The organism is Aeoliella straminimaris (assembly GCF_024054565.1).
Taxonomy (GTDB): Bacteria; Planctomycetota; Planctomycetia; order Pirellulales; family Lacipirellulaceae; genus Aeoliella; species Aeoliella straminimaris.
The window spans coordinates 1-57671 of record NZ_JAMXLR010000036.1 but is presented as its reverse complement, the minus strand read 5'-3'; the positions used below and the strand labels follow the sequence as shown (position 1 = coordinate 57671).

Here is a 57671-nt window from a genome sequence, read left to right as displayed (position 1 = left end):
CAGACGTTGTTCAGCCTGCCACTGCTCATGGCCCGGGCCAACCATCGGTTGCAGGCGTGCAGGACCACCACACAGCTGCATTCGGAGATCGCCCGGCAGGTACGCAGAATAAGTGGCTTCGATCGGGTGATGGTCTACCAATTTCTGGACGACGGTCATGGCGCCGTGGTGGGCGAGGACGTGGATGCCCGCTTCGAACCGTTTTTGGGGCTGCACTACCCGGCCACCGATGTGCCCGCCCAGGCTCGACGGTTATATCTGCTGAACACGGTTCGCTCGATCGCCGACGTAAACTCGCACAATGTCCCCATGGAGCCACCGCTCACGCCGGCGACCGGCGAGCCGCTCGATCTGAGCTTCTGCCACTTCCGCGCGGTCTCGCCGATTCACATCGAATACCTGCAAAACATGGGCGTGGCCGCTTCGATGAGCATCTCCATCGTGGCCGCTGGCGAGCTGTGGGGACTGATCGCTTGTCATCACTACAGTCCCCGAGCCCTGTCGTTCGAGCAACGCTCGGCCTGCGAGGTACTGGGCGTGATGGCCTCGTCCTATCTGCTGACCCGCGAGCAGCAGGCGAAGAACGACCTGATTGCCTCCCGCCAGAAACTGTACGCCGGCGTGCTAAACACCATTGCCGAGTCGCCCAGTGTTCACCAAGGTATCGAGATGGCCGCCCAGCGCATGCAGAAACTGGTGGCCGCCGACGGGGTGGCCATGCTGTGGGGCGAGGAAGTGGGCATCTGGGGACACTCGGTCTCTCCTGACGGAGTGCGTCAGATTGTTGCCCAGGCTCAGGCCGGTGGTGTCTGGAGCACCAATAGCCTGGCCGAATCGCTGCCCGAGGTCGATCTCGGCGACAGTGGCGTGTGTGGCTGCCTGCTGATGCCCATCCAGCCCGACGAAGGACAGTACCTGATGTTCTTCCGGCGCGAGTACGCGCATGAGGTTTCGTGGGCGGGCGATCCCCATAAACCGGCCACGCAAACCGAAGAGGGAGTGCGACTTTCGCCGCGGCAGTCGTTCGCACTCTGGAAAGAAAACGTAACCGGGCGTTCGCGGCAGTGGTCGGAAGCCGACACCGAAATGGCCACCGAGCTCCGCGGCGGGGTCATCGAGCTGCTCGGACGCCGGGCCGCCGAACTCACGCGACTCAACCAGGAACTGAGCCGCCTGAACGCCGATCTCGATTCGTTTGCCTACGCCGCCTCGCACGACCTGCGGGAGCCCCTGCGCGGCGTGCGGCAGATCGTCTACTTTCTGCGGCAGGAACTCGCCGAGGACAACAACCAGAAGGCGGAACCCCGTCTTGTGGCCCTGGAGCGGCAGGTCGCTCGCATGTCCGAGCTAATCGATGGCCTATTGCGGCTGTCGCGCGCGGGCCGGGGGGATCTGGAGGTGGTGCCGTTCACGCTCGAGGAAGTTGCTCGTGAGGCTTACGAGATGGTCGTCGAGCCACCACACAGGGAGACGGTCGTGTTGCAGGTCGATCCGGCTGTGACGCTGCGGGGAGATTATATTTGCGTCCGCGAGCTGCTGCTGAATCTGACCTCCAACGCGCTTAAGTACAACGATAACCCGAAGAAAACCATCGAAGTGGGAATAGCGGAGCCTCCCGGGCAGGGTTCGAAGAAGCCCTCGCAGTCGGTGCCGGTCTATTACGTCCGGGACAACGGTATAGGAATTGCTAACGAGCACTTGGAGGAGGTCTTTCAGATCTTCCGCCGACTGCATGCACCCGACCAATACGGCGGCGGATCGGGGGCTGGATTAGCAATCGTAAAAAAGGTCGTCGAACGTCATGGAGGGCGAGTTTGGCTGGAGTCGCAGGTCGGCACCGGTACTACCGTCTTCTTTACCCTGTCCCCCCTCCAGCTATGACTACCAATCAATGTGTCCTGTTCCTGGAAGATTCGGACCTGGATTTCGAGCTGGCCGCCGCAGCCATCCAAAAAACCCGTCCGGCCCTGCAGGTGGGGCGAGTCAAACAGTGCAGTGAGATGCCGCCGCGTCCCTGCGAAGTGTCGCAATTGGTTGTCCTGGATATCCATCTACCCGACGGCAGCGGACTCGATCTGATTCCCCAACTGCTGAAGGAATGCGGCGGGCCGAGCTTCACGTTGGTGGTATTCAGCACCTCCACGAGCCCCTCCGATCGTGTGCAGGCCCTGGAGTTAGGGGCTCGCAGCTTCTACGTCAAACCTCAAGAACCCGACCAGTTTGTCCTGCTGGTCCAGACAATGGTTGAATCCTACCTACCCGAGTAATTTGAGATTCCCGCAAGGTGGTAGGCCGGGCGCCATCGGTTGTTCGATGAGGACTCCCCAAGCCAGGCGACTGTAGGGGGCAGATGTTTTGGAAGCATGACGCGACACGTTTTGGTAATTGACGATAGTCCCGAAGATCGCGAGTCGATCGTCGTTGCGCTGCGCGGCGACTCCACTATCCGGCATACGATCGTCCAAGCGACCAATGGCACCGCGGGGCTCGAGGCACTGCGCGACCCTGCCCAAAGCTTCGATCTAGTCGTGCTTGACTACCGCTTGCCGGACATGAATGCTGAACAGTTTCTCAGGAAGCTGGGCGTGCCGGATGAAGTGCCCAATGTGCCAATTGTACTGCTCACCGGCAGTATGACCCCCGAATCGGTCTCGGACATCGTCACCCGCGGCGTGCAAGACTTCTTTTCAAAGTCGGCCGTCACCGCGGACATGCTGCCTCGCATTGCCCGCAACGCCATCCATCGTCACAAGCTGATGCGCGATCTGGTGCTGAGCGAGCGGCGCGCGGAAGAAGCCCGGGTGCAGGCCGAGCAAGCCAACCGCGCAAAGAGCCAGTTTCTCACCACCATCAGCCACGAGCTGCGCACCCCGCTGACCGCCATCCTGGGATTTACCGAGCTGCTGCAGCGAGATCTGGGCGATAGCCTGGAAGAAGAGCGGCGCGAGATGCTGGAGATGGTGGTCCAGAGTGGTAAGCATCTGGCGGATCTATTGAACGACTTGATCGATATCGCCAAGGTCGAAGCGGGTACGCTGCACTTTGAACCGCAGGCGCACAATGTGCGAAAACTGGTTGGCTCCGTCTGCGACTTGATGAGCCTGCGGGCTGGCGAGAAGCACTTGCGACTGCATTCGAAGGTGGAAGAGGCGGTCCCCAATCGCGTGCTGATCGATCCTATTCGCATCCGTCAGATCCTGGTCAATCTGCTGGGCAACGCAGTGAAGTACACCTCCGAGGGCTTGATTGACATCGATGTCAGCTACAGCTCGCAGAAAGAAGTGCTTTGCTTCCGCGTAAAGGATACCGGGTGTGGCATCTCCGACGATCTGAGATCGAAGCTGTTCGAGCCATTCGTACAGGGGCAGCAGCGCGAGGGCGAGCAACTCACGGGGGCCGGCTTGGGGTTGGCTATCAGCCATCAACTGGCGGTGATGATGGGGGGCTCGCTGTCGGTGGAACAAACGTCGCCCCAGGGAACGACCTTTGCCCTGGTGATTCCGGCCGAGGATTGCACCGCCCGGGCCACCAACGATGTTTCGACCACACCGTTGTGGGCTCGTGAAGAAGAACCAACGCTCGACTTGTCCAGCAAGCTGGTCCTGCTGGCCGAAGACACCCGCGCCAACCAAGTGCTGCTGACCAAGCTGCTTAACGAACTGGGGGCGACGGTCGACCTGGCCACCAACGGACAGGACGCCTTGGATCGTGTGGAAGAGTCGGCTGCCGGCGATCCCTACGACCTGGTTTTGATGGATATCCAAATGCCGGTAATGGATGGCTTGGAGGCCACCCGGCGGCTTCGCGCTCATGGCTTCATGGGACCGATCGTCGCCATCACGGCCGCCGCCCTGAAAGGCGACGCCGACCGCTGCCGCACCGCCGGCTGCGACGAAGTGGTCACCAAGCCCATCGATATCGCCAATCTACATCGCCGACTGGCCAGCGCGATGGCGGGCATCGCTCGCGGGGGCTAACCGCACGGCGGACGGTACACCAAAGCTGCAAACGCCCTAATCCGGCCACTGCCATAACGCCTCTAGCGCCAAGGCGGGGTCTCTCTCCGGTTGGTACTGGTGGCCTGCGCTCTTCTGTGCGGGACGTTCTTTTTTTTTGGCAAATTGTGTGTCTCTGCACTTGTCGAACGCCGGGGCGTGGCAATAGTCTCCTGAACCGTGCCCAGAGGCGAGTTCTCTGGAGATGGTTTTGTCTCATGGACGGCTGCAAGTCTACTGAAAAGAGCGTTTTCGAAGCTGGTGCATCAGGCATCAAAGCGCTCCAGCCCAACTCGATTCACCGAGCTGACGTGCGGCGAACATGCTGCGCACCGAGATTTTCACCACTAACGTTCAGGAGCTAAATGATGAGGTACGCTTTCTTTTGTGCCGCCGCCTGCATTCTGGTAATGAGTCAGGCGGCCGAAGCCAACTCGCTCGTCGTCGGGGGGCGCACTAACGTCAATCTCGATTTCGATACACTCGAGTCGGCAGCCAGCCTGACGCTGTCGAGCACCGCGGGCACGGTGGCGGCCGATCCCTCCTACGCCGTTGCCTTCGGCATCAATCCGCGAGACGGAAGTCTGCCAACTACCTTCGAGTACGATCCGGCAACATTCCCCGCCTTGGGAAGCTTCGCCGGCACCATCGAGCATACTGGCACCGTATCCTTTAACAGCGACACCGTGACCGTGGGCGATTTCACCATTGGCTTTGATGCTGCACGCGCCGGTGGCTTTGACGGGGCAGCCAGTGGATTCTATGTCGAGAGCACCACTGGCATTCCTGCTATTCTGTTCGACTTCGAAGTCGACACGATGAATCCACCGATTGTGCTTGATGAGTCGCTTACCGTGGCGGGGAACCTGCTCGTCTCCAACGAGTTCGGCACGTTTCTCTTGGATCAAGGTCTTTCGTCGGCCAACCTTGCGGGAGCACCGGTCGGTTCAGCCCTGATTGAAGCCACCGCGATTCCCGAACCATCGAGTGTGGCCCTAGGCTCCGCGGGAATTCTGGGAATGTTGGCAGTCGTACGTAGTAAACGGAAATAGGTTCCCGCTCCAGCACAAGTAAAGTTGCTCTCGGCCGGCGTTTCCCTAAGGATACGCCGGCCGATTTTCGTTGGTGCTTTCGTTGTCTCCGGTGAAGTCTCGCATACTACCGGCTTCTGGGCAGATGGTGATAAAGTAGGAACCTTACCTTCGCGCTCACCATTTCCGGATTGTGGTCCCGTCCGAAGCCGCACACATGCATATCGACGAGAACCCCTACAGTTCCCCCAGCGCCACTCCGCAAGCAGGGCACCACGAGCGCTCCATTGAGTGGCAGCTGTCTGTGGCCAAAGCCCTGCGGCTGGAGCCGTGGGCCGTGGCCTGCCATGTCCTTTGCCCTGTGCTGAACTTCGTTGCTCTGCAACTGGCGGAGACCAAATGGGAGTTCGCCATCGGTGCGTTGATGGGTGCCGGGTGGGGCCTGGCCTTGGTGTACAGCGGATGGTTTGCAGGGCATCTCTATGGATGGCTGTTGGGCGTCCTGCTCGCGTTTCTCTCAGCGTTTCCGATGGTCGGTCTTCTGGCGTTATGGCTGTTCGACCGCCGTGCCCGGCGCGAATTGCAAGTCTGCGGATGGCGGGTACGGTGGTTCACTGCCCAACTGCCTGAGGATTCGCGGTAGAATGCATGGCGTCCGCCGCAATGGCGTATTCGTGGTTTTGAAGCCTCATAGATCCAAATTGGAAGCCAACTCGCCCGACAACCCGTACGCCTCGCCGGAAAAGCTTGGCAGCGCCTCGCGGCCGACCGAGCGACGCCGCTGGTTGCTCACCACGAAGCTTGCTCTCTGGTCGCTAGCATTCTTCGTGCTCACCTGCGCGTCGGTGCAGGCGGGTTTCGTTCACTACCACTACCTCCAGCGCGGTTTCGACTACCGCAATGGAGACAGCCGCGAACTCGCTCGGCTTACCGAGTCGGCCATCTACTGGTTGATCCCCGCTCTTGGTTGCCTGCTGGCTAGCTTCCTGCTGGGCATCGCGGCGATAGGGTCGTTTCTGCTCAAATTGTTCCGCTAGTGGCAAATTACCCGGGATTTCGCCCATTCTGCCAAGCCCCCTGGCCATGGTATATTGAGGGGCTATGCGTTCGGGCTCGCCGTGCGCTTTGGCCTTCTGGCTCGGCACTGCCGAGCTCGGGGACAAGCCGGTTCGCGAGCCTCCCCCCCGCCCTGACCTCTGGCCACCAGCCTCCGCTGCTACCTTTATGGACCCGAAGTACATTCGCAACTTTTCAATCATCGCCCACATCGACCATGGGAAAAGCACGCTCGCCGATCGCCTGCTGGAGGTGACCGGTACCGTCAGCCTGCGGGAGATGAAGGAACAACTGCTCGACGACATGGATCTCGAGCGGCAGCGCGGCATTACGATTAAGGCCAATTCGGTCTCGATGCGCGTCAAGCACGAGGGCCAGGAGTACGAGCTGAACCTGATCGACACGCCGGGCCACGTCGACTTTCAGTACGAAGTCTCGCGGTCGCTTACCTGTTGCGAGGGCGCGCTGCTGCTAGTGGATGCGTTCCAGGGGGTCGAAGCCCAAACTGTGGCCAACGCCTACAACGCCATTGAGCACGATCTGGAGATCGTGCCGGTGCTCAACAAGATCGACCTCACGCACGCCCGGCCCGACGAGGTGAAGGAAGAGATCGAGCACACGCTGGGTCTCGACGCTACCGAGGCGATCGGATGTAGCGCGAAAACCGGCCTCAACTGCGACCAGGTGATCAAGGCGGTAATCGATCGCATTCCGCCGCCCACTGGCGATCCCAAAGCGCCGCTGCAGGCGATGGTGTTCGATAGCGTGTACGACGAGTTCCGCGGTGCGATTATCTTCGTCCGCGTGATGAACGGCACCGTCAAGAAGGGCGCCCGCATCAAGTTCCTGCAGGCGGGCACCGAACACGACGTCGTGGAGCTTGGGCAAAAGACTCCCAAACGCACCGCCAAGCCGAGCCTGTCGGCCGGACAGGTGGGCTACATGGTGTGCAATATCAAGTCGCTGGGGCAGGTGCACATTGGCGACACCGTGACCGTCGCCCGTGGCGAGCAAGCCAAAGCACTGCCGGGCTACGAAGAACCGAAGCGCATGGTGTTCTGCGGCCTGTACCCGTCCGACGGTCAGGATTTCGAAACCTTGCGCGAGGCGCTCGGCAAGCTGCAGGTGAATGACCCAAGTTTCGTGTTCGAGCCTGAGACCTCGGACGCGCTCGGCTTCGGTTTTCGCTGCGGTTTCCTGGGCCTGTTGCATATGGAAATCGTGCAGCAGCGTCTGGAGCAGGAAGCCGATATCGATCTGGTGCAGACCGCGCCCAATGTGACGTACAAGATTCAGAAAAAAGATGGCGAGTGGCTCGAGGTTCACACCCCCACCCGCGTGCCGGAGATGGGCGAGATCGAAGAGTTTCAGCAGCCGATCGTGCGGGTGAGCTTCGTGATGCCGGCCGAGTACGTGGGTGGCATCATGAAACTGTGTGCCGACCGCCGCGGCATCTTCGTGCGGCAGGAGTACCTGAGCCCCACCCGCGTGATGCTGGTGTACGACATCGCCCTGGCGGAAGTCGTGTACGACCTGCACGACAAGCTCAAGAGCACCACCAAGGGCTACGGCACCATGGACTACGAGCTGCGTGGCTACGAGCCGGGCGACCTGGTGCGTATGGACATCCTGGTGAAGAACGAACGGGTCGACGCGCTGTCGATCGTCTGCGACCGACGCGACGCCGATACCCGCGGCCGCGCGGTGATCAAGAAGCTCAAACAGGAAATCCCCCGCCACATGTTCGAAGTGGCCCTGCAAGCGGCCATCGGCACCCGCATCATCGCCCGCGAAACGATCAGCGCGATGCGGAAGAACGTGACGGCCAAGTGCTACGGTGGAGACATCAGCCGGAAGCGGAAGCTGTGGGAAAAGCAGAAGGAAGGCAAGAAGCGAATGAAGTCGATCGGCCAGGTCGACATCCCGCAGAAAGCATTCCTGGCGGTGCTGGAGACCGGCGAAGAAGAGGGTGGCGTGAAGTCGCGGTAGCTGCGTTCTGGGGATTGAGATTCCAGGGATTCAGCTCTAGCCGCCGACCTACGTGTCGGCGGAATGGTATAATAAGACAGGTACCAAATTCACACGGAGCCTGCTGACATGCAATCAGTGAAGATCGTCTACTGGGAAGAAGATGGCGGGTGGCTCGGCTATCTGTGCGATTATCCGGATTACCGGACGCAGGGAGACACGCTGGACGATTTGCGTGAGCATCTAAAGGACCTCTATTTGGATATTTCCAGCGGCCAGCTGCAGGGCATCCGAAAGGTCGATGATTTGGTGATCTCGTGAAGCGGTCGACCTCATTCGGGCTATCGAGAAGCTAGGCTGCAAGTTCGTGCGCCATGGCGGGAAGCACGATTGGTATCGCAATCCAAATACAGGTGTCTCGCAGCCAGTGCCACGGCATCGGGAGATCAAAGAAACACTCGCCAAGCACATTCTCAAGAAGCTGAGCAATGAGTGAGGGCGGCGTGAAGTCGCGGTGGACTCTTCCAGTTACCGCATGCAATTCGCTCCGACCAAGCTTGGTCGGGGCAATATGAAAATCTCATTCGCGCTGACCGCGGTTAAATCCCGGTCGCAGTGCAGTGCTGGGTGACAACTCGCCTCACTCTTTAGACTCTTTGCTCAACTCTTCGGCGACACGCTCGAACGCCTTCTCCAATCGATCGGCCGGCACCCGCATAAAGCTGATATAAATCACCACCACATTATCGCCGTCTTCGGTGAGTTGAATGCTGAATTTGTCGTCTTCGTTCCGCCACAGTCCCATATCGGGCATCTTGGCAAAGTCCTCCATTTCCCACTTGCCGTATTCCTTGTTCAATAGCTTACGAACAGTCTCCAGACCCAACTTTAGCGGGTAGCGAACCGTCGAGGCGTAATAGGTGCCATTGTCGTCGATGTCGAGAAACACGCTTTCCGGCGCAATGGCTCCCTTCGCAGCCTTCTGGAGCACCACGATCGGCTCATCGGCGGACTTGCCGAACACCTTGGTGTTGAGCAAACGCAGAGCGGGTTGCGGTGCCGCTTCTCTGTTAGCGGGTGCTACTTCGTCCGCGAGCAGGGCTGACGTGAACAAAGTACCAAGTAGGCAGGTAGCGATGGTTAAGCTTCGGAAAGAGTGGTGCATTCTCAATAGGACCTCTTTGTAGGAGTTAGATTGAGAGAGTTTGGACATCGTTCTTCTAGCCGGAACTTCTGTAGTCCGTCGCGATCCTTGCTGCAATTGAGGAGATCCTCATGTGAATATACCCCAAAACGCCCAGGCGAGAGAACAAAAAAGCCCAGGGAGGAATTTGCTGCCAGCCACCACACCTCCTTAGAATAGTTGGATCTCACGTTCGCCGTGTTCTCTCCTTTCTGATCAGGCAGGTCTTGGGCTATGAAGTTCCTTCCGCTAGTGCTTTTGGCAAGTTGCCTCCTCTCACTCTCTGCGCAGGCCGCCGAATACTACGTCGACCCGGTGGCTGGCTCACCGGATGGCGATGGAAGCAGCGAAGCGCCTTGGCAAAGCTTGCAGCAGGTGGTCGACCGAAGGTTGATCGAGTCGCAGCGATGGGAGTCGCTGCCGCCGAGTCCGGACACAGCGCTGGTCGCACGAAACCCCGAGGCGCCCATCCAGTCAGGCGACACTATCTGGCTCAAAAGCGGTGACCACGGTGCGCTGTCGATCCGCGGCTACTACAACCAGTCGCCCATTACCATCGCCGCGGCCGAGGGAGCGCAACCGGTGTTTACGAGCATCGCAATCACGTCCGGCAGCAACTGGCACTTGAAGGGCCTCACCGTGCGGCCGAAGCTGGGAGCCGAGAACAAGCCACGGCATCTGATTGGTCTTCGTTCGCACGGACACCACGGCCTGATCCGCGACATCGTCGTGGAGGATTGCGACCTGTCGTCGACCGACGACGTGTCGGGCTGGTCGCGTGAGGATTGGAACACGCTGCCCTCCAGTGGCATTCAGGTCGATGGCACCAAGGTCATCGTGCGGAACAACCGGGTGCGGAACGTCAACTTCGGCATATCGGTGGCCGCCAGTCACGCGCTGGTTGAGCACAACCTGGTGGAGAACTTCGCTGGCGATGGTCTCCGCGGCCTCGGCGACCACTCGGTGTTTCAGTACAACACCGTGAAAAACTGCTACGACGTCAACGACAACCACGACGACGGCTTCCAAAGCTGGTCGACGGGCCCCGAAGGGCCGGGCAGCGGCAAAGTAGTGGGCCTGGTGCTGCGGGGCAACACGATCATCAACTTCGAAGACCCCAGCCAGCCGTTTCGCGGCTCGCTGCAGGGCATCGGTTGCTTCGATGGTATGTTCGAAGATTGGGTGATCGAGAACAACGTGGTAATCGTCGACACCTGGCATGGCATCACCCTGCTGGGGGCGACCAACTGCTCGATCGTCAACAACACGGTGATCGACCAGGCGGCCGGGCGGCCCGGCCCCACTTGGATTCAGATTGGCGATCACAAGAAGGGTACCCCGTCGCAGGGTAACCTCGTCCGCAATAACCTGGTAGCCAGCATCCGCGTAGCGGACCGGGCCACTAACCAGATTGATCACAATCTAGTTACGAAGGACCCGGCGGCAGAGGTTGTAGACCTGGAGAAGTTCGACCTGCGTCCCGTGGCAAGCTCTGAAGCCGTCGATGCCGGCTCGGCGGATCATGCGCCGAAGCTGGATCGAGACCGGAACCAGCGTCCACAAGGTGGTGGAGTCGACATCGGTGCTTACGAACTGCCGGCGTCGGGCGGGGACGAGGAGTAGTGGCCACCGGTAAAAAAAGCCCCGACCAAGTCTGGTCGGGGCTCGTTGGATAGCAATGGCTGTTGAAGTGCTCAGTCTCGCCATTCGAGCGACGAGAAACGCTCGTGGGCGGCCCGCTCCAGGTCCTCGCGGTGGTCGGGGTGGGCAACGTTGATCAGTGCCTTGGCCCGTTGGCGGAGGTTTTTGCCGTACAGGTAGGCGACACCATTTTCGGTGACCACGTAGTGGACGTGGGCACGCGTCGTGACGACGCCGGCGCCCAGTTTGAGCATCGCACTGATGCGCGACTCGCCGCGGCGGGTGACCGATGGCAGGGCGATGATGGGCTTACCGCCCGGCGACAGCGCGGCACCGCGGATGAAGTCCATCTGACCGCCAACGCCCGAATAGATCCGCGGGCCGATCGAGTCGGCACACACCTGTCCGGTGAGGTCGACCTCGATCGCACTGTTGATGGCCGTAACCTTGGGGTGGCGGCGGATGACGGCCGTGTCGTTGACGTAGCTGGCCTCGAGCATTTCGACCGAGGGATTGTCGTCGATGAAGTCGTAGACCTTCTGGCTGCCGATGCAGAACGAGCCGACCACTTTGCCGATTTGTCGCGCCTTACGAGCGCCGTTGATCACGCCGCTCTTCACCAGGTCGACCACGCCATCGGAAAACATCTCGGAGTGGATGCCCAAGTTCTTGTGGTTCTTCAGCGCGGCCAGCACGGCGTCGGGAATCGCACCGATGCCCAACTGCAGCGTGGCGCCGTCTTCCACCAACTCGGCCACGTGCTTGCCGATAGCCGTCTCGACGGCCGAAGCCGCCGGGATCGTGTGCTCATGCAGCGGCTCGTCGTGTTCGACGGCGAAGTCGATGTTCGACACGTGCACCAGGCCGTGTCCATGAGTCCGCGGCATATGCTTGTTGATCTGGGCGACCACCACCTTGGCCGAGTCGGCCGCAGCCCGCGAGGCATCCACCGAAACGCCCAGCGAGCAGAAGCCGTGGCTGTCGGGTGGCGAGACGTGAATCAGGGCCACGTCCAAGGGCAGCCCTCCGCTGCGGAGCAGTTTGGGGACTTCGCTGAGGAAGATGGGAATGTAGTCGGCATAGCCTTCGTTCACGGCGGGGCGGACGTTGGCACCCACGAAGAACGAATTGGAATAGATATTTCCCTGCAGATCGGGAGCCGAGTATGGAGCCGGTCCTTCGGTATGCAGATGGATGGTCTCGACGTTCTGGACGTCCATGGCTCGGCGGCCGAGTGCCTGGACCAGCGATTGAGGGGCGGCCGCCGCGGTGTGGATGAACACACGGTGGCCTGATTCGACAACTTTGAGCGCTTCGTCGGGAGTAGTGATTTTCACGAAAGGGACCTCTTCTGGCTCACCCAATTGCCAATGTTCCGATCAGCGAGTCGCGGGCTGCGTCGCTTTGAACTGGAGAACGAGTTTGGGATTGAAGGGAACAACTGGCGCGGGAATTGATGGATGCGGACGGCGGAAAGGAAGAAGTTGGAGCCGACAAGAGGCCGCGCTCGCGACTTCAATGGAAGGCACCGTTAGAACGGTGCCACCGCCTTGGTCCCTATTCTGCACTGCCAGGCCGTGCGCGCCGAGAGTGGGGCGTGCGATCTTGTCGTCGCCACCAAATCGTGAGTCAAAAGTGCACTAAACAACGTGCGTTTTCGCGCGCGATTGGAGGCAATCGCCGCCATGCTGTCAAGATGCAATGATGTTGGCCGCGAAGGTAGAGGCGGCCGCTGGCAATTGTGCATCTTGCCGACTGCTACCACTTGCCAGCCCTGGCGAGTTCGGGCCGACGCTGAGTGTTGTCGTGCGACAGCAGTCCTTCCTGGCCGACGAAGTAGTTGTTGTTGCCCTCGACCACCAGGTTGTACGCCTGCTCGTCGACGTCCGACGAGGCGACTGCACGAATCTCGATCGGCGCGCCGTGGGCGGAGAGCACCCGGTCGCCGGGCTCCAGTTCTTTGGCCATCCGCCAACCGGTGCCTTCCACCCAGAAGGGATGGCCCGGCGTGGCCAGCACTTGATAGCCCTCGGTGGCGATGTGCATCAGGGGGCTCGGATCACGAATCGTGGTATCCAGCACCGGGCGGAAGCAACGCTCGCCGGTCCGTTCGTCCATCGTGAGCACCAGATCGCCGGCCGTAAGGGTCTCGATGGCCTGCATGCCGGTCTTGGTCCACACCAACGTGCCGGCCGCAAAACATTCGCATCGACCTCCGCCACCGCCCGAGGGTGGCAACTCGGTGACCACGGGCATGTCGTACGACTGCGAGGTGCGGTAGGCGACCGTTTCTCGCGATTCGTCGTAGCCGTTTTCTTCTCGCCAGTAGTCCCACCATGGCGCCGGATCGTTGCCGAAGTCTTTATCGGTTACGGTGCGCAACGTGGCGACGATTCGCTCGTTGAGTTGTTCGCGACTAGTGTTGGCGGCCTGGGCCTGCTGCTCGAGCCGCATGGCCTCGCGGTACATCCGCTGGGCTGCGCTGGTGGTGCGTTGCCGAGAGCGTGCCACGGCGCGGCGAACATCGGTGCCCCGCGAGCCAGCCTGGACGATGACCGGTGCGCTCACGGTGGTGGATGCTTCGGCCACGAAGTCGGTATCGGCCCCTTCGGCTACGAACTGATGGCTGTAACTGACGCGCCCGTTCTCGGATCGAGTGATTTCGAACCGGCTTTCGATCAGCGGCGAGAGGCCCGTAATCAACACCGGCACTACTTCGTAGGTGGGACGCAGTTTGAGTGTCTCGGCGGCCACTTCACGCAGCGAGGCGTCATCGGCCAGCACCGCCAGGCGAGCCATCGACAGGCTGGCCTCGTAGCTGGGCAGGCGGCTCAGGGCCGACACGAAAGCCTTGCACAGCGAGGCCGATCGCTCAGCTTCGGCCGGATACTGGCCACGCTGCTTGGCGGCCAGCTTCTCGAACTCGAGGATGGCCGATTCGTCCACCACGGCTTCGACTTCCGCGAGCGCACGGGCGGCCTCATCGCTACCCGCCGCCAGCGCTCGCTGCCATCCAGCTATCCGAGTGCGCCAGTCAGCGTTTACTTTGCGCAGGTTGCGTTGCTCGTCGATGATTTCTTCGGCCTCGTCTCGCGGCAGCAATTGCCCACCGACCCATTGCGAATCGAGCGCACGCAGTGCCTGGCGATTGTCGCGGTCGACGGCCAGCACTTGTAGCCAGTGATAACGGGCTTCGTCCTGCAAGTCGTTACGTTCGCACCACCGGGCCAGTTGGAACTGATCGTCGGGCGTCGAGCTGGCCGTGCGACGAAGCTGTTGGTACTTGTCGAGCAACTGGTTGTCACTGGCTTCGTCCTGGACGGCCACAATAGGTTTCCACTGGCCGCTGACCTGCATCTCACCACGAGCCCAATGGGCCGGTGCGTGCTCGGGCGCGACGCGAAGCACCTGATCGAGCAACTGCTCGCGAAGATCCATGTCGCCAGCGGCGCCGGCCGCTAGGGCTTCGCGTGTCATGCGGTTGGCCAGCCCGGTGGTCACCGAGTCGTCGCCAGCGAAACAAGTTGCGGTCACGCCTAGAAACAATATTGCCGAGGCAAACAGTCGGGTACGCATCGCGGAGTCCAGTGGAATTGGGGGAAAAGAGGGTCTAATCCGCATTCGCGATTATGGGAGTGGTTTATTCTCCAAAGCAAGGCTTTTTGGGGATTGTTAAACTAGGCAAAGTCCCTGGTGTGGTCGCCCGAACGCGGGCAGCGTCGAGCCGGGAGCGATGCGCCCCCAGTCACCCGCCGCTCGACCGGCTAGATTGATACGGTCTTCGGCCCACCATGCTGCCAATCCACCTTCAGGCTCGTAAAAACTTGATGCCCCGCGCCGCCTACATTCACGTTCCGTTTTGCTCCCATCGCTGTGGGTACTGCAACTTTGCGCTGGTGGCCGGTCGGTTGGATCTGGTGCCGTCGTATTTCGAAGCCCTGCAGCGCGAATTCCACAGCCAATTAGTCGAGCCGCGAGAGGTCGACACGCTGTACTTTGGCGGCGGAACCCCCTCGCAATTGGGGGCCGAAGGCCTGGCGCGGCTCGCCGAGCTGGCCACCCATTGGCACCCGCTAGCCGAGGGCTTCGAATGGACGGTCGAAACCAACCCTGCCGACATGGACGCCGCCGTGGCCCAAGCGCTAGGGGCCGCGGGCGTCAATCGATTGAGTCTCGGCAGTCAATCGTTCCGTCCGGCCAAACTCGAGTTGCTGGAACGCGACCACCGCGCGGAGGATATTCAGCGGTCGGTCGAACTCGCAAGGCAACAGGGCATGGCCGTGTCGCTCGACCTGATCTTTGCCACGCCGGGCGAGACGCTCCAGCAGTGGCTCGACGACTTGCGGCTGGCCATCGGGCTGGAGCCGGAACACATCTCGGTGTACGGCCTAACCTTCGAGAAGGGCACCACTTATTGGGGCCGCCGCGAGCGGGGCGAACTCGAGTCGGCCGAGGACGAACTCGAGCGCGACATGTACCTGGCGGCCATCGAAGAGCTGGCCGCCGCCGGCTTCGAGCACTACGAGGTGTCGAACTTCGCCCGGCCTGGCCATCGCAGCCGCCACAACGAAGCTTACTGGCGAGGCGACGAGTACTACGCCGCCGGGCCGGGGGCCGCCCGGTATGTCGCGGGAGTGCGCGAGACCAACCATCGCAGCACCACCACCTATCTGAAACGCGTGCTGGCTGGCGAGTCGCCCGTCGACGAGCGAGAACAACTGACCGACGAATCGCGGGCCCGCGAGCGGCTGGTGTTCGCGCTGCGAAGGCTGGAAGGCTTGCGCCGCGAAGACTTTGCTGCGGCGACCGGCTTCACGATCGACGAATTGGCCGCCGAAGCGATCCAGCGATTCGTCGAGTGGAAGCTCTTAGACGACGATGGCCAGCGGATACGCCTCTCCCGCGAAGGACTATTGGTGAGCGATGCGATGTGGCCGGAGATGTTGTGAAGCCGGTGGGCGGTAAGCGTTAGGCGGTAAAGGGTCTAACCGCCTCCTGCCCACTGCTTACCGCCCACCCATGATCACATCGGCCCACGTGGCAATTGCCGGGCGTGGGGGGGCACTTCGCGGGGCGGCAAGGGTTCGCCGGTTTCGCCCGCCCATACGTCGCGTTCTTCGTCGCTGGCATAGTACCGCAACCAGATGCTGGGATCGCCTTCGATGTTGGCACAGTCCCAGTGCAGGAAGCTTCGCCGCTTGGCAAGTTTCTTCTCGTAGCTCGGCAGGATGTCGCGATAGATGAGCGTGTAGAGCTGCCGGTCGTCCAGGTGGTTGGTGAAATCGAGCACAATGTACTGCTGGTACAACTGCTCGACCACGCTGCAAAGCAGCCCGCTGAGGTCGTCTTGCGACAAGTGGTCGGGATGCGGCAGCAGCAATTCGGGATCGAACCACTGGCTGATGGGCACCATCGGGGCCCGCTCCCATTCCAACATCGATTCGAGGAATTCATTCTCTCGATGAGTCGGCATCGACCGGTAGTCGACGCTGCCGATCGACTCGTCGAACAGGGGTTCCAATTCGTCGCGCAACCGGGCGTTTCGTAGCAGGCTGTCGACTTCGTCGTGTTGTGAAGAATCAGGGATAAACATAGGTGGCCTGGACGAGCAGAACGCCGCGCATGGTTTCGTCGTGTGCAATTCTCCGGAGCACTCCGGCGCCCCGATGAATTCGACTTTAACAACCGGCTACAGGCGACAAAAGAGCTAGAGGGCAAGCTTGAGTACAAGTTGAAAAAACGTTGCGGGAAGAACCGGCACGACCCGCAAGGTCAGCCCCTTTGGCCCACATAACCGGCAAGGTTCGGGGGATTGCCACTCCACGCTGTCGATTTGCGTGCTATGTGGGGGACGACGCCAACTGCAGAGCCGCTGTTGTTTCGGCCACGTCCGGTCATAAGCCAAGGATGAACACGCACTCACACGGTTGATTGCGAGACCCGAGCCAATCCAGAGCAGCCCCGAAGGGGCGAAATAGGATAGCCCAGGGCAAGCGCCGGCGAGGAACGAGCCGAAGTGCCGCCCTGGGTGAATTTGAGACCCTTCCGGCGGTCGAGGAGTAGATACTCCATCCGCCCAAGTGCGACCGAGACCGCAAGAGGGTTCGGACGATGTGGCCAAGGCAGTGTTCAGCCACGCCGGTGGCGGCAGCGCATAGCCCGGCGGCGGGAGCCCCGGGAGTTGGTCCACAAATGATCCGCAAGTCGCGGAGCGGCGAAAGCGACGGAGGTTTGCTGAGGTGATCTACATCGCCCGGAGTTACGGTGCAGACGAAGTGGCAGCGGTTGGGCACACCGCTGTTAGTTATGGCGCTGTTAACGAGCTCCATAACGTGGAGCTGACCGACCGCCGGTGTAAACGCCCGAAACCGTGAACCAATCCTTGGCTTCCACGGAAGTCCACTAACGTCCAACTCGCGTGATTGGTAGGCGGTTCGTGTCCGGCGATTTTGTTAGGTCCTTCCTTCATGTTCCCACTTTTTTTTGCTCTCTCTTTCAAAAGCTTCAATGACCTCACTGCACGCCCCGATTCGTCCATATCCCCAAACCGATGAGCAACCGGGAAAGTGGGGTAGCGGCCAACGCTCGGCTATCCGCGGATCGTGGCTCGGAGGGTACAACGAAGGGCGGTGACGCCCAATGTGGAAATTGTAGTCTCCTATCTTGTGCTGAAAATCGAAGCAGCCGACCTGGCGCGTGTAGAATAGAAACCAGAACTGATCATAAACGTGGCTTCTTTCCTGAATTTGTCCAATGCCTCCACGCCTCTCTCCGTTCCATTCGAAAAACTCAGCGACCTTGACACAAAACAGGTTTGGTACATCGACTGTAGTGGCCACTGAAAGTGCTTCGTCGCTCTCAGACCACCCCCAGCCGTTAATTGGCTGTGCGCAAACCAACTTGCCGACAAACCCAAGCACGGAGCAATGCAAGTTTGAATCGATGCCTTCAGTACTCATGCGCGCGGGCACCTAACTAATATTCGACTCAAAAAAAACATGGATAAGCCCTGATGGTGCCTGTTTGTCTACATTTGATTTGCAAGTGGATAAGCATTGCCAAGATTGTAGCTAAATTGCGAACAATTTGCGCTACCGCTGCACTCTTGCCGCTCGCTACGCCGCGTCGGATGTCACAACCTCTGTCAGATACGGAACTTCCGAACGCGCGTCGGTGCAGCTCACCTCAGCGCGGTGAGACTCCTCAGAAACGCTCCAAACAGTCCGAAGCTAAGTCGCTGTCGCCGCTCTGCGGCTGGAAGGTTTTCTTCTACCGTTTCCCGGGACTGACGTCCCGGGCTATGCGCTGTCGCCACTGGCGTGGCTGAGACTTGCCCTACAGCTTCACCCCCATCAGGCCCATCAGCATCTTCATGTCGTCCCAGCAGTCCTTTTTGGCCGAGGGGTTTCGCAACAGGTAGGCCGGGTGGTAGGTGCACACGACGTTGATGCCGCGGTACTGGTGTACCCGGCCGCGGAGGCGGCCGATCGTTTCGGTGGTCTCCAGCAGATTTTGGGCGGCCACGGCGCCCAGGCAGCAAATGTACTCGGGCTCGATCAGCTCCAGCTGCCGCCGCAGGTACTGCTTGCAGTTGGCCGACTCGGTGGGCGTGGGGTTGCGATTGCCCGGCGGGCGGCACTTCAGCACGTTGAGGATGTAGACCTCGTCGCGGGTGAGGGTGCAGGCCTCGATGATTTTGGTGAGCAGCTGACCTGCCCGGCCGACAAACGGGATGCCCGTGCGATCCTCGTCGGCGCCGGGCGCCTCGCCCATGAAGCAGAGCCGCGCCGATGGACTGCCGACGCCGAAGACGGTCTGCGTGCGGGTGGAGGCCAGCTCGTCGCATAGCGTGCAGCCGGCCACTTCGGTTTGCAGCACCTCGAGCGTGGCGGCCGAGGACACCTTTTCACCGCCGGTGTCGGCTTCCTGGGCTGGTGCGGTGGGAGACATCGGTGCCTGGGTTGTGCTTGTCGTGGCGGGCAAAGCTGGCTGGGCAACCGGTTCGGCCGGCGGCGAGGGCTCTACCGCCACTGGGTTGGCCGAGGGTGCGGGGGCAGGAGCGACGCCCCGCGGAAGTTGCTCTACACCCGCCAGCTGCAAGCTTTCGAGGCGGGCGACCACGGCGCGATGTTTGGCGGGATCGATGTCGGACACGGGACGTGAACTCGGAAGATCGGACGGACGTGGCAGATCCAACGCGGTAAAAGGCATCAATTGCCGGCGATTCCACACGGTTGGGGGCTGCCCCGCACCGGCAAGGCAACTACAATACGGTGAAGGATGTTCAGAGGATGAGCAACCCCCTCGCCCGCCCGCCGATGTAAGTGCTGTCGCCGTGCGGCCCCAGAATTTTGGAAGATGCGCATGGTCGCGGCCTTCCCCAAGGCACCCTTAACGCCCAGCCATCATGCCCGTTCCACAAATTGTCATCGTCGGTCGCCCCAACGTGGGTAAAAGCAGCCTGTTTAACTGGCTGGCGGGGACCAAGATTGCCATCGTGGACGATCAGCCCGGCATCACCCGCGACCGGCTCACCCACCTGATGTGCCACGAGGACAAGTTCTTCGAGCTGGTCGACACCGGTGGGATGGGCTTCAACGACGCCGACAACCTGACCAAACACATCGAAGATCAGATCACGGTGGCCATCGAGTCGGCCAACCTAATCCTGTTCGTGCTCGATACCCGCAGCGGCCTGCTGCCCATGGATCAGGAAGTGGCCAAACGGCTGCGGCTGGTCAAAGTGCCGGTCGTCTGCCTGGCGAACAAAGCCGACGCCGAATCGCTCGATTCGATGGCCGAGGAGTTCCATCGGTTGGGCTTTGGCGCGCCGATCAAAGTCAGCACGCAGCAGAACCGCAATCGCGGCATCGTGCTCAATCGCATCATCGACAACATCCCCGAGCACGACGGCACCGAGGAAGAATCGCCCGATGCCGAGCCGGAGATGAAGGTGGCCATTGTCGGGCGCCGCAACGTCGGCAAGAGCACCTTCGTCAACACGCTGGCCCACGCCGAGCGGATGATCGTCAGCGAAGTGCCGGGCACCACTCGGGATAGTGTGGACGTGCGATTCGAACTCGACGGCAAGGCCTTCATTGCCATCGACACGCCCGGTCTGCGGAAAGGCAAAAGCCAGAGAGACATCGACTTCTATGGCACCCACCGGGCGCAGCGATCGATTCGCCGGGCGGACGTGGTGCTGTTGTTCCACGATTGCACCGAGCGGATCGGCAAAGTGGACAAGCAACTGTGCGACTACATTGTCGGGCAGTACAAGCCGGTGATTCTGGTGGTGAACAAGTGGGACAATCTGGCCGGCAGCATGCCCACCGAAAAGTGGGTGAACTACCTGCACGATACCTACCGCACCGTGCGGTACGCTCCCATCGCGTTCATCACCGCCAAGACCGGCAAGAACGTCAAAGCACTGCTGAATCACAGTCAGATGTTGTTCAAGCAAGCCCGTCAGCGGGTGGGGACCGGCGAACTGAATCGCATGCTACGCGATGCCGTAAAGCGTAAGGCGCCGCCGCTGTATAAGAATCGCCGTCCGAAGATTTACTACGCCACGCAGGTGGGCACGCAGCCGCCGACCATCGTGCTGTTCTGCAGCCAGCCCGCGGCCATCGACGCCATGTACCAGCGGTACCTGTTGAATCAGTTCCGGGATCACCTGGAGTTCGACGAGGTGCCCATCAAGCTCTACCTGCGTCGCCGCAGCGCGAGCGACAGCCGCGACGATATTGGCAGCGAAGCCCTGGCGGACGCGTAGGGCGAGCCGGGCCATCTTCGGCCCCAGAAGTGACTTGCTCGCGAAGGGGGAGCGTTACTTCAGGTCTTTGGAGGGAAGTTCCGTCAGGCCGACTTCGGCATAGCTGTCCAAACCGCGGGTGCCGGCCAGGCTGGGGTCCGACATCGAGCTGCGGGCCAGCAGCACTCCGCCGACGACCCAAGCCAGCACGAAGCCCACCACCTCGCCATAATAGACGAGCTGCTTCCACGAGTTACTGGCGTTATCTTGAGAATTGGTACCCATTGTCCTACTCGAAGGCCTTCCTATGCCTCAACAATTTGGCGGGTTGGCTCTGCCGGTTCGCCGAAAGAAAAGTGTTCCGTTTAGATTTGGTGCATTACAGCCACTTGTCACCGATTCTGCAAGATCGGAATCTTTCATAAAATCTTAACCGTAGATGCTAGCACGCCGGAACCGCTGCTGCCATTGCTAGTGGTGCGGAGGCGGCGCAAACTGGCGGGTTTAGCGAAGTCTCTCTCATGATCGAATGCCAAAGTCTCTCCGTGGTCGTTGCCGACTTCCGCCTGGCGGAGGTGTCGCTGGCCATCCCCACGGGCGAGTACGGCGTGTTGATGGGACGCACTGGCAGCGGCAAAACCACGTTGCTGGAGGCCATCTGTGGGCTGCGTCCCCTGGCCGGTGGCACCGTGCGCCTGGCAGGCCGCGACGTCACCGCCCTTCGCCCCGGCGACCGCCATCTTGGCTATGTACCTCAGGAAGCCGCCTTGTTTCCCCGCATGACCGTGCGGGACAACCTGGGGTTTGCCCTGGGCGTGGCCGGCCGGCCCGCTGCGGAAATCCGATCCCGCACCGACCAGCTGGCCGAGCAACTGCACGTGACGCACCTGCTGCCCCGTCGCGCCACGGGGCTGAGCGGAGGCGAGCAACAACGCGTCGCCCTGGGCCGCGCCCTGGCGGCCCGGCCGGCGGTGCTGCTGTTGGACGAGCCGTTGGCGGCGCTCGACGAACAAACCCGCACGCAGATGATCGAGCTGCTGCGCGAGGTGCACGCCGCCAGCGAGACAACCACACTGCACGTGACGCACAATATGAGCGAAGCGGAGGCGCTGGCCGACGTGCGTCTGAGCATCGAAGACGGAAACGTCATTCAGTCCGAGCCGCGTTCCAGCCCCCGACGGATCAAACCACGCTGAAGGATGCACAGCGGACGTCACTTGCCGGTGCGATGACGCGCGAGGGGCTCGAGCGTCTCGAGCCAGGTTGCCGTGGGGGCGATCAACTGTTCGACCAGTTCCACCTCGGCGGTGTCGGCTGCCGCGCTGCGAGCTTTTGTCGGCCGGTTTTCGTACTTCTGGGCGAAGCCGGCCTCGACTTCCGGGGTCCACTCCAACTGGCAAAACGCCAGCAGTTGCTGGAATTCCTCTTTGCCGAACTCTTCCAGGCGGCATTCGGTGTAACGATCGGCAGGCAGCGTTCGGCCAATGCGGCACACGTGCTCGACGCACATCCGCCATTGCCAGGCCGCCACCTCCAGTGGGTCGAGATCGCGGACCATCTCCTGAATGCCCGGCACGCGCGGTCCCCAGACACCGCGCGGTTTCTTGCTGGGCAGCACTTTGGTCATCACCCGCCGGGCGAACTCGCCGGCGTAGTACGGTGCCTGCCGCAGCTTGATTTCCTTCAGCCGCCGGAGCAATTGTCGGCGAGTGGTGCCGCCCACGCCTGTGGCATGCTGGTCCCAGAACTTGCGGATCGACAGCACCGACTCGGTGCCCTCGCGCATGATATGGATGAAAATTGCATCGGGCAGCACGCGATCGACAAACCCCACCCGCAGGCTGTTGCTGGGTGTCTTTTCCACCAGCCGCTCCCGCCCGGCATCGCGGACCTTGCTGGCAAACTCGCGGCGAATGTGACTGACCACCTCGGGCCGGGCGTCGTCGGGCTGCAGGGCGTCCGATTTGCCATCGTTGCCGTACTTCCACAGGATGCGTGGTTCGTCGGCCAGGTAAACCTGCGGATGGAACTTCAACAGCTGACTCAACACCGTGGTGCCCGACCGCGGGGCTCCAAGAATCACAATCGGTCGGGTGAGCAGTTGGTCGTCGGTCATCGGACGCTGGCGGATCGCTGGTTATTTAAAAAACCGGACCAAGCTCTTTGAGCCGCGACTCGGTCTCGGCCATCAAGGCGTCCTCGGCCGCCTCGTCTTCCGCGACGAAGGTCACGCTGAAGCGGAGGAACGACCCGGCGTCGTCCCACGGCACCGTGCAAATCGATTGCTCACGAATCAGGTACTGGCTGGCCGCTTCGGCATTTTCGAACGTGGTGCCGTCGGCCAGGCCCTTCGGCGCGGGAGTATAAAGAAAATAGGTCCCGCCCGGCATTTTGCAATCGAAACCGCACCGCGACAGCACGGCAACCAGCTTTTCCATGCGGCGGCGGTACTTTTCGCGGATTTGTTTCGGTATTTCCGGATCGTCCAGCGCCGCGGCCGCCGCCTTTTGGGTGGCCATGAACTGGCCGGAGTCGCTGTTGTCCTTCACGTCGGCAAACGCCTGCACGATCAGCGGGTGGCCACACACCCAGCCCATCCGCCAGCCGATCATGTCGAAACCCTTCGACATCGAGTGCACCTCGACGCCCACCTCCTTGGCGCCGGGCGTGGCCAGGAAGCTGCTCGGCGGCTGATCGAACGACAGCATGGCGTGGGCCGCGTCCTGGACAACAACGATGTTGTTCTCCTTGGCAAACTTCACCACCTTTTCGTAGAACTCCGGTGATGCCGTCTTGCCGGTGGGGCTGTTGGGGAAATTAATGACCAGGAGTTTCGCCTTCTCGAGAATGTCGGGCGAGATGCCGTCCAGGTCGGGCAGAAAGTCGTTCTCGGCCAGCAGCGGCAGTTTGTGCACGATGCCGCCATAGTAAGTGGTGTGCGTTCCGATCACCGGGTAGCCGGGCACCGTCATCAGGGTGATGTCGCCCGGATTGATGAACACCGCCGGCAGCAGGGCGTAGGCTGGCTTCGAGCCGATGGCGTGATTAATCTCGGTCGCCGGGTCGAGCTCCACGCCGAACTCGCGCTGCATGAACCGCGCGGCCGCTTGCTTGAACTCCAGCACACCGTTATCCGCGTAGCCGCGGTTCTCCGGCTTGTTGATCTCCTCGGCCATCACCCGGCGGACATTCTCCGGCGCCATCGAGTCGTTCTCGCCGATGCCGAAGTCCAGCAGCTTTCGCTCGGGAAAGTCGGCCAGCGCCTTTCGCTTCGCCCGCTTGATCTTCTCGAACTTGTAAAGCGAGGTGCCTTTGCCGTAGCTGGCACCACCGATGCGGTCCGCAAAAAGCTGTTGAAAGTAGGGATCGCTCATCGTCGTGTTTTTGCCTGCAAATATCGATCGGGACAGTAAATGGGCGGTGAGCTACAATAGAACAAGACCCCTGTCCGATCGTCAACACGCCGCCCACAGGACTTTTTCCTTGCCCGATGCCGCCCACCGACAATTTGCGTGCCTCGCTTCCCTGGCCTTTTTTGCCGCGCTGTTGCCCTCGGGTGCCGCGGTGCGGGCCGACCAGCCGAAGCCCGCGCCGGTGGAGGTGGTCCGCTTTCAGGGCGACGATGGCGAGCAGACCCTCACCGGCCGCATCCTGGCCGAGGATACCGACGGGGGTGTCATGCTGCAGACGCCCAACGGGGTGCAGCACCTGATTGAAGCCGCGACCGTGGTTTCCCGCGAGCGAATCGAAGCCCCGTTCAAACCGCTGACGCCCGACCAGCTGGGCCGGCAGGTCCTGGAAGAGCTGCCCGAGGGGTTCAACCTCCATACCACACCGCACTACGTGGTCTGCTTCAACACCAGCCGCGCGTACGCCCAGTGGACCAGTTCGCTGCTCGAACGACTGCACCGCGCGTTTACCAACTTCTGGGAGAACCAGGGTGTCGAGATCCACGAGCCCGAGTTCCCGCTGGTCGTGATCATCTACGCCACGGCCGACCAGTACCGCACGGCCAGCGCCGACGAACTCGGCACCGCGGCCGGCAGCATCATCGGTTACTACAGCCTCACCACCAACCGCGTGAGCATGTACGACCTGACCGGCTCCCAAGCACTGCACGGTGGCGGCGGTCGAGGTTCTCTGCGCGACATCAACCGCATGCTCGCCCAACCGGCCGCCCTGCCCTTGGTGGCCACCGTGGTGCACGAGGCCACGCATCAGATTGCCTTCAACTGTGGTCTGCAGCAACGCCTGGCCGAGTTGCCACTGTGGCTGGTCGAAGGAATGGCCGTGTATTTCGAAGCGCCCGACCTGTCGAGCAACCGCGGCTGGCGGGGCATCGGCAAGGTGAATCACTTGCGGCTGTCGACGTTCAAGACGAACCTCCACACATCTCGCCGCACCAGTTTGCTGGCCATGGTGGCCGACGACAAACGCTTCCGCGACGCCCGCACGGCGACCGACGCCTACGCCGACGCCTGGGCGCTCAACTACTTTCTGATGCGCTACCACCCCGACGAGTACGTGGCCTACGTCAAATCCCAGGCCAAGAAGAAACCCTTCATCCCCGTCTCGGCCGAGACTCGCATCGAAGAGTTCCGCGAGCACTTCGGTGACATTGAAGAGCTCGATCGGGAGTTCGTGAAGCGGATGGGGCGGATTGATTGAGCGTTGCTGCCTGGTGCGTTAAGTTGAACCACGACGGGCACGACGGAGCTAGCATTCCTCAGCCGCGGAGCGGCGACAGCGCATAGCCCGGGGCGTAAGCCCCGGGGACCGATGCGAACATCTTCGCCAGCCACGGAGTGGCGACAGCGGTTCTACCCGACGTGCTCCTGCTCGAACACATATTTCGGGTCGTACTCGATCTGGTGACGCTTGAGCAACCCCAGGAATTCCTCTTGGAAGCTCCGTTGACGATGATGTTCCTGTTGATTGCGGACGTACTGGGAGACTACCTCCCGCTGTGAAACACTGACGGTGAAGGCGGCGAAACCAGGTTGCCACTGGAACTTCCCAATCTGGTCACCACGCTCGTTCACCCACTTCGACGAGTTGGTTTTGAAGACCCGAATCGCATCGGAGACGGCGATTGTCGGTGGAATGCCGACGAGTAGATGAAGATGGTCAGGCATGCCACCAATTTCGCGGAGGCACCCGTGCTCTGCGCGGACGATTCCTCCCAGGTATTGGTAGAGTTCCTGCCGAAGTGCTTCCTGAATCGAAGGCTTGCGATACTTCGTGCTGAACACGACGTGGTAATCCAAGCAAGTAAATGTGCTGGCCATTGTTGCCAAGCCCCTCCAGCCACCAGATGAACGTAGACCGAGAGTTAGTCTAGCAGATTCGGATGGGGGGTTCGCTGTCGCCACTCTGTGGCTGGTAGTTTTCTTGTAACCTGTTCCTGGGGCTCGCGCCCCAGGCTATGCGCTTTCGCCGCTCCGCGGCTGATATGCGCGGCCATCCTCCCATAACCTCTTGTGCTGCGCACACGGACAATCGGCCGTGGTGAGCTTGTCCAGTGGCACGATCCACTCCGGCCGACTTTCCGTGCTACCCGTTGGCGTGTGGTACCAACTACTGCACCGCCGGCGGCGGCGGCAGATTCAGCGGTGCCTCGTTCTGCAGCAGTGTCGCCTCGTAGTGGCGTAGCAATCCATACGTCGACTGGAACGCGGGCAGGTTGGCCAGGGCCTGATAGGCCGGGTTGGTGACTACCATCTGGTAGTGGCTCAGCGATCTTTGCACTGCTTCGATGGGAGGGGCGGTTTGGCCGCTGAACACTTCGACTGGCAAGGCCAGGAACGCTCGCCATTGGGGGTCGAGTTGCTCGAACAGTTCGGGCGACGTTTGACTCAACTGGGCGCGAATCACTTCCGAGTCGGGGGTCGAGTACTGCTGCGCGAGTACTGGCGCCTGGGCCGGGGCGTTGGCCGGCGGAAAGGCGTTGGCCTGGTTCGGTGTGGTGCCCGGCGCCACGGGACTGACCCGTGTCGAACTGTAACTGTTCACCAGTTGCACCAGCTCCACCGCAGCCGGAGGAATAATCACCGGTTGCTGCGGTCCTGGGCTGCGGTAGTAGGCGGCATTAGCCATGCCGTCGACCTTGAGCATCGATCCGTCCAGCGAGGCTCCGATGAACAGCCCACGACTCCTGGCATACGAATAGACCTCCGCCTTGAGCTGCAGGTCGGTGGCCGCCGAGGCTTGCCGCCCCACCGGACCGGCCGCCGCCGCGGCATCGACTCCTAGCGTGAACTTGTCGTTAAAGATGCCTTGAATGCTCTGCTTGGTTTTGAACACCAGGATCACGTCGGTCGCCTGCACGCCAGCCTGCCAACCAACGCTGCCGCCGGTGAGCGTCACAAACACGGGGGCGTGCCAGGTGCCGTTATCGTCTTTCACCACCAGCGTACCCCGCCCATGCCGAGCACCGATTACAAAGCCCCCTTTGATCACGTTGGGAATGATCGCCACACCTTGGGCGTCCGCCAGCATCCGCTGAGGAATGGCCTGCGCGGGAATCGCCATCACTTCGTTCAATACCTGAATCGATTGACGAACGGTCTCGTCCTCGCGAGCCTGCCCGAAGGCCGTGGTCGCAGTGAAGCTCAGCGCTAACAGCGATGCTAGCAGTCGTGCATGAGAGGCCATGTTTTGGCGGAAAATCCGTCGCATACTAGCGGTGCTCCAGGAAAGAAAGGTGCGCGGGGGAGACGGATTCTGGGCCGGATGGGTGGTGAGAGTCAACAGCAGTTGCGCGTGGGGAGAAGATGGGAAGAGGTGACGCATCCGCAGCCCGTTGCGTAGGATGGAGACGACACTGCATGGCAGGTTGTAGCGTTTCCGGCAAAGATGCGTGCGACGATAACGTCTGAGCAAGTGGCGAGACAGCAAGTGGCGGTTCGCCAAGCAGGCCAACTGCTACATTGAGGTCCCCACTGGTTATGCGTCGACTTTTTGCAAGCAAGAACAAGGAAAGTGGCACCAGACATGAAGTTTCTCTGTGAGTGTGGCCATGCCATTTACGACCAGACCGATGACCTACCCTACAAAGCCTACTTATATCCAGACCAGTCAATGGATGCACTATATACTGCCCTGGATCAGCTGATTCAATCAGCTCCGCGTAGCGTTTCCCAGCGTTACACGATGACACTCCCAATTACTCTTCCTAAGGGTCATCGGCAAATGTATCAGTGTCCTGACTGCGGTCGCATCTACATTAGTGACAACGACAAGCTTCATTGCTTTGTGTCGGAATTTGGTGATGTTCCGAAGAACCTCTTCCAAGCCGATCCACAATAAGTGCACGCTAACCAAAAACGGGGCGATGTTGACCAAGGGTGGCCGTTAAGTACACACGGGCGTGGAGCGCCGACGGAAATACAAATGGCCATTCGTGCCAGCGTCGACGTTCCGAATTCTTGCGAATCCGGCTACGTGCTTTTTGCGATTTCGCAATCTCCATAAAACCCCGTCTGTAAAGACTTCGCCGTTGAGGCCGCTCCGGCGCGCGAGCTCATTGAGTTGCTTGATGGTGTGATGGTGTGGGGCGGGGGAAGCTCCCCCCTGCGGAAGCCGTTTGGATATGCCGCCCCCCCCCTGCAGGGGCATGCAATTCGGACGTGCAAGTCCGCGACTAGCGGCAATTGGCAGCAGTTTGTCTCTAAAAAGCATTGCACTGCAATAGTTTACGGCACCCGCGGCGTGTCGAAGCGATACGCGGCCCCGGTTGGTTGATCAAGGAATTTCTATCGGTTTTTCCGTTTTTTCCGTGTTCCGCGGATGAATGCATTGCTTATACTGCACGAGTTGGGGGAGCGCTTCCAATCGCTGGCAACCCACCGCCAAGCTTTAGTCGCGGCAGTTGCCTGTGGTAGTACTTATCTCCGAGTGGTCCAGTCGACCATTAATTGGCGGAGTGAACGACGCGCCCATTTTATCCGCATACCTTTTCTTCTTCGTGCTTGAGGTCAGTTCTAATGAGTGGACAACGTGTACTGGGCTTGGCAACCGCCGTGGCGGTTATGGTGGCATGTTCCTTCTCTCAGGCGGCGTTGATTCCGCTCGCCATTCCAGGTGTCGTGGGCGACGCCTACCACCCGGGTGATAATCCCGACCCAGGTGATGGGTCGTGGTCGCGAGTGCTCGACGGTACGGGCCTCACGGTTGGCGATACGGCCGACCCCAGCACGTGGACTCACAACGGGGCCTGGCAAGACAACTGGCAGGGGCAAGGAACGTTTACCGACGGCAACACGCCCGGTGCCTGGTTTATGGTCGACCTGGGTTCTATCCACGACGACCTGAACTCTCTTTACATCTGGAACGTACGCGAAGTTCTCGATCGTGGCATGAAAGATGTCGACATCTTCTACTCCGATTCCACTTTCCCGCCAGATGCCTGGAATTTGCTCGGTAGCTATACCATTCCGCAAGCCACCGGAGCTGACACCCCAGCGGACATGGTCATCGACCTCAGCGGTGTTCCTTCTGCACGTTACGTCGGTTTCGAGATTAACACCAACTACGGCAGCACGTTCCGAGTAGGTGTGGCCGAAATGCAGTTCACCGTCGTGCCCGAGCCGTCGACTGTTATGTTGGCTGGACTAGCCTTGGCGGCAGGCTTGGCAATTCGCAAGCGGCGCTAGCCGCGAAAAACATGGGTTGCTGCGAGCAGATTCCGGACGACGGAATCTGCTCGTCATAGAACTGGCAACTGCTGGCTCCGAGTACTCGGGCTGGTACCGGCGCGACTTTAGACGCGATGCCCTGCTGCGTTTCTTTTTGATCGCTACGTTCACTTTGTGATGTAGTCTGTTGACTGCAGCGGTGTGGCGACTTCGACTGGTCCACTCTATCTGCACGCGCATGAATCGATGCGCAGGCACGGCTACCCGTGTGGCATGGCGGCAACACCGCCCGCTTTGCCACTCGCGTTGCCTGGCCTCGAGCGCCCGTGAAACGCTTGTGTAAAAATTTCGCCGTTGAAGTCACTCTGGCGCGTGATCTAATGAAGTTGCGTGATGGTCTGTGCAGGTGGGGTGAGGGGTGAGCAAGTGAGTAGGTAGCCGGGCGACCACGTCGTCCGTGAAGGCTCAGCGTTTAAGCGAGTCCAATCGAGAGCGGCGCGGGCAAGCGAGCGTGGTGGTGGTTCCCTCGCTCGTTCGGCGGAGCGAACGGCCACTATGTAGGTTTTGGGCCAACACCAAAAACATGCGGAGAACAACGTGGGGGGTTTTGTCGCACCCTGTCGTTGTTTTAGCCGAGAAAAACAGGGGTCTCACCACCTGGGGGGAACCAAAACGGGGGGAGTTTTGGGCCCATGAATTTACATCCCCAGTAGTTGGCCCAAAACAGGGTTGGCCCAAAACTCCCCGCGAGCCGCCCCCCGCTTTGAGAGGTGGTCCACTGGATTAACCCAGCTTCAGCGGCATCGACCGCGAGCGCCCGCCCGTGGCCGCGTATACCGCCCCGGCGAGCGCGGGGGCGATGGCGATGATCGGCGTTTCGCCGGCACCGACGGACGGAAGGTCGGGACGATTCACCAGCACGAGTTCCATCTCGGGCAGGTCGCGCATCCGCGGAACCTCGTAGCTGTAGAAACTGGCGTTCTGGATCTGGCCGTCGGAGAACTCCATCGCTTCGCGGAGTGCGGCCCCCAGGCCCATGACAATCGCCCCTTCGACCTGCGACCGGAGGTTCGTGGGATTGTGAATCGCCCCACACTCGTACGCCTGGCAGACCAGCAGGTTTTGAACTTCGCCATCCACCACATCCGCTTCGACGCACGCGGCAACGTACGAACCCTTCTCGGTACCGCACGCCAGACCGATGTTACGCCCCTCGGCCCGACGCTTCCGCCAGCCGAACTTCTCGGTGGCCGCCACCAGCACGTTTCGCAGTCGCCCTTCTTCAAGATGCGCGAGGCGGAAGTCCAAGGGGTCGACGCCGGCCAGCTCCGCCAGTTCGTCCATCGCCACCTCGCGAGCAAATGTGTTGGCCGTCGATGCCAGGGCGCGGTAGGAGCCTTGCCGCAGCGGCGAGTCGCACTCCAGCACACGTTCTCGCTTGTTTGGCACCCGATACGGCGTATCGAGCGCCGATCCGCCCGAGTTGTAGTTGGCAAAGTCCCAAGCCACGATGCGCCCCTGGTCGTCGAGCGCGGCTTTTACCTCGATGAGCCCCGCGGGACGGAAGTAGGCCCAGGTGAATTCCTCCTCGCGAGTCCACCGTAGCGAAACAGGTTTGCCCGCCGCTTTGGCGAGCCGCGCCGCTTCGACGGCCGCCTCGCCGGTGTGCTTGCCGCCGAATCCGCCACCAGTATCGGGCACGATCACCCGCACCCCGTCGCCTCGCAGTCCAAACGCTCCGCGGAGTTCTCCTTCGACCCGCGAAGGTTGCTGCGATCCAGTCCATACGGTGAGCTTGCCATCGGACCACTCGGCCACCGCCGCGCGAGGTTCCATCGGCGCGTGCTGGATGTAGGCGATTTCGAACGACGAGTCGATGCTTTGATTCGCGCTCTCCAGCGCCGCGTCGACATCGCCCGCTGCACCGCCGCCTCGCCGGCCGCGGCGACCACCTCCTTCGCGGGCAGTCTCCTTCAGATGCGTGAACAGATTCTCGCTCGACGGATGGTCGACCGTTTCCCACTCGGCCGTGGCGACAAGTGCCTCGATCGCTTTGCCGGCCTGCCACGAACTGGGCGCGGTGCAGCCCACAAAGTCGCCATCGCGGACGACAGTCACTCCCTCGAGTTTCTGCCCCGCTTCGAGATCGATCGATGTGAGCTTCGCTCCATACGACGGCGGCCGCAGCACCTTGCCATACTCCATGCCCGGCAGTTGATAGTCGGAGGGGTAGCGATGCTGGCCGGTGACGATCGCCTCGGCCCCGACTTTATTGGTCGGTACGCCGAGCACCTGCCACTCGGACACGCGCCGTACTTGCGCCTCACCATTCGGCGGCGCTTGCAGCGACTCCGCCACTTCGGCCTCTCGTACCAGATCAGCCAGCGACATGGTGCGGCCCGCGGTGGTGAAGGTTCCGCGGTCGTACTGCACTTCGCCTGGTTCGACTTCGAGCGTGGCCGCAGCCAGTTCCACCAATCGCTCGCGGGCCGCAGCGCAGGCGCTTCGCACGCGTGGCACCGTCGAGGGCGTGGTGCGACTGCCGGCCGTGCCGCCGTCGTCGGGGCATTGCTCGGTGTCGGCCATCACAAGTTGAATCTTCTCGATCGGCAACCGCAGTTCCTCGGCCGCTGCTTGCGTAATTTGAGTGCGGGACCCCTGCCCTACTTCCACCTTGCTGGTGAGCACGGTGACGATGCCGTCTTCGGCGACGTGCAAACGGTCGCCGAGCGGCTCACCACGGCGGGGTTGCCGCCTGCCGGGCTGGGCGTGAGAGTTGTCGCGTGCGAGCAGCAGCATCAGGCCGGCACCCAGCGTGGCGTTAAACACCCGGCGATCGGTGGCAAACTCGTACCGCTGTGGCTCGCGCAACTCGTATCGTTCGAGTTCCAGATTGGCGTCGTTCATCTCGATGGTCCTTCGTCTTGGCGACTAGCGACCCGCGGCCTGCTCGACCGCGGCACGGAGGTTTCGATAGTTGCAGCATCGGCACAGGTTGCCATCCATCGCTTCGACAATTTGCTCGCCGGTGGCCTGCGGCTCCGTGCGCAAGAGGGCAACCGCGTTCATGATTTGGCCGGGCACACAGTAGCCACATTGCATGGCCGATTGATCAATAAAGGCCTGCTGCACTCGATGCAATTCGACACCGCTGGCCAGACCCTCGATGGTTTCGACCCTGCGACCGTCGACCTCGGCGATGCTGGTAATGCAAGAACGCGTGGCCTCACCATCGACGATCACGGTGCAGGCGCCGCACGCCCCCTCCCCGCAACCGTACTTGGTGCCAGTGAGCGACAGCTCTTCGCGGAGCACATCCAGCAGCGGCCTCTGAGCATCGGTTTCGACGCTATGCGCCTGGCCGTTGACCTCGAGCGAAAATCGATCGGGCATGAGAAGCTCCTCGTCGTGTTAACAGCGGTCAGCGGCCCGCGATCGGTTGTGGCCACTGTAGGTAATCGTGGGGCGTATCGATATCGGCCAACAGACCTCCGTCGGCGAGCGGAATGCACCGGGCATCGCACTGCCGCACGAAGGTGTTCAGTCCAAACTCCCGTGGCAGGTCGTCAAAGGCCGCCACCAGGCTCCATGGCAACAGCACCGGATGACCGCGCTCGCCGTTCACCTGCGGTACCAGCACTCGGGGCGCCCTTGGATCGTATTCCGTCAGCAAGCGATCGATGGCCGCGGCTGAGAGTCCCGGCATGTCGGCCGGCGCCACCAGCCACGCGTCACTCGGTTGCGGGCGGTGCCGCTCCAGGATTGAACGCAGGCCAAGCTGCAAGGTGTCGCGCATCGTGCGGGGCGACTCGCTGGTTGCCAGCACTCGCAACTGCTCGCGGCCTCCGGCCTCGTCACGGCACTGCTCGGCGAGTTCTAGTTGCTCTCGCCGCACGACAACCACCACTTCGTCCACATGGCTCCCACACCAGGCATCCAGCACCCAGTCAATCAGCGGCCGCCCGGCAACCTCGGCCAACAGCTTCGGCCACCCCATCCGGCGACTGCGACCGGCGGCTGGAATCACGGCGAAGTAGCGGCATCGAGGCATGCGGAACGGCGGAAAAGAGGGCAATTTCGGCAGCTCGACCCCAAGCCGCCGTACGCTCAGCATACCAAACTCCGGGCCCCACCACGCGAACCCAACCCCCGCAACGAGCGTCATGCATGCAGAGGGCCCCAAAACACCCCGGCACCCCTAGCCCGACCACAACCCCACCCGCTACAATGCCGAGTCTCACCCAGCTCCCTTAGCTCAATCGGCAGAGCAACTGACTCTTAATCAGTAGGTTCAAGGTTCGAGTCCTTGAGGGAGCACTTTCGCACTCAGTCGCAACGTCAAGTCCAGCATCGCCTAAGTCCGCAATCTGTAAGGGCTTGGGCGTTTTCTTTTGCGCGTCGCCGGTATCGCGGTCATCGCATGCCCTCGCACCGCTTTGCACCCTTTCGCGTGCTGACTGCTGCGCCAGCTGCTGCGCGCTTTCGGGATGTTCGGTGGGCAGGTCATCGGTTCCGGTGGCTCGCAGGGCCTCTGGTGGCAGATCATCTCCCGCATCGCTCAACATAGAATGCAGCCGAGCCACAGCGTCTGCCTCTTGGCCGGGAAATAGATGGCCGTAAGTGTCCATGGTCAGCGTGATCGTCTGGTGTCGCATGACAGATTGAACCACCTTGGCATGCGCGCCGGTCATCGCCAACCAGGCGCCGCAGGTGTGCCGCAGCGAGTGGAAATCGAGGGTCTCACCATCATGGTTGTCAACTGCCAAGAAGTCGCTCTCTTCCCGCTTGGCGTACTCCTGTGGATCGTCCTTTGCTTCCTTCAGCCATACCCTTCTAGCCTCGGCCAAGTCGTCCCTGAGCATCCGGGCGAGGTTCGATTCGTGCGGCAGGTTGAATACCGGGGCTTTGGGAGCTTTGGTCGCAATATGGGTCTTCAAGCTCGCAGCCAGATCGTCCTGGATATAGAGACGGGCGTCCTTCCGATTCTTGGTCGAACCGGCTTTGCAAGTGATATAAGGCGGAGCCGCATCGAAGTACAATCTACCTCGAGTGAGGCTGCGTAGCTCGCTGGAACGCAAACCGGTTTGGATGGCGGTGCGGTACAACAGGAGTCGCTCATCACCGGTCATGCCGTAGCGGTTGGGACCGTTTTGGGTGGCTCGCTCGATTCGATGCCACTCCTCGGGCAATAGCATCCGGCGTTCTCGCCGCCGGTCGGCCTTGGGGTTTGGCTTCTTGATCGATGATAGCGGGTCCCTCGGCAGCTTGTGGTGTGACGATAGCCAGCGAGTGAATCCCTTGATTGCAGTTAAGTAAGCCTGAATAGTTCGCGCGGACTTCTCCTGGTCCTGGAGTGTGCTCGCGAAACGGATGACGGCGTCAGCGTGGATAGCAGCCACGTTGTGGAATTCACCCGACTCGGCGATCTCTCGGATGTACTTCAACGTTTCGCGGATGTACTGATCGGTACGTCCGGCCGCCTGCAGTTTCGACTTGTAGTCGGCCAGATGCGCCTCGATTGTCCGCTGGGATTCCTTGCTGATCGCATCGAGTGTCGGATCGATGACGCCATCGCGGCGCAGGGCTGCTTCGGCTTCGTGCTTTCGGGCAATCCGCTCGGCCGTTGCCTTGTCGGTTGTTCGCGTGCATTTCGACCGCCGCTTGCCCGTGTGGTCGTACCACTGGGCGTACCAGTAGCCTTTCGCTCGGCTGCCACCACGTTTGAATACACTCGCCATGAAATCACCTCGAATGGTCTTGAAAGTCTTCCTACATTATCACAGATCGCACTGAATCGCGCAAGTTCGCATGGTCTCGCATATTGGGCTGCATGGCGGGCCAGAGTGCTGATGCTCAAGGTACTCGCACCCAGGTCGATGTGGGTCTTTTGGATCGACTCGGGTTCGGTGCAACACCGGCTTGTCACCATGCGGTTGCCTAGATCCTCTGACGCCGCAATTCATTGCACAGCGCTGATTCACAGCGGATGGTCTCTGCTCGGGGAGTGCCGTTTTGTTGCGTGATATTGCGGCGACTCTGCACGTTGGACGGCGGCCCGTCGGCACGCGGTAACCAGTTCACCGGGGAGTTCACCGGTAGTCTCCAAATGGTCGAGCGCCGATTGCCAGGCGATGGCCAGCTCGACGTCTGGCGACTGGAGTACCGCCAGGATAGTCTGCTTGTGCCGCCGCAGAGCTTCCACCAACTCGGGCGTCAGGCTCGATTGAGGGTTGTAGCGAAGTTTGTCGTCGGCAGCTTCGATGCGTACGCCTCGCTGGGATAGTTCGACGATTAACTGGCTGACGGTCATAGCTCTCCCCATTCGTCGTCTTGCTCAGAGTTGTCGGTAGCGTTGACGTTGACAGAACCATTGCTTTCCCCGGGATTGGGCGAGGTTGTGTCAACGTCGGTGACACCGTTCAGGACGAACACGCGAGTTGGGCGACCTCCTTTGCCAGATGGGGGTTGGAGGCTCCAGCTTCCCCGTCCGGCGTCTACCAGCTTCTGCAGTGCCGCTTCAGCTTCGTCCGCCCGCTCCCACTTCCGCGACGACCGCATCAGGTCCCTGGGCGTGGCTCGACCTCCCTTGCGATGTACCAATTCCTCCAATTCCCGAACGTCCTGTTCTTCCAGGGTCTCGTGGAATAGGGCGTAGACTCGCTTGGCTTCGTTACCAAACCACTCGGTCAGCGTAATGGCCGATCGAAGGGCCCGCTCCTCCACGACCTTGGAACTGCCCGAGTCCGTGGCCGACAAGCAAAGCTGGAAAATCAACGCAAACCGTGCAGTGTACGCTTCAAGCTTCGCCCAGGCGGAAGCAAGGTCCTCGTTCAGGTCGGCCATCTCGGCCCGATGCTGATTGTAGAACTGAACCCACCGGTCCTTGGCTTCCGGCGATAGGTCGATCGGAAAGGGGATGTCATTACCGTCTGCATCGGCTGCCGGCTCGAGGGAGAGTAGATGGTCAAACACCGCCCCCATTGAGGATTCGGTCGCTTCGTCAATCTCGCCTTCAGTCCACCGGACAGGTTTCGGTTCCGGCTTGGCGAGTAGCAATCGTGCGCACAGCCCATCCTGACGGTGCTCACGTCCGATGGCTGAAAGTAGAATACCTGGCTGGATTCCACCCACGATGCTCACAGCCGCTCGTGGTACATGAATCAGCTGCTTCAGGCCAGTCTTGCGGTCCACCGTCAGTGGGGCCGCAGAGTACATCGACAACCAATGACCGGCGTCACTCCCCTTACCGCCCTTGTACTCCCCCATACCATTTAGCCACCCCGCTAGTTCATCCCGAATGACGATTAGCCCATCGAATTGCTCGGAAAGCCGAACGGCCAACGCCTCGATGGTGATGTCGGTCGTTAGATACCGGAGGCACTTGGGTGGCTCTGGTTCCCAGGGTGGGGGCTCGTGCGGTTTCTTCGATCGTTTCCATTCGGTGTACTGCTTGTCATACCGTGCCTTATCTTCATCGTATCGTGTCATGGCATCGCGATACTTGGTGACGGCTTGCTCCTGTTTCTTTTCCAGGAATGTCACGGCCGCCTTCATGGCGGGTGATTTATGAGTACCGCTCTTGCCGACGATGGCTGCCCAGATGATCGCGGATTCGGTCCACTTGCGCTTGATGCGGATCACGCGTGCGTTACCGATCGCACGTGCCAAGCAGGCAAGTAGCGGCAGCGCGACAAATGACGGATCGCAGCCGATCGCCGTAGCCGCGGCTGACACGTAGTCGCCTACCACCGGCGGGAGCGCGTCGATCGGAAACGGCAGGTACCGCAGGACGTCGGGGGGCTCTGCTGGCGGCAGCTCAGCCTCTGCGGGCTCACCCTGGATGTGACGTAAGATCGCCTCCTTGTGAGGCGCCAGCTTGTCCAACCAGTGTTCCTTGCCTGCCGGTACGCCGACCTTGAGCTCATCCTGTACGACGCGCAGTCGAACCCCGTCGGCCTCTGCTTCCTTCAAGAGCTTCACAATGTCCACTGCGTGACCTCCCCTTCGACTTGGGGCGCCAGGTGATGCTCGAAAGCATCAAGTCCATTTAAGAGGGCCAATTCGTGCTCGCGGCGCAGCAGGTCGCTTGGCCGTACCACGCGAAATTTGTCGGCCGCGCGGCAGTTGATGGGTAGGTGCAGCTCGCGGTAACGCGGGGACAGCGTCAGGTCGAGGTACTCTTCAGCGAGCACCTCGCCCGAGACAGTGCCCGTGTAAGGAACCATCTCGATTCGGACGTCGACGTGCCGCTCGGCGAAGACTTCGATCCAGCCATCAGCGTGGATAAGAACGAGAACAGAGTGCCGTTCAGGCTGTGCTAAAGCACATTTTCCTTGTATACTCATAGCAGTGATAAACCAATACTTGGGGTGAGCGCCCGGCCCAAATGGGGCGGGCGTTTGCTATTGGGTGAACTAACAGAGCAGCCAGTGCTCGGGGGCGATCGGAGCAGTGACAAACCTTGCCCCAGAAACACCGGCTACGTGACCTGGCAAACTTAAGAAGGCGTGTCTTGCGTTGCCTGCTCGATGAACTTGCGGACGCTGGCCGCCGGGTATCGCACCAAGCGTCCGATACGGACGTGGGCGATCTCCCCGGACTGCTTTAAAGCCCACAGCTTTCGGGCAGAAATGCGAAGGACCTTGGCTGCTTCATCGGGGGTAAGCAGGTGGTCGGCCAGCTCGTCGGCAGGATTGCGGGTAGGGAATGGCATAGAATTGACTCCTGGGGTAGTGGGTAGAAGATGCGAGACTTTGCTCGCAACACCCGGAGTCTATTCACGCTGTGCTCTTGGTCGACCGGTAACCAAAGCCAGTTACCGGTAGGTTACCGGAAAAGTTACCCCTTTTCTGAATCTTCAGTTTTAAGAGACTGCCCTTTTAGAGTTTCTGCCCAGTAGTACACAGCAGTGGAAGTGGCGTTGTCCTTTCGCCAATATCGCCCCGACTTATCCACCCCGAAGAGTCCGTCCTCTGTCTTCATTGCCCCATTCGTGAGAGCATTCCGCATAGCCTTAAGGGATTCGACAGTCGCCTCTTTCCGCATTCGTCGGTCGGTCGCCCTAATCCAGGCATCAGACCTTGTGTCAAGCTTTGGTGTGTCTATCTCGAGTTGCTCTACCGTCAAAGGTACGGCTGGCGTTGTGGACGGGGCCTCTATTTCTTCGGTGCGCACAGCATCTACAGGGGCTCGAGCCGCCGTCGGTCGCTGCCTCTCTTCGTATCCCTCGCGTAGCTGCCGAAGGGCCGGCGCTAACAGTTCGTGAACCTGTTGCACGGTATCAACTGTCAACTCCCTTCGGAGTGCAGCATCGACATCGGATACCAGCGAAGACGGTAGCCCCAAAGACTGAGAAAGTCGCACCAAGCGGTATACAGCTTCCTCACGCCTAATGCTGGGTAGGTGGTGGGTGATGCTTTCGCGGCTATAGTTTCCAACAGCTTCCGCCTGATCGCGAATTTCGCTTCCCACCCACTCGATAAAGCTGAGATTTCCACTCGGGCTGTTGGGATGCTTCTCCGTTTTGGTTAGTACGTGATGCACTTTTTTTGCATCGTCCCCTTCCATTTCGCAGAGCGCAGCCCAAAACTCCGAGTAGCTCATCGTGTCGGCAGGTGCTTTATCGACCATTTGAGCTTTTATCAAACGCTCCCGCTGTTGATCTATCCACTCTGGCCCCCACACCCCGCCGTGAGCATCACAATAGGCACGCAGGTGGTCCTCTCCATAATCTTTCAGGTATTGCCAAACCCGAGTGTGGGACCGCTTGATGGACTCACCAAGGGCTACCCTCGATGACTCGAACATCCACTCCTGGAGCTTCGGCAATGCCTCAGTTTCGAAGTGGCGCAGGTCGTCGTTTACACCACGTAGCACGTCCACCGCTGTCGGTTCAGCCCTGATGCGGCGCTGGATGCCCATCATCGCGTTGGAGCATTTACGCCATGCGTCGACCACTTCACGGCGATAGTCGTCACAAGCCTCGGGGCTTGGTATCGGCGTACTCTTCACGCGGTGATCTTCGACTTCCTGCAGGTGCTCCATAGCCGGAAAACAGAACTTCTGGTGCAAGTCAAGCAACAATTCGTGTAGGGCGACGAGTGCCTCAATTGCGGCTGGATCCAGATCCGCCATCAGAAATCACCACTTTCCGCCAGGGGGCCGGCTGGCTGGATGGCAGTGGTGGCTCCTCCCAGCTCAGCCGGCCTGTGCGGTCGCGACTCCGCGGACCCGGCAAACACCGCCGGCGGACCCTGGGTTGGATGGTGCCAGGTGCCCAGGCAACCGATCGGCGGCAATTCAATTGTCCATTCGCGGTCGGTACGAGCGCACCGACCCCTACCCATGTGCACCATCTCCTAGGCCGGGATTTATTTGACGCCCGGCTCGCCGCGAATTGTTATGGACAAGTGTACCCCCGTCCGTGGCAAGCTGTCCAACGCGTTGGTCCTTCGCGTTCCGTAGCGACTTGTCGACCTCGCCGCTGACGTTGACACAACCCCCGCCAACCGCGGCCCACAGCCAGTTCTGTCAACGTCAACGCACCGCCGAGTTTCCCGGAGTCCACCATTCCCAGTCCGCAGGGTTTACCAGCCCGGCGTGCCGCTCGGTGCGATCCGCTGCGGCCCGAGTACCCAAGATGCGTCGTCCCGCATTATACTGGTGGGCTAACTCCCGAGGATCGGGGGCTTTTCCGTCAAATCGCAAGCAATGAGGTGCGTGCTGGATGATCACGGGCGCTATTAAGTCGCAGGTCGATAAGCTGTGGGACGCTTTCTGGAGCGGCGGGATCTCCAACGGGCTGACGGTGATCGAGCAGATCACTTACCTGCTGTTCGCCCGCCGGCTCGACGAGCTGCACACCGCCAAGGAGGCTCAGGCCAACCTGCTCGGGCAGCCGATTGAGGACCCCATCTTCAATAAGCGGCAGCAGCGTCTTCGCTGGTCGAGGTTCAAGGACCTCGAGGCGAAGGAGATGTACGAGCTGTTTCGCGACGAGGTGTTTCCGTTCATCAAGCAGATCGGTGGCAACGCGGACGACCCCAATGCCACGGCCTACGCCCGGTTCATGAAGGATGCCGTGTTCGTGATCCCCACGCCGTCGCTGCTGGAGCGAGTGGTCACGATGATCTCCGACATCCCGATGGACGATCGCGACACCAAGGGCGATCTGTACGAGTACCTGCTCAGCCACCTGCAGCATCAGGGCCGCAATGGCCAGTTCCGCACGCCGCGGCACGTGATCCGCATGATGGTCGAGATGATGGCCCCCACGCCCACCGATGTGATCGCCGACCCCGCGTGCGGCACGTGCGGCTTTCTGGTGGCCGCGGGCGAGTACCTCCGCGACACGCATCCCAAAATGCTGGTCGACAAGCGTCAGCGGTCGCACTTTCAGCAGGGCATGTTCCACGGGGCCGACTTCGACGCCAGTATGCTGCGGATCGGGGCGATGAACATGGTGCTGCATGGCATCGACCGGCCCGACATTCGCGACGTCGACTCGCTGTCGACCGACGGCGGCGAAGTCCGCGACCGCTACACGGTGGTGCTGGCCAACCCGCCGTTCAAGGGCTCGCTGAACTACGACGAGGTGGCCAAGGACCTGCTGCAGGTGGGCAAGACCAAGAAGACCGAGCTGTTGTTCGTGGCCCTGTTCCTCCAGCAGCTGAAGGTTGGCGGGCGGTGTGCGGCCATCGTGCCCGACGGGGTGCTGTTCGGCAGCAGCAAGGCCCACCGCGACATCCGCCAGGAGCTGGTCGAGGGGCAAAAGCTCGACGGGGTGGTCTCGATGCCCAGCGGTGTGTTCAAACCGTACGCGGGGGTGTCGACCGCGGTGCTGCTGTTTACCAAGACCAACTCGGGCGGCACCGACCACGTCTGGTTCTACGACATGGCGGCCGACGGTTTTAGCCTGGACGATAAACGCGATCCAGTGGACGCCAACGACATCCCGGACTGCATCAAACGCTGGCAAAAGCGCAGTGCCAAAAAGGACACCGACCGCACGGCCAAGGCGTTCATGGTGCCGGCGCAGGAAATCATCGACAACAAGTACGACCTCTCGATCAACCGCTACAAGGAGATCGAATACGAGGAAGTGGAGTACGATCCGCCGGAAGTGATCCTCGATGAGCTCGAGAAACTGGAGGCCGAGATTGCGGGGGACCTGAAGGAGTTGCGGGGGATGCTGTCGTGAGCGTGGAATCTGTGGAACTAGGAGAGCTCTGCACGCTCAAGAATGGCAAAGCATACAAGGAGTCGGACTGGGCCACGGATGGGCATCCCATTATCCGCATTCAAAATCTAAACAACGCGGATAAGCCGTTCAACTACTGGCCCAATGGGTTGGATGGACAAGTTGAAGTGCATCCAGGAGATGTTCTTCTCGCATGGTCCGGTACTCCTGGCACTTCCTTTGGAGCGCACCTATGGCAGGGGCGGGTGGGAGTATTGAATCAACATATTTTCAGGGTCGACCTCGATCGCACAAGAATATCCAAACGCTGGGCTGTGCTCGCGATTAATAAGCAACTAGACCGTTTGATCGACAGTGCCCACGGAGGAGTTGGTCTAAAGCATGTAACCCGAGGTGTAGTAGCTGGCTTAGAGATTCCCCTCCCACCCCTCGCCGAGCAGAAGCGGATCGCGGCGATTTTGGACAAGGCGGACGCGGTGCGGCGGAAGCGCCAGCGGGCCATCCAGCTGGCGGACGAGTTTCTCAAGTCGGCGTTCTTGGAGATGTTTGGGGATCCGGTGACGAATCCGAAGGGGTGGGAGGTCGTAAAGCTTGAGGAGATCGCAGCAGTCAATCGAGGAAAGTTCACACCGCGTCCCCGAAACGACCCGCGTTTTTACGGAGGTGTGTATCCATTCATTCAGACCGGCGAATTGGCAAGGACTGACGGCACACTGCACAGCTATTCTCAGACTTTAAACGAAGAGGGCATCAAGGTTAGCCGAAAGTTCAGGAAGGGCACGATTGCAATTGCTATCGCCGCAAATATTGGCGACACGGCCATTCTTGGGTTTGATGCGTACGCAACAGATAGCGTCGTTGGCATTGAAGTCAACGAAGAGAACGCGCGCAAGGAGTTCATCGAGTACTGGTTGCGTTTTCAACAGGATGTTCTGAAGGCAAAAGCACCAGAAACAGCACAAAAGAACATCAATCTCGCAGTTTTGCGACCACTCCCCACGATCTTGCCGCCGATGGTATTACAATCCGCTTTCGCGGAAGTATATTGCCGAACTGAACAGTCGCACGACAGCCACGAAATGGCACTTAAGGCTTCCACCGACCTCTTCAACTCCCTCGTCCAACGCGCCTTTCGGGGCGAGCTGTAACGCTACAAGCATGCCATGTCGAAACACAGCTTTGTCCCGAACAAACCAATCCCGCTGCCACTGGGCGGCGAAGCCCTGAAAAGCTACGGCGATCGCCTGCTCTGGCATCAACTGGGCCTGCAGTTACACGACCACCACCATGCGATGCTGACCGAGCAAGAGTACATCGACGTGGTGACCGGATTCTACCCCGAAGCGGTCCGGCACAACGTGGAGCTCTACCGCAGCTACTTCAACAACAAACACGAGTCGATGGGCTTCCGCAGCACAGAGATGCCGGTGCACGTGGAGTTCGCCAAAGGATCAAAATAGTAGTCAACGCAAGGGTAGCTGTCGTGTCCGCACAGAATTACGCGGTTAATCAACATCTGGTCGAAACGCTGCTGAGTTGGGTCTAGTCGGGGGAGTAACAAGTCATTGGAAACTGCAGGGCTCTGTCGATGACCGATGTGCCGCACCAAAGCGATTCAAAGGTCCAGCGAGAGCTGGAGACGCTGCTGGTGCAGGCTGCGGGCAAGCATACCAGCACGACGCTGGAGCCCAAGGTGCTGGAGCTCGATGGAGCCACGGTCAACCTTGATGGATACGCAGTCGACGAATCAAACGAGCGAATCGTCCTGGCCGAGGCGTACGCCCGAACCGAAAAGCTAAAGCCCGGCAACAAACGCAAGGTACTCACCGATGTGCTAAAGTTGCTGTACGTTCGCGACGCACTGGCCGAAATGCATCCAGGCTGGGAGGTGCGATTGTATCTGGTGCTATCCAGTGAGCTGGTGGCCGCCGAGTTTCGCGGCAAGTCGTGGGCCGCCAAGGCGCTCCGGCGATTCGGCGTTTTGGTGTTAGTGCATGAGTTCTCGGCGGAGGAGCTCAAGAGACTTGCAACTGCCGTTGCGGCACAACGCGAGGGTATGCGAGGATAGAGCGACCATCCAAGGGGGCCATCATGCCATCCAATTTCGACTTCCTCACCGACCAATGGGCGCCGCTGCACGAGGACGCGGTGCACACCGAGCTCAACGCCCTGGTTGCCCCCAGGACCAGTGCGTTCTATGCCCGGCGGACTATGGAGCTGGCGGTCAAATGGATGTACGCCCACGACAGTGGGCTGCACGTGCCGTACCAGGACTCGCTGGCGGCGCTGATCCATGAGCCGACGTTCAAGAACACCATGCCGCCCGGGTTGTGGCAGCAGGTGCGGATGATCTGGAAGCTGGGCAACATGGCCGTGCACAGCGAAACGGCCATCAACCAGCAGGATGGTTTACAGGTCACGCGGTGCCTGCATGCGATGCTGGGCTGGGTAGCCAAGGCGTATAGCAAGGGCAGTGTCCAGGCGCCCGCGTTCGATGCCAGCTTGCTCCCCACGCCTGGCGACCAACAAGCGGCCGACAGGACCTCCGAGCAGCTAACGAAGCTCGAAGGCCAGCTTGCCGAGAAGGATAAGGCATACTTCGAGTCGCTCAAGAAGCTGGCAGCCACCGAGGAACTGCTCGCCGAGATGAAGGCCGAGATCCAGAAGATCAAGGCCGAGAACGCCAAAACGATTGCCGACACGGACTATACCGAGGCGGCCACCCGCGATCTGTTCATCGACTTGATGCTCCGCGAGGCGGGTTGGGATCCGCACGGCGAGAATGTCGGGGAGTACGAAGTCGCCGGCATGCCCAACAAGCAGAAAAAGGGGTTTGTCGATTACGTGTTGTGGGGCGACGACGGCCTGCCGCTGGCGCTGGTGGAGGCCAAGAAGACCAAGAAAGACCCCAAGGTGGGCAAACGACAGGCGGAGCTCTACGCTGACTGCCTGGAGGAGAAGTTCGATCGCCGGCCGGTGATCTTCTACACCAGCGGATATGAGACCTGGTTGTGGGACGACGCGATGTACCCTCCCCGCGAAGTGCAGGGCTTCTACACCAAGGACGAGCTGCAGCTGATGATTAACCGGCGCGACAGCCGCAAGGACATCGCCGGCGCCACGACCGACAAGTCGATTATCGACCGCTACTACCACGAGGAAGCGGTGCGACGAGTGATGCACGCCTTTGACGAGGAGCGGTCGCGCAAGGCCCTGGTAGTGATGGCCACCGGCACCGGCAAAACACGGCTGTCGATCGCCATGGTCGACATCTTGATGCGACAGAACTGGGTCCGCCGGGTGTTGTTCCTGGCCGACCGCACCGCCCTACTGCGGCAAGCCCGCAATGCGTTCAAGAAGTGCCTGCCAAACACCTCGACGGTGAACCTGAGCGAGGAGAAGGAGAACGACCAGAGCCGGATTGTCTTCAGCACGTACCCGACGATGATGAACTCGATTGACGACGCCAGAAGCGACGGCGAGAAACGCTTCGGCGTTGGTCACTTCGATTTGATCATCATCGACGAAGCCCACCGCAGCGTTTATCAGAAGTTTGGCGCGATATTCGACTACTTCGACGCGATGCTGCTGGGTCTCACAGCAACGCCGAAAAGCGATGTGGACCATAACACTTACGAGTTGTTCGACCTGGAGGAGCACGTCCCCACCTACGCCTATGAGCTCGAGCAGGCAGTCAACGATGAGTACTTGGTGCCACCGAAGGCGATCAGTGTGCCCCTGAAGTTCCAGCGATCGGGCATCAAGTACAACGAACTCAGCACGGAGGAGAAAGACCAATACGAAGAGAAATTCTTCGACGAAGACACTGGCGAACTGCCCAACGCCATCCAGGCTGCTGCGCTCAACGCCTGGCTGTTCAACAAGGACACGGTGAACAAGGTGCTCAAGCACCTGATGGAGAACGGCTTGAAGGTTGAGGGCGGCGACCGGCTCGGCAAGACAATCATCTTCGCCAAGAACCACAAACATGCGGAGTTCATTGTCGAGCAGTTCGATAAGAACTATCCCAAGTTGGCCGGCAAGTTCTGCCGGGTGATCGACAACCAGGTGAATTACGCCCAAAGCCTGATTGACGACTTTTACATCGCTGACAAGGCGCCTTTCATCGCCGTATCGGTCGACATGCTGGACACCGGCATCGACGTGCCCGAGATCGTGAACCTGGTGTTCTTCAAACTGGTCCGCTCGAAGACCAAATTCTGGCAAATGATCGGCCGCGGCACCCGCTTGTACCCCGAACTGTTTGGTCCCAACTCGGACAAGGAGTTCTTCTACGTATTCGACTACTGCGAGAACTTCGAGTTCTTCGGTGAGCGGCCCGAAGGCGTCGAACTCCACGCCCAAGAATCGCTAAAAGCCAAGAACTTCAAGCGGCGAGTCTCCCTGGTTGAGCTAATGGAGAAATCCAGCAAGAGCGATGATCTGGGGGCTGATTTGGTGGATTTGCGATCCGATTACCAGGATCAACTGCACGAGATCGTTCAGAGCATGGACGTCGAGAACTTCATTGTTCGGCCAAAGCGACGGTATGTGGAGAAGTTCCAGGTCAGAGAGAACTGGAACGAACTCTCGAGCGAAGACATCGTGGACCTTGTACACGGCGTCGCCGACTTGCCCTACGAGGATGCGTCCGACGAGTTCGCCCGCCGATTCGATTTGCTGATCTTCAACCTGGAACTGTCGATCCTCGAGGCCGATCCACTGCTCACCCGGTACCAAGACAAAGTGCGTGAACTAGCTGGCGGACTGGAGCAGAAGCAGGCAGTGCCCATGGTCGCCGCCCAGATGGAACTGATTCTGGAAGTCCAGACAGACGACTTTTGGGAGTTTGTCACACTGCCGATGCTGGAGAACGTCCGCAAGCGGCTGCGGGACCTGATTAAGTTTATCGACAAGCGAGGTCGCGAAGACGTCTACTCGAATTTCGAGGATGAGATTGGTGAAGGCGAAGAAGCCGCCTTCCTGATCCAGAGAGATGCCAATCTGAAGAACTACCGACTGAAGGTCGAGAAGTTCATCCGCGACCACGAGATGCACGTCACAATCCACAAGCTGAAACGAAACCAGCCCATCACCACCGCGGACATCGATGCCCTGGAAGAGATTCTGTTCTCCGAGTCCGGCCCCGGCAGCCGCGAAGACTACGAAGAGACCTACGGCACCGAGCAGCCGCTGGGAAAGCTGGTCCGCCAAATCATGGGACTCGATCAGAACGCCGCCAAGGAGGCCTTCGCTGAGTTCCTGTCGAGCGCCGTCTACTCAGCCGACCAAATCACCTTCATCAACCGCATCGTGGAGCACCTGGTGCACAACGGGCTGATGGAACCAAAACAGCTGTTCGAGCCACCGTTTACCGATATGCACGACCAGGGCGTTGTGGGCGTGCTGGGTGACGATGCTGGACGCGTGGTGGCGGTGATTGAGGGGATTAATGGAAATGCGGAAGTGGCGTGAGCTCCAGCTAAGGAGCAGTATTTTCGTGTTGTGAAACGAGCACACTGTGCATGGTTCCGCTCGACACACCTGTGAACGCTGCGGGAGACCTAGGAGCTACCATCAAGCGTGAACCCGCCGCCTGTGTCGCAGGTCATTGCTTCAATAGCTTCAGCCAGAAACGGGTGGCAAGACCTGCGAAATGAACGAGAAGATCTGCATCTACTGTAAGGAACCCTTCGACCCATCCCGCGGGGAAGGAGACCATGTTCTTCCAATCGCTTTGTTTGGTGAATTTGCTGGGGATGTGCGATTCCGCGGTTGCTGCACTGCGTGTAACAACTCGTTCGGTGTTTACGAGCAAATACTCATGCAGGCTACGTCCCTGGGTTATTTAAGGCAGTTCGCGCCAGTTCGACGACGTGGCCGCTCTCCTGGCACTCGCCAACGAGGGGCTAAGGGCAGTAAAGCACCTCAACACACCGTTCGGGCATTTGGCTACGGGCAACTTGTGAGTCCGTTGACCGACCCGAGACAGGTGCAGCCGAAAGATCAGATTACTATTTGTGACGAAGCTGGAATCGAGCACCATGTCCAATTGTTTGAGGGAATGACCGCCGGGCAGTTAAAAGCCAGAATCCGAAAACTTGGAATTGGCAATGTATCTAGCGTATTTTGTTCAGTGACCGAGCGATTGGCCGAAGTATTCCGCCGTCTCGTAAAGGAGGTGTTTCCCACGCTTACTTACAAAGCTCTCCCTGATACCGAAGTCGGCAAGTCGACGGTACCCGGCCGCATCTCATTCGAGTTTTCAGCTGATGCAGATCGAGCGATTGGCAAGATGGCATTCCACTATTATCTGACACACAATCAGCGCGGCTACGATGGCAGCGAGCGCGAGTTTTCGGCAATTCGCCAATATCTCCGCCATGGTGGCAACCCTGATTCGTTCTTTGGTCAGCCTGGCCCTGAGTTTCGGATGCCATTCGGGGAAGATGCATCAGGCGTAGTATGGACTCCCAGCAACTGGTGCCACGTGCTGCTCGCTTATGAAGTTGAAAAGCAGATTGTGGTGTACATGCGACTTTTTGCTGGTCCAGATCACATCGGCGAGGAGTATCAGGTAACACTTGGCTCTATTGCCGGCAAGCTTATTTTGCCATCGGGTATCTGGGGGCATGCCTATCTACGCGACGATAGTCGGGCAGATCGGTACGATGGACACGTCGAAGCGGTCGAACCCGAGCGACTTGCGTAGCACCTATGCGGTCCGTGAATCCGGTATTGGAACCCACTGACTCGTATCCCGGTTGCGGCTCGATCCCAGCCAGCACAGTGTCGGTGAGCTCACCCCGCTAGTTGGGAGCGATAAGCCGATTAGTATCGACAGGCTTCTCATCGTGTTCAACTGCTGCGCCCTGAGCTGCGCAGTTCTGGGAATCGCATTTTTCATCGACGTTTTGCGAGGTCACGGATTGACTGTTCATCAGTGGGTTCAAATTTCGATTTCTTGAGCACTGACAAGGGTCGCCGAGGGCAATTCGGTCCGAAGGACGAAAAGCCAGACCTCCACGATGCCCTACCGCACGGGATGACCGCAGGGGATGTCATCTGGACGGGTGACGCCCCAAGACTGTGGTGACGATTAGCACCAAGTGAAGCGATCACCGTCTCACTGTCCTCTCTCGAAGCCGAAAGGAATAGACAGTAGCGTTGCTGAACTCGAATCTCAGTCGGTACATACCGGCATCGGTAGGTACATCTAAAACTGACATCTCACCAGTAGTAGATTTGGTCAGGCGGCACTGAGCGATTTTGTTTCCTGCCGCGTCAATCGCGGCCACTTCGACAAAACCACTTGGCGAAACGTCCGCGTTTAAAGCAAGCAATCGGCCCGTCGTTCGAATTGGCGTGGTTGTTACGATCGCCGGTTTCTGTTCTGACACCTGCGTGTATCCGGCGAATCCATCGGGTCTGAGTGTCGCCAGGTTCAACGACCCGCACCGCCATCCGAAATGCAACCCGTCGCTGCCACCGTAGTAGATGCGGATTTCATCCTCGCGAATCACGGGAGTCGCGGCCGCGTAAACGCAGCCCCAGTCATAATCTCCCTCCCTATCAGAATTTGGGATCAGCGGTACACCGGGACAGATGCGATGCCATTGCTTTGTATCAGGACTCCAAGCTAATTCGGTCCAGACACGATCCTGCTGTTGGTCGTGAATCATGAGCAAGCCCAAATAGACGCCACCATGATAGAAGGTGGGCATCGCATAGGTTTGCAAGTTATGGTCATTTCCGTGCAGCACGACTTCGGCAGGCGACCAATGGATGAAGTCGTCCGATTCGGTGCGTGCGACGAGTCGCCCGAACTCGGCGTTTTTCTCTCGCGTGATGCCAACATACTTGCTGAGCGTGGGGGCCCAGAATGAGTTGTTGTGGGTATCTCCCCGCGCACCAATTTCAGGGCAGTCGACATAGTCGCTCCAATGCAAGCCATCGGCAGAAAATGCGACGGATATCTCATCTAGTTTAAAGAACTGTTTAAAGAGATGGTCAGGGCTGCTGGAGTGAGGGTCTCGAAAGACACCAACGCCATGAGGGCCTCGGGCGATGATATTGTTCTCTTTACTGCCCTTATATTCAACGAGGCCGAGTAACGGCTTCTCCCAGACAAGGCCATCTTTCGAGATGGCGTAGCATAGACCCGATTGCCGGTCGCTTGGCGGCCGATAGGGCGTCTGGCGATCCTGCTGCGATTTGCTGCGCGCCGAATGATCGACTATGAAAGGTCCATACCAGCATCGATAGTGGCCGACGTCTCGGTCGAATAGGACATTCGCGTAGAGGTTGTCGAATCGCTTCTCCCAGGGACGATCTTCGACCATCAGAGGATTGGCTGGGTGCTTCGTGACGTGGCCGAGCGTCAGTTGTGCATTTTCGACTCGCTTCACGATCCGATCGTCCAATAGCAAAGAGTGGCCGCGCTGCGAGTGGCTCTCGTTCGCAGCAGTGTTCTGCGAGAGTAGAACTACAAAGGCCAATAATCCTGTTCCGGCCAACAGTCGTGACAAGTCGGCAACGAAGAGTCGGTTCACGGCGAATCTTTCTAGCCAAAGTAGGCTGTTGTCAATCAGCGGTGATGGTGGATTCCTCAACGTCGATTAGGCGCTGGGCTTCGCGCTGCAATGTGTCTAAAGTGACTTGTATTTGCCAGCTTGCGTTCTCGTGTACAAGTCCCACTCTTAGATCGTGGGCTTCAGACAGTAGCCGTTGAGCTTGAAAGCTATGCCCGAGCTGGTGACGGTTCATGGCAAGAAAATAGTCGATGCACGCCAACACATACCGGTCGGTGCTGTCGGAGGCTCCATTGTACTTGGACCGCAGTGTAGTGAGAGTGTCGTTCGCATCGTCGTAACGTCCCAGGCGATGTTGCATGGCGCCTAGCAGCATGATTTCCCAGTTACCCCTTTCAAAGTTTCGCTGCTCTTTGATCTGCTTCGCGAGATCGTTAACCAGCGCGTCAAACCCCATCGTCGTGTCCGGGATCAATGCGCCAAGCCAGGCGGTTTGAAAACGTTTCGAGTCGACTTCATCGTCACCAATGGCTTTGGCTAGATCCGCGTGCAACTCGCGAAAGCGTTCCATATCCCGCCCTCCCAGCAAAGCGTAGGCGTGGCAACGAGCCGCCATCAATCCTCGCTCGATCTGCGTCGGTGTCGCCGCGGAAAACTCCCTTGCTGCTGCGTCGAAATCACCCAATTCGGCGAACGCCTGTCCGCGGAGCAGCCGATAGTCGAGCGTCTGGGGCGCAGTTTCCACAACTTTTCGCAGGTAGTCTTCGCGTTGGCTTTCTTCCAATGTATCGGCACGCGAGTAGTACTCCCGCGCCAGTTCGCTATGACGACTCCCGCCCTTGGCAAACTCCTGGCCACGCGACGAATCCCAGACTTGTATGCGGCCGCTCTGATTGGCAACTGCCAGTCGCCTTCCATTGGGGCTCCAGGCAACGAGCGAGCAGGGTCCACCGGACGTGCGCAGCCTCAACAACTCGTAACCCTGTTTCGGTTCCAGGATTTTTACAGCGCCGTCCGCTGCGGCGGTGGCTATCCGCTCCCCACTACGATGCCAATCGAGTGCCAGGATTGGCGCGTCGTGAGCCTTGCTCAGTACGGCATCCGTTTGCCCACCGACACTGATGATTTCGATCAACCCTTCGGTAGTACCTTGTGCCAGGTATCTTCCATCGGGGCTCCAATTCAACGCCCGGATGTTACCGCCGTGTCTGGGACGATCACCAAATGGGCGTTTGAGTATCCGTCGACCGGTAGAGGTATCGAAGATGTGAATGTGTGATGACCAGAACACGTTTCCGTTGTCACCAGGATCGCCATGAGCGACGATGGCTATTTTCGAGCCATCGGGCGACCACGCGGGACCAAAAAGGAAGTCATTATTGTCAGCTCGACTATCCCGATACCGCTCCCAATGCGCGATCGTCTCTTCGGTATCGACATTCCAAATGTCCAAAGCCAAACGATCCTCGGAACGAGTAATCAGCGCGAGTTTCTTGTTGTCCAGCGACCAGGCATACCGAATCGGTTCGAGTGTACCACTCGATTTCCAAACGGCATGAATCGCGCCCGATCGCGTAACGACGTTGAGGGTGTTCCGTGGCGTAGCAGAAGGAATGTACGCGCGAAAACGGTTGTCGTAGCTAAACGTTCCAATATCTTGACCATCTTCGGCAGGCAAGCCGTTGGATTCCAGTTGTTTGCCGTCGTCGACCGACCAGAGGCTTGTCTCCCCGTCCTTGTGGGCGGTCGTTTGCAGTGTGCTGCCGGGGCTCGCCCAGGCAATTCGTGCCAGGCGACTTCCCGTCTCGATGGGTGGGGGCTGCGGCGGTTGGGTCAAATCCCAAACGCGAAGCTCGCGACGATCATCCGTCGTCACCAATCGATTGCCATCGGGGCTCCAAGCCACCGAGTTGACGACGCCCACATGGCCACTTAGCGTTTGCAGTTTTTCGCTACCGGAAGCATCCCAAATGCTAACGGTCGACCGGTTGCCAATTGCCAGGCGATTGTCGGTAGGATTCCACGCGACGTCACTCTGCTCGCTAAGCGACAAATCTTCGAATCGATGGGGTTGTTCAGCCGTTTTCTTCCAACCGTCGCCACGGCTGAGCACGTACCAGCGAGCGGATGTATTCACCGCCAGTCGCTTACCATTGGGATTCCATGACAAGCGCATGCGATTGGGGTAATCGTCTTCAGTCGTATGCAAGACTTCCTCACCACTCTCGACGTCCCAGATGTAAAGGTGGTGTCGCGCCCCTGCCGCCAGCAGTTTGCCATCAGGGCTCCAGGCCGTATCCGTCACGTGCGCGTCAACGGAATACCTGCGAACAATCTCGCCCGTGAATGGATCCCAGATGCGGATCGTATCATCTAGTGACCCCGAAGCGAGCCTCGTTCCGTCATGATTGAAATCGAGTGCCCACACGCTCGCACCATTGTTCTCCCGAAGCTCGCGAAGCTCGTCGGTCTGCCGGTCCCATAAATAGATGCCCCCATCATCAGAACTCTGACCCCAAGCCAAAGTCTGGCTATCTGGACTCCAAGCATTCGCTTCCCAGAGATTAAAAGAGGGCGTGAAAGCGCGCACGCACTCGCCCGTATCGGGCTTCCAAATCATGCCGGCCGTAGCAATTAGCTCGCCATCGGGGCTCCAAGAGGCGAATACCAGTTTCGCCGGGTTGAAGAGCCGCATGACTTCGGGATGGCAGTGCGAAAAAAGATAGTACCACTCCCAGTTCCGACGATCCAACTCGGAACCTACCGGTAAGTGTCGTGTCAGTTTTTGCTGCAAGCGGGGGAGATTCCCTTCGGCTAGATCCGTTTGGCCGGAGACGATCTCCGCGTAATACTGTTGCAGGAGTGCTTCGTTACGTTGGTCGACTGCCGTGTTCCGCTCCATCTCGGCTCGCTCACGATCGGCGATCGCCGCCTGCCTCGACTCGCCAATCAACGCAGTGGCCCCCGCCAGGACGGCGGACAGACTCAACGCCGCGACCACCGCCGTCCATACGGCTCCCACATGCCTTCGCGTCCACTTACCCATCAATTGCAGCAATGTCGGCGGCTTTGCCTTGATCGGGCGGTCATCGAGGTACGCGCGCAAGTCGTCAGCCAACTCTTGCGCGGTATGGTACCGCTCATCGGGCTCCTTCGCCATCGCATTGAGAACGATCGTCTCCAACTCGGTCGGAATGTGACGATTCAGCTTGCGAAGCGGCGTTGGTTCCTCGAATGCGATCTGCCTCAATAGCTCGGAGCGATCGGTGCCGCCAAATGCAGGCTGCAGCGTTAGCAGTTCGTATAGAGTTGCCCCTAACGAATAGATGTCGGCGCGATGGTCGATTACCACTCGCGTACCGAGTGCCTGTTCGGGCGACATGTAGCGGAGAGTACCAATGAGATCCCCGGTCATCGTCAGTCCGGCGTCCGCTTCGATGCGAGCGAGTCCGAAGTCGGTAACGTAGAGCTTGCCATTGCCGTCAAGCAGCAAGTTGCCTGGCTTAATGTCGCGGTGCAACACACCTTGTTCGTGCGCATGCTGCAGCGCTTCAGCAACCTGAATCCCCATACGTGCGGCAGAATGACAACTCTCCACCTCTCGTCGGCTATCCCGCGCTGTACTCACTTGCGCTCGCGCAAGGCGTGTTGTGTCGGTGGCCGCCTTCACAGAGGTCGAGTCGATTGTTGGTGCGTCGGCTCGGGCCTCATCACCGTCATGTTGCAGATCCCGCCGCAATTGCAGGATCAGATTCGCCAAACTCTGACCGCAGACCAGCTGCATCGCATAGTAGTGAATTCCGCGCTCCTCTCCCACCGAATACACCGAAACAATGTGCGGATGGTCTAGGGCAGCAGCGGCGCGCACTTCGTTGCGAAATCGTTGCAGAGCGTTCTGCTGAGCGAGGGCCGCAAACGGCAATACCTTGAGGGCCACCCTCCGCCCCATGGAGATCTGCTCGGCTTCGTAGACGGTCCCCATTCCGCCCCGGCCTAGCTCCCCCAGTACGCGAAAGTCACCTAGCGTACCGTCAAGCGGAGAGCTGCCAGAGGAGGTAGCGTCTGAGCCCCCCAGCCAATCAGACGCTCTCCCCCAACTGGCCATTGCCAACATGGTAGGCATCAGCTCGCGAAGCCGCTCGGCGTGAAGTGGATGAGCGGCTATCAGTCCATCCAGCTCGATTTGCTCCCCCGCATCTAGCGATCGCGTGACCTGCTCCAACAGGTTGGCCAACGACTGATCGCCGCTAGGCGAGTAGTCACCTGTTCGTTTGCTATCTTGGAGTTGAAACCGCACGGTTACCCTTCCAGCTACGCGCTAGTGAGAACCTTTCGCAACCGTTCGAGAGCCCGCATGTGACGCATATTGACGGCCGCTTCGCTCATATGCAGCAGGGCACCGATTTCGTTCGAGGGCATTTGCTCAATATGCCGCATCAGCAGCACTTCGCGATCGGTAGCAGATAGGGCATCTATCGCAATCCGAACGCGTTGCATCAGTTCCTCACGCTCTACTGCACCACTAGGCGTACTGCTTGGACATACCAGACGTTTGGCAATCCCGGCTATGGAAGCATCGGATAAATCTGAACGCAATGTATGCTCACGTGCGACACTACGTTTTGCGGCGCGTAGATGTCGATCGTGTTCGTGTACAAGCTTCTCCCAAGCGATCTGCCGTAGCCAGGGATAAAAGGGCAGAGGTCTGCCGGCCAAGTATGCGTCTAGTTTATGGCTCGCGGTCACCAAAGTTTCTTGCACAATGTCTGAAGGATCGATTCTTGCCTGAATCCGTGGGTCCATTCGAGCTTGGACCATTTGTGATAGTCTCTGGCGATACCGATTGAGCAGTTTGTGCTTCGCCTCCACATCTCCATCGTGAGCGCGGCGAAGTAGTTCTTCAGTGTTGGGCGGTGAGGTCTGCATGGCGGCAAGAAATATAACACACACCCCATAACATACCTTCGAAAAACCTAGTGCATCTAACAGCCTTTTTATGTACTCGCCGAGGGTGGACAGAAATGCACGCATGCCACTGTGGACGCAACCCCTTATGGCAAAACTATTTACGGGGTCGGGCAGCAAAAGTTGCCATAGCATTGAGAAAGATCTGTTAGATAGGCCGCAGTTTTCGAAGGTTAGGGATAAAGGGTTGCCCATTGAGGGAGGGAATGCTGGCGTTGATTCAAGCAAGCACTTGATTGATGGTCGTTTGTTTGGGCAGATTGCTACATCGACGCGGGCGGTGGTCGCCCATTCGCAAACACGTCGAATGGTGCGCAGTCAATCCACCTAGAATCAAACGTCCACACGACTGCTGCGTAAACTCTCAGCGACTCCATCGTGGAAGACGGAGACTTGGCAAGCTCAGGTATCTCATCTTTATTCAATCTAATCTAAGTCGCAAAAAAGGGGTTGCAATTCTCTAGAGCTTTTGTGAGAACTTGAGACAAGCTCATGTCTTATCGAATTGGGGGGGACTTCACTTGAACACCTACGCGTTATTCTGACGCTCTGCGCGCTCTCGCCGGTGCGAGTATTGGCAAACACTCTTCGCAAAGTGCGCGGCTTTAACTAGACGCCGCTCTGGGAAAATGCATTCGGTGCGCATTAGTGGTTACGGTCAAGCCGCGTTGGATGACGCATGCTTTTCGACTAAGTACTATCTGTCTCGTAGTGCGCGCCAAATTCACAACGATCGAACTACCATCAATTAGATAAAATGGGAGATTATACATGGCCGATTCGACTTTAACCGATACCACCGCTGCACCGTCATCTACCACCAAATCCCCCGGAGAGGCACCGCCCGATCGCGATGCAATCAAGGTGAACGACCAGCAGGCTGACTTGTGCTACGCAAATTTCTGCCGAGTAACGGGCACCCCCGAGGAACTAATCCTCGACTTCGGCCTCAACAGCCAACCGTACGGCACGCCCACCGAGCCGATCGAAGTCAAGCAGCGACTCGTGGTCAATTACTTCACGGCGAAACGTATGTTGCAGGCCCTGGCCATGTCGATTCAGCGGCATGAGCAGGCATTTGGCGTGTTGGAGACCGATGTGCAGAAACGCGTGACCGCCAAGCCGGCTCCAGCTCGTGCTGCTAGCGCAGGTGGTTGACGCGGGCACCCCTTCTCCCCCAGCAGCTGCTTCTCAGATACCGGACGATTCACTCCGTACCGCTTTCTAGGCAAGGAAATCTACCATGGCCACGTTCAACAAGCTTCGCCGCGCAAAAGAGCAATACATCCGCAGGCAGCGACGAGCGAAAGCGAGAAATCGGCGGCTGAATGTGGAGGGTCTCGAAGATCGACGTGTGCTGGCGACGTTTGTCTGGGATGGTGGTGGCTTGGATTCAAATTGGACGACAGCAGACAACTGGGGGAGTAACGTAGCGCCATCGGTGAATGACGATCTGATCTTTCCAGCCGGTGCTGCCCAGTCGACAAACGTCAATGATTTTGCAGCGGGGACACAATTCGGTTCGATTCTTATCGATGGCAGCAACTACAATCTCAGCGGCAACCAGATTGTCCTTGATGGCGCTATCACGAATAACGGCCTATCAAATGAATTGGCTCTAGGCCTCCAGGTTGGATCGGCTTCGGGCGGTATCGCCAACGCCGTTGGTAGTACGTTCACCGTCTCGGGTGCGATTGACACGAACGGGCAAATGCTGCCCTTAAACTCTTCCTCGGGAACGCTGCTGGTAAGCGGAGCCATTGCCGGCAGCGGCAGCGTCACCACTGGCGGCAACAGTATGGTCGCCCTCTCGGGCGACAATACCTACACTGGCACGACCACCATCGGCGGTGGAACGCTCTCGGTCCGTCATGACAATGCGCTCGGGGCAGCCGACGGAACAGCGGCAACTGGCACCGTCGTGACCGCAAGCGGCTCCTATCTCCAACTGGAGAACAACGTCACTGTCGGCAACGAGCTGCTTACTTCGCCGTCGGGGACTTATTTTTACGTTCGAAACTATGGCAACAACACCTGGGAGGGTGATGTCGAGACCGGCTCGTATTTACGGCTCTTTGTACACTCTGGCAGTCTGGAGTTGGACGGCAACCTCGATACAAATAACAATAGTCTGCAGCTCTATTATGGCACAGCAGCTTTCAACGGGACGTTTGGCAACGTTGGGCAACTGTATACGTATTCTTCCGCCACGGCTGAGTTGAACGCAAATCTGACGACAAACTACAATTCGACAATCAACAGTGGCAGCACGTTGACAGGGACGGGTTCCCTGGTGTCGTCCTTTACTTCTTCGCCCGCGCAAATCTATGGCACGATTAATCCGGGCAGCGGGTCCACAACCGGCATCCTAACTTTGGACGATGTAGGATTCGAAAGTGCGTCCAATCCCCGACTTGCAGTCCAGCTCAACGGCACCACAGCCGGTAGCGGTCACGATCAGCTGAAGGTCAACGGCACAGTCGAGATCGCTGGCGAATTGGACGTAACGCTAGGATACTCGCCCGCTGTGGGCGATTCGTTCACCATTCTCGACAATGATGGCACGGATCCGATCGTCGGCACGTTCAACGGCCTGAGCGAGGGGGGTATTCTCGCAGTAGGCACGGATTATTTCTCGATCACCTATGAGGGCGGCGATGACGGCAACGACATTGTACTGACCAAAGTGCTGGCCGCCGAATGGGACGGCGG

Annotated in this window: 44 protein-coding genes, 1 tRNA gene and 1 pseudogene (1 of these 46 running past the window's edge); 24 read left to right on the top strand and 22 right to left on the bottom strand. The window is 59.6% G+C overall.

The genetic code is table 11. The annotated features are described in order from the left end of the window. The 9 genes from NG895_RS09655 to NG895_RS30865 form a co-directional block, all read left to right on the top strand. A protein-coding gene (locus tag NG895_RS09655) for an ATP-binding protein (RefSeq protein ID WP_252852278.1) crosses the window boundary here: on the top strand, positions 1–1881 show its 3' portion. It extends 360 nt beyond the left edge of the window; only the last 1881 of its 2241 coding nucleotides appear in the window; its start codon lies off the left edge, out of view; the stop codon is at positions 1879–1881. Continuing rightward, positions 1878–2267 (top strand): response regulator, encoded by a 390-nt coding sequence (locus tag NG895_RS09650; protein WP_252852277.1) that lies wholly within the window; start codon positions 1878–1880, stop codon positions 2265–2267. Before NG895_RS09655 ends, NG895_RS09650 begins: the two co-directional genes overlap by 4 nt. Positions 2268–2363: 96 nt before the next feature. Continuing rightward, positions 2364–3977 (top strand): hybrid sensor histidine kinase/response regulator, encoded by a 1614-nt coding sequence (locus NG895_RS09645; protein ID WP_252852276.1) that lies wholly within the window; start codon positions 2364–2366, stop codon positions 3975–3977. Positions 3978–4363: 386 nt separating this feature from the next. After that, positions 4364–5047 carry a hypothetical protein gene (locus tag NG895_RS09640; protein ID WP_252852275.1) on the top strand — a complete coding sequence of 228 codons (684 nt, stop codon included), beginning with the start codon at positions 4364–4366 and terminating at the stop codon, positions 5045–5047. Positions 5048–5243: 196 nt separating this feature from the next. Continuing rightward, the gene (locus NG895_RS09635) at positions 5244–5669 is read left to right on the top strand and encodes a hypothetical protein (protein WP_252852274.1); all 426 of its coding nucleotides are present in this window, start codon (positions 5244–5246) and stop codon (positions 5667–5669) included. A 58-nt stretch (positions 5670–5727) separates the two neighbouring features. Then, positions 5728–6063, top strand: coding sequence for a hypothetical protein (locus tag NG895_RS09630; protein WP_252852273.1), 336 nt, complete (start codon positions 5728–5730; stop codon positions 6061–6063). A gap of 187 nt (positions 6064–6250) precedes the next feature. Beyond that, positions 6251–8071, top strand: a complete 1821-nt coding sequence (gene lepA, locus NG895_RS09625) for a translation elongation factor 4 (RefSeq protein ID WP_252852272.1) — start codon at positions 6251–6253, stop codon at positions 8069–8071. A 108-nt stretch (positions 8072–8179) separates the two neighbouring features. Beyond that, positions 8180–8371 (top strand): type II toxin-antitoxin system HicB family antitoxin, encoded by a 192-nt coding sequence (locus NG895_RS09620; RefSeq protein ID WP_252852271.1) that lies wholly within the window; start codon positions 8180–8182, stop codon positions 8369–8371. A 13-nt stretch (positions 8372–8384) separates the two neighbouring features. Beyond that, positions 8385–8546 (top strand): type II toxin-antitoxin system HicA family toxin, encoded by a 162-nt coding sequence (locus tag NG895_RS30865; protein WP_425267219.1) that lies wholly within the window; start codon positions 8385–8387, stop codon positions 8544–8546. A 144-nt stretch (positions 8547–8690) separates the two neighbouring features. Here NG895_RS30865 and NG895_RS09615 read toward each other — a convergent pair whose 3' ends face one another. After that, positions 8691–9164, bottom strand: coding sequence for a hypothetical protein (locus tag NG895_RS09615; RefSeq protein WP_252852270.1), 474 nt, complete (start codon positions 9162–9164; stop codon positions 8691–8693). Positions 9165–9467: 303 nt separating this feature from the next. On the opposite strand from NG895_RS09615, the gene NG895_RS09610 reads away from it, so the two are divergent. Next, positions 9468–10856 carry a right-handed parallel beta-helix repeat-containing protein gene (locus NG895_RS09610; RefSeq protein WP_252852269.1) on the top strand — a complete coding sequence of 463 codons (1389 nt, stop codon included), beginning with the start codon at positions 9468–9470 and terminating at the stop codon, positions 10854–10856. Positions 10857–10927: 71 nt separating this feature from the next. Here NG895_RS09610 and NG895_RS09605 read toward each other — a convergent pair whose 3' ends face one another. Continuing rightward, positions 10928–12211 carry an acetyl-CoA hydrolase/transferase family protein gene (locus tag NG895_RS09605; RefSeq protein WP_252852268.1) on the bottom strand — a complete coding sequence of 428 codons (1284 nt, stop codon included), beginning with the start codon at positions 12209–12211 and terminating at the stop codon, positions 10928–10930. Between the two features lie 421 nt (positions 12212–12632). Beyond that, on the bottom strand, positions 12633–14450 hold the full coding sequence (locus NG895_RS09600) for a polymorphic toxin-type HINT domain-containing protein (RefSeq protein WP_252852267.1): 1818 nt from the start codon (positions 14448–14450) through the stop codon (positions 12633–12635). A gap of 251 nt (positions 14451–14701) precedes the next feature. Between NG895_RS09600 and hemW the strand changes: the two genes are divergently transcribed. Further along, positions 14702–15823 (top strand): radical SAM family heme chaperone HemW, encoded by a 1122-nt coding sequence (gene hemW / locus NG895_RS09595; RefSeq protein ID WP_252852266.1) that lies wholly within the window; start codon positions 14702–14704, stop codon positions 15821–15823. 74 nt (positions 15824–15897) lie between these two features. On the opposite strand, the gene NG895_RS09590 is transcribed toward hemW, so the two are convergent. Further along, positions 15898–16467 carry a hypothetical protein gene (locus NG895_RS09590; RefSeq protein ID WP_252852265.1) on the bottom strand — a complete coding sequence of 190 codons (570 nt, stop codon included), beginning with the start codon at positions 16465–16467 and terminating at the stop codon, positions 15898–15900. A 1742-nt stretch (positions 16468–18209) separates the two neighbouring features. Beyond that, a complete protein-coding gene (locus tag NG895_RS09585) occupies positions 18210–19028 on the bottom strand; it encodes a uracil-DNA glycosylase (protein WP_252852264.1) in 819 nt (272 codons plus the stop codon). A 253-nt stretch (positions 19029–19281) separates the two neighbouring features. Between NG895_RS09585 and der the strand changes: the two genes are divergently transcribed. Beyond that, positions 19282–20649 carry a ribosome biogenesis GTPase Der gene (gene der, locus NG895_RS09580; protein WP_252852263.1) on the top strand — a complete coding sequence of 456 codons (1368 nt, stop codon included), beginning with the start codon at positions 19282–19284 and terminating at the stop codon, positions 20647–20649. A gap of 54 nt (positions 20650–20703) precedes the next feature. Here der and NG895_RS09575 read toward each other — a convergent pair whose 3' ends face one another. Further along, positions 20704–20913, bottom strand: coding sequence for a hypothetical protein (locus NG895_RS09575; RefSeq protein WP_252852262.1), 210 nt, complete (start codon positions 20911–20913; stop codon positions 20704–20706). A gap of 236 nt (positions 20914–21149) precedes the next feature. On the opposite strand from NG895_RS09575, the gene NG895_RS09570 reads away from it, so the two are divergent. Then, positions 21150–21824 (top strand): ABC transporter ATP-binding protein, encoded by a 675-nt coding sequence (locus NG895_RS09570; protein WP_252852261.1) that lies wholly within the window; start codon positions 21150–21152, stop codon positions 21822–21824. A gap of 17 nt (positions 21825–21841) precedes the next feature. Here NG895_RS09570 and NG895_RS09565 read toward each other — a convergent pair whose 3' ends face one another. Both NG895_RS09565 and NG895_RS09560 read right to left on the bottom strand, forming a co-directional pair. Then, on the bottom strand, positions 21842–22744 hold the full coding sequence (locus NG895_RS09565; protein ID WP_252852260.1) for a sulfotransferase family protein: 903 nt from the start codon (positions 22742–22744) through the stop codon (positions 21842–21844). Positions 22745–22769: 25 nt separating this feature from the next. After that, entirely contained in the window at positions 22770–24002 is a 1233-nt protein-coding gene (locus NG895_RS09560) for an LL-diaminopimelate aminotransferase (protein WP_252852259.1), read from the bottom strand. Positions 24003–24111: 109 nt separating this feature from the next. Between NG895_RS09560 and NG895_RS09555 the strand changes: the two genes are divergently transcribed. Then, positions 24112–25296, top strand: coding sequence for a DUF1570 domain-containing protein (locus NG895_RS09555; RefSeq protein ID WP_252852258.1), 1185 nt, complete (start codon positions 24112–24114; stop codon positions 25294–25296). Between the two features lie 152 nt (positions 25297–25448). Here NG895_RS09555 and tnpA read toward each other — a convergent pair whose 3' ends face one another. Both tnpA and NG895_RS09545 read right to left on the bottom strand, forming a co-directional pair. After that, positions 25449–25916, bottom strand: coding sequence for an IS200/IS605 family transposase (gene tnpA, locus NG895_RS09550; RefSeq protein WP_252852257.1), 468 nt, complete (start codon positions 25914–25916; stop codon positions 25449–25451). 289 nt (positions 25917–26205) lie between these two features. Beyond that, a complete protein-coding gene (locus NG895_RS09545) occupies positions 26206–27306 on the bottom strand; it encodes a lipid-binding SYLF domain-containing protein (protein ID WP_252852256.1) in 1101 nt (366 codons plus the stop codon). A 1307-nt stretch (positions 27307–28613) separates the two neighbouring features. Here NG895_RS09545 and NG895_RS09540 point away from each other — a divergent pair. Beyond that, positions 28614–29282: a PEP-CTERM sorting domain-containing protein gene (locus tag NG895_RS09540; protein WP_252852255.1), complete on the top strand. Its 669-nt coding sequence runs from the start codon at positions 28614–28616 to the stop codon at positions 29280–29282. Positions 29283–30047: 765 nt separating this feature from the next. On the opposite strand, the gene NG895_RS09535 is transcribed toward NG895_RS09540, so the two are convergent. The 3 genes from NG895_RS09535 to NG895_RS09525 are packed head-to-tail and all read right to left on the bottom strand — an operon-like array spanning position 30048 to position 33315. Next, positions 30048–32171, bottom strand: coding sequence for a xanthine dehydrogenase family protein molybdopterin-binding subunit (locus NG895_RS09535; RefSeq protein WP_252852254.1), 2124 nt, complete (start codon positions 32169–32171; stop codon positions 30048–30050). A gap of 24 nt (positions 32172–32195) precedes the next feature. Further along, complete coding sequence (locus NG895_RS09530) at positions 32196–32657, bottom strand: (2Fe-2S)-binding protein (RefSeq protein WP_252852253.1); 462 nt, start codon at positions 32655–32657, stop codon at positions 32196–32198. Positions 32658–32685: 28 nt separating this feature from the next. Continuing rightward, positions 32686–33315, bottom strand: a complete 630-nt coding sequence (locus tag NG895_RS09525; protein WP_252852252.1) for a nucleotidyltransferase family protein — start codon at positions 33313–33315, stop codon at positions 32686–32688. A 193-nt stretch (positions 33316–33508) separates the two neighbouring features. Here NG895_RS09525 and NG895_RS09520 point away from each other — a divergent pair. After that, positions 33509–33581: transfer RNA gene (locus tag NG895_RS09520), tRNA-Lys, on the top strand. A gap of 302 nt (positions 33582–33883) precedes the next feature. Here the strand turns inward: NG895_RS09520 and NG895_RS30860 are convergent. The 6 genes and pseudogenes from NG895_RS30860 to NG895_RS09495 form a co-directional block, all read right to left on the bottom strand. Next, positions 33884–35002: pseudogene (locus NG895_RS30860) on the bottom strand (tyrosine-type recombinase/integrase); the annotation flags it as partial. Between the two features lie 239 nt (positions 35003–35241). Further along, on the bottom strand, positions 35242–35574 hold the full coding sequence (locus tag NG895_RS09515; protein ID WP_252852251.1) for a TubC N-terminal docking domain-related protein: 333 nt from the start codon (positions 35572–35574) through the stop codon (positions 35242–35244). Beyond that, positions 35571–37253 (bottom strand): YfjI family protein, encoded by a 1683-nt coding sequence (locus NG895_RS09510; protein ID WP_252852250.1) that lies wholly within the window; start codon positions 37251–37253, stop codon positions 35571–35573. The genes NG895_RS09515 and NG895_RS09510 overlap by 4 nt, the downstream gene beginning before the upstream one ends. Then, positions 37241–37609, bottom strand: coding sequence for a hypothetical protein (locus NG895_RS09505; protein ID WP_252852249.1), 369 nt, complete (start codon positions 37607–37609; stop codon positions 37241–37243). The genes NG895_RS09510 and NG895_RS09505 overlap by 13 nt, the downstream gene beginning before the upstream one ends. Before the next feature lie 152 nt (positions 37610–37761). Then, the gene (locus NG895_RS09500; RefSeq protein ID WP_252852248.1) at positions 37762–37977 is read right to left on the bottom strand and encodes a helix-turn-helix domain-containing protein; all 216 of its coding nucleotides are present in this window, start codon (positions 37975–37977) and stop codon (positions 37762–37764) included. A 125-nt stretch (positions 37978–38102) separates the two neighbouring features. After that, a complete protein-coding gene (locus tag NG895_RS09495) occupies positions 38103–39398 on the bottom strand; it encodes a hypothetical protein (protein WP_252852247.1) in 1296 nt (431 codons plus the stop codon). A gap of 592 nt (positions 39399–39990) precedes the next feature. Between NG895_RS09495 and NG895_RS09490 the strand changes: the two genes are divergently transcribed. The 6 genes from NG895_RS09490 (at position 39991) to NG895_RS09465 (ending at position 48175) form a co-directional block, all read left to right on the top strand. After that, positions 39991–41463, top strand: a complete 1473-nt coding sequence (locus NG895_RS09490) for a type I restriction-modification system subunit M (RefSeq protein ID WP_252852246.1) — start codon at positions 39991–39993, stop codon at positions 41461–41463. Continuing rightward, positions 41460–42611 carry a restriction endonuclease subunit S gene (locus NG895_RS30565; protein ID WP_252852245.1) on the top strand — a complete coding sequence of 384 codons (1152 nt, stop codon included), beginning with the start codon at positions 41460–41462 and terminating at the stop codon, positions 42609–42611. Before NG895_RS09490 ends, NG895_RS30565 begins: the two co-directional genes overlap by 4 nt. A 15-nt stretch (positions 42612–42626) precedes the next feature. Further along, complete coding sequence (locus NG895_RS09480; RefSeq protein ID WP_252852244.1) at positions 42627–42923, top strand: hypothetical protein; 297 nt, start codon at positions 42627–42629, stop codon at positions 42921–42923. A 128-nt stretch (positions 42924–43051) separates the two neighbouring features. Next, complete coding sequence (locus NG895_RS09475; protein WP_252852243.1) at positions 43052–43531, top strand: hypothetical protein; 480 nt, start codon at positions 43052–43054, stop codon at positions 43529–43531. 23 nt (positions 43532–43554) lie between these two features. Then, the gene (locus NG895_RS09470) at positions 43555–46938 is read left to right on the top strand and encodes a DEAD/DEAH box helicase family protein (protein ID WP_252852242.1); all 3384 of its coding nucleotides are present in this window, start codon (positions 43555–43557) and stop codon (positions 46936–46938) included. A 181-nt stretch (positions 46939–47119) separates the two neighbouring features. Next, the gene (locus tag NG895_RS09465) at positions 47120–48175 is read left to right on the top strand and encodes an HNH endonuclease (protein WP_252852241.1); all 1056 of its coding nucleotides are present in this window, start codon (positions 47120–47122) and stop codon (positions 48173–48175) included. Positions 48176–48581: 406 nt separating this feature from the next. Here the strand turns inward: NG895_RS09465 and NG895_RS09460 are convergent, their stop codons facing one another. Genes NG895_RS09460 through NG895_RS09450 form a run of 3 tightly spaced genes read right to left on the bottom strand, consistent with a single transcriptional unit; the run spans position 48582 to position 54920 of the window. Beyond that, a complete protein-coding gene (locus tag NG895_RS09460; protein ID WP_252852240.1) occupies positions 48582–50015 on the bottom strand; it encodes a hypothetical protein in 1434 nt (477 codons plus the stop codon). Positions 50016–50046: 31 nt separating this feature from the next. Then, a complete protein-coding gene (locus NG895_RS09455; protein WP_252852239.1) occupies positions 50047–54291 on the bottom strand; it encodes a WD40 repeat domain-containing serine/threonine protein kinase in 4245 nt (1414 codons plus the stop codon). Between the two features lie 14 nt (positions 54292–54305). Next, positions 54306–54920, bottom strand: a complete 615-nt coding sequence (locus NG895_RS09450; protein WP_252852238.1) for a sigma-70 family RNA polymerase sigma factor — start codon at positions 54918–54920, stop codon at positions 54306–54308. Positions 54921–55730: 810 nt separating this feature from the next. Between NG895_RS09450 and NG895_RS09445 the strand changes: the two genes are divergently transcribed. Beyond that, entirely contained in the window at positions 55731–56117 is a 387-nt protein-coding gene (locus NG895_RS09445; protein WP_252852237.1) for a DUF3467 domain-containing protein, read from the top strand. 85 nt (positions 56118–56202) lie between these two features. Then, the coding region (locus NG895_RS09440) for a hypothetical protein (RefSeq protein ID WP_252852236.1) at positions 56203–57671 on the top strand (1469 nt) is incomplete at its 3' end.

Coding starts and splice junctions, on each gene's coding strand:
- NG895_RS09635 (WP_252852274.1), top strand. CDS start 5,244: ATGCATATCGACGAGAACCCCTACAGTTCCCCCAGCGCCACTCCGCAA.
- NG895_RS09565 (WP_252852260.1), bottom strand. CDS start 22,744: ATGACCGACGACCAACTGCTCACCCGACCGATTGTGATTCTTGGAGCC.
- NG895_RS09600 (WP_252852267.1), bottom strand. CDS start 14,450: ATGCGTACCCGACTGTTTGCCTCGGCAATATTGTTTCTAGGCGTGACC.
- der (WP_252852263.1), top strand. CDS start 19,282: ATGCCCGTTCCACAAATTGTCATCGTCGGTCGCCCCAACGTGGGTAAA.
- NG895_RS09500 (WP_252852248.1), bottom strand. CDS start 37,977: ATGCCATTCCCTACCCGCAATCCTGCCGACGAGCTGGCCGACCACCTG.
- NG895_RS09575 (WP_252852262.1), bottom strand. CDS start 20,913: ATGGGTACCAATTCTCAAGATAACGCCAGTAACTCGTGGAAGCAGCTC.
- lepA (WP_252852272.1), top strand. CDS start 6,251: ATGGACCCGAAGTACATTCGCAACTTTTCAATCATCGCCCACATCGAC.
- NG895_RS09610 (WP_252852269.1), top strand. CDS start 9,468: ATGAAGTTCCTTCCGCTAGTGCTTTTGGCAAGTTGCCTCCTCTCACTC.
- NG895_RS09650 (WP_252852277.1), top strand. CDS start 1,878: ATGACTACCAATCAATGTGTCCTGTTCCTGGAAGATTCGGACCTGGAT.
- NG895_RS09465 (WP_252852241.1), top strand. CDS start 47,120: ATGAACGAGAAGATCTGCATCTACTGTAAGGAACCCTTCGACCCATCC.
- NG895_RS09570 (WP_252852261.1), top strand. CDS start 21,150: ATGATCGAATGCCAAAGTCTCTCCGTGGTCGTTGCCGACTTCCGCCTG.
- NG895_RS09620 (WP_252852271.1), top strand. CDS start 8,180: ATGCAATCAGTGAAGATCGTCTACTGGGAAGAAGATGGCGGGTGGCTC.
- NG895_RS09535 (WP_252852254.1), bottom strand. CDS start 32,171: ATGAACGACGCCAATCTGGAACTCGAACGATACGAGTTGCGCGAGCCA.
- NG895_RS09475 (WP_252852243.1), top strand. CDS start 43,052: ATGACCGATGTGCCGCACCAAAGCGATTCAAAGGTCCAGCGAGAGCTG.
- hemW (WP_252852266.1), top strand. CDS start 14,702: ATGCCCCGCGCCGCCTACATTCACGTTCCGTTTTGCTCCCATCGCTGT.
- NG895_RS09470 (WP_252852242.1), top strand. CDS start 43,555: ATGCCATCCAATTTCGACTTCCTCACCGACCAATGGGCGCCGCTGCAC.
- NG895_RS09450 (WP_252852238.1), bottom strand. CDS start 54,920: ATGCAGACCTCACCGCCCAACACTGAAGAACTACTTCGCCGCGCTCAC.
- NG895_RS09645 (WP_252852276.1), top strand. CDS start 2,364: ATGACGCGACACGTTTTGGTAATTGACGATAGTCCCGAAGATCGCGAG.
- NG895_RS09505 (WP_252852249.1), bottom strand. CDS start 37,609: ATGAGTATACAAGGAAAATGTGCTTTAGCACAGCCTGAACGGCACTCT.
- NG895_RS09495 (WP_252852247.1), bottom strand. CDS start 39,398: ATGGCGGATCTGGATCCAGCCGCAATTGAGGCACTCGTCGCCCTACAC.
- NG895_RS09480 (WP_252852244.1), top strand. CDS start 42,627: ATGTCGAAACACAGCTTTGTCCCGAACAAACCAATCCCGCTGCCACTG.
- NG895_RS09525 (WP_252852252.1), bottom strand. CDS start 33,315: ATGCCTCGATGCCGCTACTTCGCCGTGATTCCAGCCGCCGGTCGCAGT.
- tnpA (WP_252852257.1), bottom strand. CDS start 25,916: ATGGCCAGCACATTTACTTGCTTGGATTACCACGTCGTGTTCAGCACG.
- NG895_RS09590 (WP_252852265.1), bottom strand. CDS start 16,467: ATGTTTATCCCTGATTCTTCACAACACGACGAAGTCGACAGCCTGCTA.
- NG895_RS09540 (WP_252852255.1), top strand. CDS start 28,614: ATGAGTGGACAACGTGTACTGGGCTTGGCAACCGCCGTGGCGGTTATG.
- NG895_RS09490 (WP_252852246.1), top strand. CDS start 39,991: ATGATCACGGGCGCTATTAAGTCGCAGGTCGATAAGCTGTGGGACGCT.
- NG895_RS09640 (WP_252852275.1), top strand. CDS start 4,364: ATGAGGTACGCTTTCTTTTGTGCCGCCGCCTGCATTCTGGTAATGAGT.
- NG895_RS09445 (WP_252852237.1), top strand. CDS start 55,731: ATGGCCGATTCGACTTTAACCGATACCACCGCTGCACCGTCATCTACC.
- NG895_RS09560 (WP_252852259.1), bottom strand. CDS start 24,002: ATGAGCGATCCCTACTTTCAACAGCTTTTTGCGGACCGCATCGGTGGT.
- NG895_RS09545 (WP_252852256.1), bottom strand. CDS start 27,306: ATGCGACGGATTTTCCGCCAAAACATGGCCTCTCATGCACGACTGCTA.
- NG895_RS09515 (WP_252852251.1), bottom strand. CDS start 35,574: ATGACCGTCAGCCAGTTAATCGTCGAACTATCCCAGCGAGGCGTACGC.
- NG895_RS09530 (WP_252852253.1), bottom strand. CDS start 32,657: ATGCCCGATCGATTTTCGCTCGAGGTCAACGGCCAGGCGCATAGCGTC.